Annotated in this window: 57 protein-coding genes, 1 tRNA gene and 1 pseudogene (2 of these 59 only partly in view); 27 read left to right on the top strand and 32 right to left on the bottom strand. The window is 56.6% G+C overall.

From position 1 onward, the window contains the following. Together asnS and E3E27_RS00940 are read left to right on the top strand one after the other, a co-directional pair. Positions 1 to 908 carry the 3' portion of an asparagine--tRNA ligase gene (gene asnS, locus E3E27_RS00945; protein ID WP_014789540.1) on the top strand. It extends 385 nt beyond the left edge of the window, so 908 of the gene's 1,293 nt are visible here — the last part of the coding sequence; the start codon falls outside the window, past its left edge; its stop codon occupies positions 906 to 908. Between the two features lie 50 nt (positions 909 to 958). Continuing rightward, positions 959 to 1,035, top strand: a tRNA-Arg gene (locus E3E27_RS00940). Between the two features lie 69 nt (positions 1,036 to 1,104). Here E3E27_RS00940 and E3E27_RS00935 read toward each other — a convergent pair. The 4 genes from E3E27_RS00935 to E3E27_RS00920 form a co-directional block, all read right to left on the bottom strand. Then, on the bottom strand, positions 1,105 to 2,238 hold the full coding sequence (locus E3E27_RS00935) for a thiamine ABC transporter substrate-binding protein (protein WP_167773126.1): 1,134 nt from the start codon (positions 2,236 to 2,238) through the stop codon (positions 1,105 to 1,107). A gap of 101 nt (positions 2,239 to 2,339) precedes the next feature. Continuing rightward, a complete protein-coding gene (locus tag E3E27_RS00930) occupies positions 2,340 to 3,260 on the bottom strand; it encodes a calcium/sodium antiporter (protein WP_167773125.1) in 921 nt (306 codons plus the stop codon). A gap of 32 nt (positions 3,261 to 3,292) precedes the next feature. Continuing rightward, positions 3,293 to 3,799, bottom strand: coding sequence for a TIGR00288 family NYN domain-containing protein (locus E3E27_RS00925; protein ID WP_014789537.1), 507 nt, complete (start codon positions 3,797 to 3,799; stop codon positions 3,293 to 3,295). Continuing rightward, entirely contained in the window at positions 3,796 to 4,308 is a 513-nt protein-coding gene (locus E3E27_RS00920) for a TIGR00288 family NYN domain-containing protein (RefSeq protein WP_014789536.1), read from the bottom strand. The genes E3E27_RS00925 and E3E27_RS00920 overlap by 4 nt, the downstream gene beginning before the upstream one ends. Before the next feature lie 129 nt (positions 4,309 to 4,437). On the opposite strand from E3E27_RS00920, the gene E3E27_RS00915 reads away from it, so the two are divergent. Continuing rightward, positions 4,438 to 4,866, top strand: coding sequence for a hypothetical protein (locus E3E27_RS00915; protein ID WP_148267301.1), 429 nt, complete (start codon positions 4,438 to 4,440; stop codon positions 4,864 to 4,866). Here the strand turns inward: E3E27_RS00915 and E3E27_RS00910 are convergent. From E3E27_RS00910 to E3E27_RS00900, 3 genes are all read right to left on the bottom strand, one after another. Beyond that, on the bottom strand, positions 4,848 to 7,280 hold the full coding sequence (locus tag E3E27_RS00910; protein ID WP_167773658.1) for a tRNA(Met) cytidine acetyltransferase TmcA: 2,433 nt from the start codon (positions 7,278 to 7,280) through the stop codon (positions 4,848 to 4,850). The genes E3E27_RS00915 and E3E27_RS00910 overlap by 19 nt on opposite strands. Positions 7,281 to 7,341: 61 nt before the next feature. Continuing rightward, positions 7,342 to 8,451: a hypothetical protein gene (locus E3E27_RS00905; protein WP_167773124.1), complete on the bottom strand. Its 1,110-nt coding sequence runs from the start codon at positions 8,449 to 8,451 to the stop codon at positions 7,342 to 7,344. Further along, on the bottom strand, positions 8,451 to 9,593 hold the full coding sequence (locus E3E27_RS00900) for a hypothetical protein (protein WP_167773123.1): 1,143 nt from the start codon (positions 9,591 to 9,593) through the stop codon (positions 8,451 to 8,453). The genes E3E27_RS00905 and E3E27_RS00900 overlap by 1 nt, the downstream gene beginning before the upstream one ends. A gap of 118 nt (positions 9,594 to 9,711) precedes the next feature. Between E3E27_RS00900 and E3E27_RS00895 the strand changes: the two genes are divergently transcribed. The 3 genes from E3E27_RS00895 to E3E27_RS00885 all read left to right on the top strand — a co-directional run bounded on the left by E3E27_RS00895 (position 9,712) and on the right by E3E27_RS00885 (position 12,261). Further along, the gene (locus tag E3E27_RS00895; protein ID WP_167773657.1) at positions 9,712 to 11,610 is read left to right on the top strand and encodes a S9 family peptidase; all 1,899 of its coding nucleotides are present in this window, start codon (positions 9,712 to 9,714) and stop codon (positions 11,608 to 11,610) included. A 61-nt stretch (positions 11,611 to 11,671) separates the two neighbouring features. Continuing rightward, positions 11,672 to 11,944, top strand: coding sequence for a hypothetical protein (locus E3E27_RS00890; protein WP_167773122.1), 273 nt, complete (start codon positions 11,672 to 11,674; stop codon positions 11,942 to 11,944). Beyond that, positions 11,911 to 12,261 (top strand): PIN domain-containing protein, encoded by a 351-nt coding sequence (locus E3E27_RS00885; RefSeq protein ID WP_167773121.1) that lies wholly within the window; start codon positions 11,911 to 11,913, stop codon positions 12,259 to 12,261. Before E3E27_RS00890 ends, E3E27_RS00885 begins: the two co-directional genes overlap by 34 nt. On the opposite strand, the gene E3E27_RS00880 is transcribed toward E3E27_RS00885, so the two are convergent. Beyond that, positions 12,249 to 12,710, bottom strand: coding sequence for a DUF1931 family protein (locus tag E3E27_RS00880; RefSeq protein ID WP_014789528.1), 462 nt, complete (start codon positions 12,708 to 12,710; stop codon positions 12,249 to 12,251). The genes E3E27_RS00885 and E3E27_RS00880 overlap by 13 nt on opposite strands. 95 nt (positions 12,711 to 12,805) lie before the next feature. Here E3E27_RS00880 and E3E27_RS00875 point away from each other — a divergent pair, with 95 nt between their 5' ends. Together E3E27_RS00875 and E3E27_RS00870 are read left to right on the top strand one after the other, a co-directional pair. Then, positions 12,806 to 13,405: a molybdenum cofactor guanylyltransferase gene (locus E3E27_RS00875; RefSeq protein WP_167773120.1), complete on the top strand. Its 600-nt coding sequence runs from the start codon at positions 12,806 to 12,808 to the stop codon at positions 13,403 to 13,405. Between the two features lie 154 nt (positions 13,406 to 13,559). Further along, positions 13,560 to 14,555 (top strand): pyrolysin, encoded by a 996-nt coding sequence (locus tag E3E27_RS00870; protein WP_240910631.1) that lies wholly within the window; start codon positions 13,560 to 13,562, stop codon positions 14,553 to 14,555. 8 nt (positions 14,556 to 14,563) lie between these two features. Here E3E27_RS00870 and E3E27_RS00865 read toward each other — a convergent pair whose 3' ends face one another. Then, positions 14,564 to 15,082: a biotin transporter BioY gene (locus E3E27_RS00865; RefSeq protein ID WP_167773118.1), complete on the bottom strand. Its 519-nt coding sequence runs from the start codon at positions 15,080 to 15,082 to the stop codon at positions 14,564 to 14,566. A gap of 91 nt (positions 15,083 to 15,173) precedes the next feature. On the opposite strand from E3E27_RS00865, the gene E3E27_RS00860 reads away from it, so the two are divergent. Together E3E27_RS00860 and E3E27_RS00855 are read left to right on the top strand one after the other, a co-directional pair. Beyond that, positions 15,174 to 15,965, top strand: a complete 792-nt coding sequence (locus tag E3E27_RS00860) for an energy-coupling factor ABC transporter ATP-binding protein (RefSeq protein ID WP_014789524.1) — start codon at positions 15,174 to 15,176, stop codon at positions 15,963 to 15,965. Next, positions 15,962 to 16,723, top strand: coding sequence for an energy-coupling factor transporter transmembrane protein EcfT (locus E3E27_RS00855; RefSeq protein WP_014789523.1), 762 nt, complete (start codon positions 15,962 to 15,964; stop codon positions 16,721 to 16,723). Before E3E27_RS00860 ends, E3E27_RS00855 begins: the two co-directional genes overlap by 4 nt. On the opposite strand, the gene E3E27_RS00850 is transcribed toward E3E27_RS00855, so the two are convergent. Both E3E27_RS00850 and E3E27_RS00845 read right to left on the bottom strand, forming a co-directional pair. Beyond that, positions 16,714 to 17,355 carry a hypothetical protein gene (locus E3E27_RS00850; RefSeq protein WP_237266241.1) on the bottom strand — a complete coding sequence of 214 codons (642 nt, stop codon included), beginning with the start codon at positions 17,353 to 17,355 and terminating at the stop codon, positions 16,714 to 16,716. The two genes, E3E27_RS00855 and E3E27_RS00850, sit on opposite strands and share 10 nt — an antisense overlap. Positions 17,356 to 17,411: 56 nt before the next feature. Beyond that, positions 17,412 to 17,795, bottom strand: coding sequence for a hypothetical protein (locus E3E27_RS00845; RefSeq protein ID WP_167773117.1), 384 nt, complete (start codon positions 17,793 to 17,795; stop codon positions 17,412 to 17,414). 92 nt (positions 17,796 to 17,887) lie between these two features. On the opposite strand from E3E27_RS00845, the gene E3E27_RS00840 reads away from it, so the two are divergent. Continuing rightward, positions 17,888 to 18,694 (top strand): DUF63 family protein, encoded by an 807-nt coding sequence (locus tag E3E27_RS00840; protein WP_167773116.1) that lies wholly within the window; start codon positions 17,888 to 17,890, stop codon positions 18,692 to 18,694. 4 nt (positions 18,695 to 18,698) lie between these two features. On the opposite strand, the gene E3E27_RS00835 is transcribed toward E3E27_RS00840, so the two are convergent. Genes E3E27_RS00835 through E3E27_RS00825 form a run of 3 tightly spaced genes read right to left on the bottom strand, consistent with a single transcriptional unit; the run spans position 18,699 to position 22,959 of the window. Beyond that, entirely contained in the window at positions 18,699 to 21,320 is a 2,622-nt protein-coding gene (locus E3E27_RS00835; protein ID WP_167773656.1) for a DEAD/DEAH box helicase, read from the bottom strand. A 5-nt stretch (positions 21,321 to 21,325) separates the two neighbouring features. After that, entirely contained in the window at positions 21,326 to 21,799 is a 474-nt protein-coding gene (locus tag E3E27_RS00830; RefSeq protein ID WP_014789518.1) for an Lrp/AsnC family transcriptional regulator, read from the bottom strand. 32 nt (positions 21,800 to 21,831) lie between these two features. Beyond that, a complete protein-coding gene (locus tag E3E27_RS00825) occupies positions 21,832 to 22,959 on the bottom strand; it encodes a tyrosine--tRNA ligase (RefSeq protein ID WP_167773655.1) in 1,128 nt (375 codons plus the stop codon). A gap of 155 nt (positions 22,960 to 23,114) precedes the next feature. Here E3E27_RS00825 and E3E27_RS00820 point away from each other — a divergent pair, with 155 nt between their 5' ends. From E3E27_RS00820 to E3E27_RS00790, 7 genes are all read left to right on the top strand, one after another. After that, positions 23,115 to 24,164 carry a CGP-CTERM sorting domain-containing protein gene (locus E3E27_RS00820; RefSeq protein ID WP_167773115.1) on the top strand — a complete coding sequence of 350 codons (1,050 nt, stop codon included), beginning with the start codon at positions 23,115 to 23,117 and terminating at the stop codon, positions 24,162 to 24,164. Positions 24,165 to 24,251: 87 nt separating this feature from the next. Further along, positions 24,252 to 25,691 carry an ABC transporter substrate-binding protein gene (locus E3E27_RS00815; RefSeq protein WP_167773114.1) on the top strand — a complete coding sequence of 480 codons (1,440 nt, stop codon included), beginning with the start codon at positions 24,252 to 24,254 and terminating at the stop codon, positions 25,689 to 25,691. 150 nt (positions 25,692 to 25,841) lie between these two features. Next, entirely contained in the window at positions 25,842 to 27,680 is a 1,839-nt protein-coding gene (locus tag E3E27_RS00810; protein ID WP_167773113.1) for an iron ABC transporter permease, read from the top strand. 10 nt (positions 27,681 to 27,690) lie between these two features. After that, entirely contained in the window at positions 27,691 to 28,755 is a 1,065-nt protein-coding gene (locus E3E27_RS00805; RefSeq protein WP_014789513.1) for an ABC transporter ATP-binding protein, read from the top strand. A 32-nt stretch (positions 28,756 to 28,787) separates the two neighbouring features. Next, positions 28,788 to 29,381, top strand: a complete 594-nt coding sequence (locus tag E3E27_RS00800) for a DUF447 domain-containing protein (protein WP_167773112.1) — start codon at positions 28,788 to 28,790, stop codon at positions 29,379 to 29,381. Between the two features lie 44 nt (positions 29,382 to 29,425). Continuing rightward, a complete protein-coding gene (locus tag E3E27_RS00795; protein ID WP_167773111.1) occupies positions 29,426 to 31,435 on the top strand; it encodes a metallophosphoesterase in 2,010 nt (669 codons plus the stop codon). Positions 31,436 to 31,523: 88 nt separating this feature from the next. Continuing rightward, entirely contained in the window at positions 31,524 to 32,147 is a 624-nt protein-coding gene (locus E3E27_RS00790) for a hypothetical protein (RefSeq protein WP_167773110.1), read from the top strand. On the opposite strand, the gene E3E27_RS00785 is transcribed toward E3E27_RS00790, so the two are convergent. Continuing rightward, the gene (locus tag E3E27_RS00785) at positions 32,148 to 34,283 is read right to left on the bottom strand and encodes a restriction endonuclease (RefSeq protein ID WP_167773109.1); all 2,136 of its coding nucleotides are present in this window, start codon (positions 34,281 to 34,283) and stop codon (positions 32,148 to 32,150) included. It abuts the gene before it with no gap. 144 nt (positions 34,284 to 34,427) lie between these two features. Between E3E27_RS00785 and E3E27_RS00780 the strand changes: the two genes are divergently transcribed. Next, on the top strand, positions 34,428 to 35,663 hold the full coding sequence (locus E3E27_RS00780) for a phosphoglycerate kinase (RefSeq protein ID WP_167773108.1): 1,236 nt from the start codon (positions 34,428 to 34,430) through the stop codon (positions 35,661 to 35,663). Here E3E27_RS00780 and E3E27_RS00775 read toward each other — a convergent pair. The 5 genes from E3E27_RS00775 to E3E27_RS00755 all read right to left on the bottom strand — a co-directional run bounded on the left by E3E27_RS00775 (position 35,653) and on the right by E3E27_RS00755 (position 39,096). After that, entirely contained in the window at positions 35,653 to 36,162 is a 510-nt protein-coding gene (locus E3E27_RS00775) for a hypothetical protein (RefSeq protein WP_167773654.1), read from the bottom strand. The two genes, E3E27_RS00780 and E3E27_RS00775, sit on opposite strands and share 11 nt — an antisense overlap. Positions 36,163 to 36,210: 48 nt before the next feature. Then, positions 36,211 to 36,753 (bottom strand): hypothetical protein, encoded by a 543-nt coding sequence (locus E3E27_RS00770; protein ID WP_240910630.1) that lies wholly within the window; start codon positions 36,751 to 36,753, stop codon positions 36,211 to 36,213. A gap of 142 nt (positions 36,754 to 36,895) precedes the next feature. Then, positions 36,896 to 37,660, bottom strand: coding sequence for an ABC transporter permease (locus tag E3E27_RS00765; protein ID WP_014789505.1), 765 nt, complete (start codon positions 37,658 to 37,660; stop codon positions 36,896 to 36,898). 4 nt (positions 37,661 to 37,664) lie between these two features. Next, positions 37,665 to 38,645: an ATP-binding cassette domain-containing protein gene (locus E3E27_RS00760; RefSeq protein ID WP_167773107.1), complete on the bottom strand. Its 981-nt coding sequence runs from the start codon at positions 38,643 to 38,645 to the stop codon at positions 37,665 to 37,667. Next, a complete protein-coding gene (locus E3E27_RS00755; RefSeq protein ID WP_167773652.1) occupies positions 38,632 to 39,096 on the bottom strand; it encodes a PadR family transcriptional regulator in 465 nt (154 codons plus the stop codon). The genes E3E27_RS00760 and E3E27_RS00755 overlap by 14 nt, the downstream gene beginning before the upstream one ends. A gap of 92 nt (positions 39,097 to 39,188) precedes the next feature. Between E3E27_RS00755 and E3E27_RS00750 the strand changes: the two genes are divergently transcribed. Both E3E27_RS00750 and nth read left to right on the top strand, forming a co-directional pair. After that, positions 39,189 to 39,620, top strand: a complete 432-nt coding sequence (locus E3E27_RS00750) for an ATPase (protein ID WP_167773651.1) — start codon at positions 39,189 to 39,191, stop codon at positions 39,618 to 39,620. Next, a complete protein-coding gene (gene nth / locus E3E27_RS00745; protein ID WP_167773106.1) occupies positions 39,586 to 40,302 on the top strand; it encodes an endonuclease III in 717 nt (238 codons plus the stop codon). The genes E3E27_RS00750 and nth overlap by 35 nt, the downstream gene beginning before the upstream one ends. Here the strand turns inward: nth and E3E27_RS00740 are convergent. From E3E27_RS00740 to E3E27_RS00730, 3 genes are read right to left on the bottom strand one after another with little or no spacing between them, the layout of a single operon-like run. Then, on the bottom strand, positions 40,295 to 41,020 hold the full coding sequence (locus tag E3E27_RS00740; RefSeq protein ID WP_167773105.1) for a hypothetical protein: 726 nt from the start codon (positions 41,018 to 41,020) through the stop codon (positions 40,295 to 40,297). The genes nth and E3E27_RS00740 overlap by 8 nt on opposite strands. Before the next feature lie 34 nt (positions 41,021 to 41,054). Continuing rightward, the gene (locus E3E27_RS00735) at positions 41,055 to 41,633 is read right to left on the bottom strand and encodes a potassium channel family protein (RefSeq protein WP_014789499.1); all 579 of its coding nucleotides are present in this window, start codon (positions 41,631 to 41,633) and stop codon (positions 41,055 to 41,057) included. Next, positions 41,626 to 42,234 (bottom strand): potassium channel family protein, encoded by a 609-nt coding sequence (locus tag E3E27_RS00730; protein ID WP_014789498.1) that lies wholly within the window; start codon positions 42,232 to 42,234, stop codon positions 41,626 to 41,628. The genes E3E27_RS00735 and E3E27_RS00730 overlap by 8 nt, the downstream gene beginning before the upstream one ends. 109 nt (positions 42,235 to 42,343) lie before the next feature. Between E3E27_RS00730 and E3E27_RS00725 the strand changes: the two genes are divergently transcribed. The 4 genes from E3E27_RS00725 to E3E27_RS00710 all read left to right on the top strand — a co-directional run bounded on the left by E3E27_RS00725 (position 42,344) and on the right by E3E27_RS00710 (position 46,611). Further along, positions 42,344 to 43,537: a magnesium transporter gene (locus tag E3E27_RS00725; protein WP_167773650.1), complete on the top strand. Its 1,194-nt coding sequence runs from the start codon at positions 42,344 to 42,346 to the stop codon at positions 43,535 to 43,537. Then, positions 43,534 to 44,301 carry a sugar phosphate isomerase/epimerase gene (locus E3E27_RS00720; protein WP_240910629.1) on the top strand — a complete coding sequence of 256 codons (768 nt, stop codon included), beginning with the start codon at positions 43,534 to 43,536 and terminating at the stop codon, positions 44,299 to 44,301. Before E3E27_RS00725 ends, E3E27_RS00720 begins: the two co-directional genes overlap by 4 nt. Before the next feature lie 103 nt (positions 44,302 to 44,404). After that, positions 44,405 to 45,823: an acetate--CoA ligase family protein gene (locus tag E3E27_RS00715; RefSeq protein ID WP_167773104.1), complete on the top strand. Its 1,419-nt coding sequence runs from the start codon at positions 44,405 to 44,407 to the stop codon at positions 45,821 to 45,823. A gap of 26 nt (positions 45,824 to 45,849) precedes the next feature. After that, positions 45,850 to 46,611, top strand: coding sequence for an acetate--CoA ligase family protein (locus E3E27_RS00710; protein WP_167773103.1), 762 nt, complete (start codon positions 45,850 to 45,852; stop codon positions 46,609 to 46,611). On the opposite strand, the gene E3E27_RS00705 is transcribed toward E3E27_RS00710, so the two are convergent. The 8 genes and pseudogenes from E3E27_RS00705 to E3E27_RS00670 all read right to left on the bottom strand — a co-directional run bounded on the left by E3E27_RS00705 (position 46,612) and on the right by E3E27_RS00670 (position 51,545). Then, entirely contained in the window at positions 46,612 to 46,956 is a 345-nt protein-coding gene (locus E3E27_RS00705) for a hypothetical protein (protein ID WP_014789493.1), read from the bottom strand. Beyond that, positions 46,953 to 47,774 (bottom strand): annotated as a pseudogene (locus tag E3E27_RS00700) (cysteine synthase family protein); the annotation flags it as partial. The gene E3E27_RS00705 and the pseudogene E3E27_RS00700, both read right to left, overlap by 4 nt. A 157-nt stretch (positions 47,775 to 47,931) precedes the next feature. Continuing rightward, complete coding sequence (locus E3E27_RS00695; protein WP_167773101.1) at positions 47,932 to 48,522, bottom strand: hypothetical protein; 591 nt, start codon at positions 48,520 to 48,522, stop codon at positions 47,932 to 47,934. 41 nt (positions 48,523 to 48,563) lie between these two features. Continuing rightward, a complete protein-coding gene (locus tag E3E27_RS00690; RefSeq protein ID WP_167773100.1) occupies positions 48,564 to 49,112 on the bottom strand; it encodes a DUF998 domain-containing protein in 549 nt (182 codons plus the stop codon). Between the two features lie 90 nt (positions 49,113 to 49,202). Next, positions 49,203 to 49,376 carry an antitoxin family protein gene (locus E3E27_RS00685; protein WP_167773099.1) on the bottom strand — a complete coding sequence of 58 codons (174 nt, stop codon included), beginning with the start codon at positions 49,374 to 49,376 and terminating at the stop codon, positions 49,203 to 49,205. Positions 49,377 to 49,418: 42 nt separating this feature from the next. Further along, positions 49,419 to 50,561: a tRNA uracil 4-sulfurtransferase ThiI gene (thiI, locus tag E3E27_RS00680; protein WP_167773098.1), complete on the bottom strand. Its 1,143-nt coding sequence runs from the start codon at positions 50,559 to 50,561 to the stop codon at positions 49,419 to 49,421. A 4-nt stretch (positions 50,562 to 50,565) separates the two neighbouring features. Further along, a complete protein-coding gene (locus E3E27_RS00675) occupies positions 50,566 to 50,892 on the bottom strand; it encodes a hypothetical protein (RefSeq protein ID WP_167773097.1) in 327 nt (108 codons plus the stop codon). Positions 50,893 to 50,936: 44 nt separating this feature from the next. Beyond that, positions 50,937 to 51,545, bottom strand: a complete 609-nt coding sequence (locus tag E3E27_RS00670; protein ID WP_167773096.1) for a nitroreductase family protein — start codon at positions 51,543 to 51,545, stop codon at positions 50,937 to 50,939. Between the two features lie 94 nt (positions 51,546 to 51,639). On the opposite strand from E3E27_RS00670, the gene E3E27_RS00665 reads away from it, so the two are divergent. After that, the gene (locus E3E27_RS00665) at positions 51,640 to 52,353 is read left to right on the top strand and encodes an aspartate/glutamate racemase family protein (RefSeq protein ID WP_167773095.1); all 714 of its coding nucleotides are present in this window, start codon (positions 51,640 to 51,642) and stop codon (positions 52,351 to 52,353) included. 89 nt (positions 52,354 to 52,442) lie between these two features. Then, positions 52,443 to 53,822, top strand: a complete 1,380-nt coding sequence (pfkC, locus tag E3E27_RS00660) for an ADP-specific phosphofructokinase (protein WP_206204757.1) — start codon at positions 52,443 to 52,445, stop codon at positions 53,820 to 53,822. A 71-nt stretch (positions 53,823 to 53,893) separates the two neighbouring features. Here the strand turns inward: pfkC and xerA are convergent, their stop codons facing one another. Then, positions 53,894 to 54,311, bottom strand: partial view of a site-specific tyrosine recombinase/integron integrase gene (xerA, locus tag E3E27_RS00655; RefSeq protein WP_167773094.1) — the 3' portion only. 425 nt of this gene lie beyond the right edge of the window; only the last 418 of its 843 coding nucleotides appear in the window; its start codon lies off the right edge, out of view — the gene reads right to left on this strand; its stop codon occupies positions 53,894 to 53,896.

Below are 54,311 nucleotides of genomic sequence, written 5' to 3'. Positions count from 1 at the left end.
GCATAATGAAGGTTAAAGCCACGCTGATGCAGGCAGCTAGAGAGTGGCTCCTCCAGGACGGCTGGTACGAGGTTTTCCCGCCGATACTCGTCACAGGGGCAGTTGAGGGGGGAGCGACCCTCTTCAAGCTCAAGTACTTCGATAAGACCGCCTACCTCAGCCAGTCGGCCCAGCTCTACCTGGAGGCGGCAATCTTCGGCCTCGAAAAGGTCTGGTCGCTAACTCCGAGCTTTAGAGCGGAGAAGAGCAGGACGAGAAGGCACCTCACCGAGTTCTGGCACCTAGAGCTTGAGGCCGCGTGGATGGACCTCTGGGACATCATGAAGGTGGAGGAGGAGCTGGTCAGCTACATGGTTCAGAGAACGCTTGAGCTCAGGAGGAGCGACATCGAGACCTTCAGGAAGGACTTAACGACGCTCAAGAACGCGGTTCCGCCCTTCCCGAGGATAAGCTACGACGAGGCAATCGACATACTCCAGAGCAAAGGCGTGCAGATAGAATGGGGCGAGGACATGGGCGCCGACGAGGAGAGAATACTCACCCAGGAGTTCGAGGCACCGTTCTTCGTCTACGGCTATCCAAAGCACATCAAGGCATTCTACATGAAGGAAGATCCTGAAGACCCGAGAAAGGTTCTCGCCGCCGACATGCTCGCGCCGGAAGGCTATGGCGAGATAATCGGTGGCTCACAGCGTGAGGACGACTACGACAAGCTCGTGGAGCGCATAAGGGAGGAGGGCATGAAGCCGGAGGACTACGAGTGGTACCTCGACCTCAGGAAGTACGGCTCGGTTCCACACAGCGGCTTTGGACTGGGCCTTGAGAGGCTCGTCGCCTGGGTCCTCAAGCTCGACCACGTCCGCTGGGCCACGCTCTTCCCAAGGACGCCGAGCAGGCTCTACCCGTGAGCCTGCCCCACCACAACTTTTATAAAACTCCCCCAAGACCATTAGCCCGAGGGCCCGTAGCCTAGCAGGATAGGGCGCCGGCCTTCTAAGCCGGAGGTCGCGGGTTCGAATCCCGCCGGGCCCGCCATTTCCCAAAAATTCGATTCTAAAAGGTTCTGCTAAATGGCCATGAAACGTTAAAGAGGAAAAGAAAATCTCACTTCCTCCTGAGAAGGAGCGGAAGGACGGCAAGGCCAACTATGAGTGCCGGCCCACAGATACCGCCGTTCTCCCCTTCCGGCGAGGTTGAGGTCGTCCCGGTTATCTCCTCCGGGCTCTTGCCCTCGACCATCAGGGCCGTCCACTGCTTGAGCCAAGTCTCGTAGTTCTCCTCTATCTCCTTGGGGTCTATGGTGACGGGCTCCTCCACATTGACGGCATAGCTAAAGACCTCCGGGAGCTTGACGTTCCTGTTCACCGGGTACATCCACTGGTTGAGGGGAAGCTTCTCCTGGGCCTCCTCGCTGATGAGGAACTCGATGAACTTCTTCGCCAGCTCCTTGTTCTTGGCGCCCTTGACTATTCCGGCACCCTCTATCTGGAGGTAGTTGCCCTCCCTGAAGGCGACGGCTCCGACGTTGGTGTTGTTCTCGTAATAAACCGTTGCCGCCGGTGAGGTGGCGTAGCTGAGAACGAGGGGATACTCACCCTCGCTGAAGGCTCCCCATGCTTCGCTCCAGCCCTTGACTATCTGGACGTCGTTGGCCTTGAGCCTCTCCCAGTAGTTGAGCCAGTCGTCACCGTAGACCGCTATCGTCCAGAGGAGGAAGGCCATTCCCGGCGAGCTGGTGCGCGGGTCTTCGATGATGAGCTTGCCCTTCCACTCGGGCTTGGTGAGGTCTTCGAGACTTGCCGGTGGGTTCTGAACCATGTCCTTGCGGTAGTTGATGGCTATGTAGCCGTAGTCGTAGGGGGTGAGGTGAAACGTCGGGTCGAACTTCTCGATTATCCAGTCCGGAATAACGTCCGCGTTGGCCGGCCTGTAAGGCTCGAGTATTCCGGCATCGATGGCCTTGGCGAGGTAGCTGTTGTCTATGCCAACGACGACGTCGGCCTGAGGATTGTCCTTCTCCAGTATGAGCCTGTTGAGAACCTCACCGGCGTCGCCGATGAGGACGAGGTTCACCTTGACGCCGTACTTCTGCTCGAATATCGGCACTATCTCCTTCATCCACCACTCTATGCTGTCGTAGGAGTACACCGTCAGCGTCTCCTCGGCTTTAACGGGCCTGGGAGAGGCCAGAACGCCGAGGAGGAGGACAACAACCAGGAAAAGGCCCAGCCTTCTCATCTCACCACCTCCACTACCGGGTTTTGGTTTCCAATAATGGGGTAATAGCCGGGCTAATAAAGCTTTGCTTCCCAGAGTTGGGAAGTGCGGAAAAAGGGAAATCAGCCGGTGGAGTAAACGTAGAGGAAGTACCCGTAGATGGCCAGGAAGATTCCCGCGGTTACCCTGTCTATCCTCCCCGTGAGCCTCAGGACGGCCGTGAGAAGGCCCATGACGAGCAGTGTCAGCGGGAGAGTGAAGGTGAAGACCGTCGCATCAACGCGTATCGGGTTTATGAGCGAGGCTATGCCTATCACCATCAGCACGTCGAGTATGTTGGCCCCGATGATGTTGCCCACGCTTATGTTGGGGAGCCTCTTGATTGTGGCCATCAGGGAGTTGGTGAACTCCGGCAGGGAGGTCCCGATGGAGACCATGGTGAGGCCTATCACCACCTCGGGAACGCCGTAGGCCCTCGCTATCGTGACCGCGCTGTCCACCACCAGCTTGGCACCGGTGACGACAACCAGGCCGCTTGCGAGCATTATCAGCGCGTCCCTCCTCGGATTGCCCCTGCCGCCCTCCGGGAGCTCCTCGAGGGTCATGTGCTTCCGGTAGAGGTAGTAGAGGAAGCCGAAGTAGATGAGGATAAGGCTCAACCCGTCGAGCCTGCCGATGGTTCCGTCGTACATCAGCAGTCCCGCGTAGGCAGTAACTCCTACCATGAAGAGGGAGTTCTTCCAGGCGGTCTTCTCAACGCTGAGGGGCCGCAGAAGTGCGGAGACGCCGAGAATGAGGGCGATGTTGGCGAGAGCACTTCCAATCGCGTTGCCCAGCGCTATGTCAGGGTTCCCCTGGTAGGAGGAGATGGCCGAGACGGTCACCTCCGGCAGGGTGGTGGCTATGCTCGCCAGGACGAGCGCTATGATGAACTCGCTCACCCCGAAGCCCTTTGCAACCCGTGAAGCGGCTTCAACGAAGTAGTCGCTTCCCTTGATGAGCAGAACCAGTCCGACGGCAAAGAGGATTATTTCAACTATCACCTTCTCCCACCGGGATAAAATAGGGGGCGGCCTTAAAAGTCATTCCCCTTCTCCTTGCCCTCCATGCGTATGACGTAGTCGGCCGCGTTCTGAAGGGCAACTGAAAAGCCCGGCTCCACTCCTATGACGATTGTTTCCTTGCCCTTCCTCTTGGCCTCGTTTATTATGGGCAGGAAGTCGGCGTCGCGGGTCGCGAGGGCTATCACCTCAACGTCGGAGTTGTAAATCAGCTCCATCGCCTCTATCGCTATCCTAACGTCGGTGTCGCCGGCGACTATGATTGGCTCAAGCCCCTGGTTCACGACGGCCTCTATCAATCCCTGGGGGGCGTACTGGTTGAGAACAACCTTGGCGACCCGAATCTTTCCTATCCTCTCGAGGGCCTCAACGATGTCCTCGAGCTTTATCCCAAACTCCTTGCGCAGAATGTTCGGACCGTCAATTATCAGCCCTATACTCTTGCCTTTAACGGGCTTGGCAGGTTCCTCCCCTACCTCCTTCTCACCCCTGCGGAGGACCTTGAAGATGCTCTCCTTCATCGCTCACCACCCTTGGGAGTCAGGATTATGGTGTAGTCGGCGGCGTGCTTCAGTGCCGCGGAAAAGCCTGGTTCAATTCCGAGGACTATCGTTTCCTTCCCCTTCTCCTTGGCTTTCAGTATGACCGGTAGAAACTCGGCGTTTCTAGTGGCGAGGGCTATGGCGTCGATGTTGGGGTTGTAAATCTCGCGCATCGCCTCGACGGCCAGCTTGACCCCGGTCTCGCCGGAGACAACTATAGTGTCGAAGCCCTGGTTGGAGATCGCCTCTATCAATCCCTGGGGGGCGTACTGGTTGAGAACAACCTTGGCGACGCGCAGGTCGCCGAGACCCTCGAGGGCCTCAACGATGTCCTCGAGCTTTATCCCAAACTCCTTGCGCAGAATGTTCGGACCATCGATGAGGAGGGCTATCTTCCTACCCCTGCTTATCTTCCTGCGCATCATTCCGATGCTTCTCATTCCGTCCTTCGTCATCGATATTATGCGCTCCCAGTTGCTGCCTGCCATGGGAGGTCACCGTTGGGATTGTGGGAATGAATCAATGGGATACCACACTACCTACGGGACAATCCTATAAAAAGGTTGATTCCCAGCCCGGGAAGACTTTAAAACGATGAGTTATAAAATCCGCACAGAGTGAAAAAGTACGCCGGTGGGAGCATGGCGGTGAAGTCCAAGTCCGGAAAAGCTCCACTCAGGGGAAAGCTCACAGCTATGGCGCTCGGGATAGCCACCGCCCTCGTGGCCATAGTCATCGTCGCCGCGCTCTTCGGAGAGAACTTCGACGACAACGGTATTACGGGGGCGGTTGCCGGAACCAGCGCGGCCGTTCTCATGGGGCACGCGCTCGGAAAGCTCAGGAGGCACGCCCTCAAGGCTTACTTTGGGCTGGTGTTCCTCAACACCATCACCGCGGCGCTCGTCGTCAAGTGGCTTTCCCTTAGCCCCGAAGGTGCCTTTCAGTTCCTCCTGTACCTGCTCCCCCTGTACCTCATCGTCGGCATCGTGGATCATGTTATCCTGAAAACACTGGAGAAAAGGGAAGCTCAGAGGAGCCTCTTGTAGTAGTACCAGAGGCCCCTTATTATATCCCTGACTTCAATCATTGTGAACATTTCCGTCCTGTCTATGAGCTTCGCCGTTTCCTCCCAGCTGTGGGCCTGAAGGACGCGGTAGATGAGAAGCTTTATCTGTCTCTCATCTAGGTAGGGCTTCATCCAGCCGTCGAGGAAGTAGAGCTTGACGATTGGCTTCACCGCATCAACCACCGTGTCGTAGGTCAGAACCTTGCCCGTGAAGGCGTCGAGCCTCTTCTTCTGAATCTCCGTGAGGTGGACGGGGTAATCGACTGCCTCGCCGAAGGGCGTCTCGAAGAGCCAGCGAACTATTTCAGGCTCAAGCTCCCTGTGGGTGTCACCGAGCCACTCGGTCAGCCTGATCCTGAACTCGTCGCTGGCCTGGCGAATGAGCTTCTTCGCCCTCTCGCTTATCGGTTTAAGGACTATCGCCGTGAATTCGCCACTCACCGGGTTCCTGGCGGGGCTGAGGTGCACCACCGCGAAGCCGTTCCTGACCCAGAACCTGGCGAGCTCTTCGCTCGCTCCGAAGCCCGAGCCTATCCAGTCGAGGCCCTTCTCCCTGGCTTCCTTCTCTAGCAGTTCTAAAGCTTTGCTTCCGAGGCCCAGATCCATCGCATCTGGGTGGGTGGCGATCCTGACTATTCTATACCCCTTCAGCTTGGCGAACTCCTTCGCCAGGTGGTGCTTGACCATCATGTCGGGGATTATGTTGCCCCTCGGCTTGTAGCCCTTGGCCATCTTGTCTATAACTTTCTTCGGAATCCCGCCCTCCTTGGCTATCTGTATCGCCGTGACTATCTTTCCGTTCTTAAGCCTCAGAACCCTCGCCTCGTGGTGGGGCGCATCGGCGAGCAAAGCCACGTCGCTCGGCCTGTTGCGGTAGTGTGCTAAAACGTAGATGCCCACGAAGTGCCTCAGATCGGGCCTGTCGTTCTCGAACCAGTCGTCCAAATCAGGCTCTTCGAGGTAAACCTCCTTCCTCTTAATCAGCTCGAAGTCCTCCTCTGTCAGCTCGACCGGTTCAGCATCGAGCAGGAGGACGTCGAAGAGCCACCCCTCTATGGGATCGTTCTCGGCGTAGCGAATGGGCTCGTCCATGTGGAGCTCCTTAAAGGAGCGCTTCTCCCTGGCTTTCTTCAGGAACTTGACTGAAAAGCCCCTTCCTGCTCCCTCGTAGCCGTGAATCGTGGAGGAGTAAACAACCCTCTCCTTGTTGAGGTACTTGTGGAGTATCGGCACGTGGATTCCAGCGGCCTCGTCGAGTATGTACAGGTCGGCGCTCTTGCGGTAGCCCTCGGTGGGCGGGTAATACCTAAGCCCGATCTTCCTGGCGTAGAGCTCCTTTATCAGGCCCCTCTCCTCGACGACGTGGGGCTTGAAGCCGAGCTTCTCCAAAGCCCTCTTGGCAAAGCGGAAGAGGGCCTGAACGTTCTCAAGCTCTGGGGCGGTGACGACTATCCTCGTCCTCTTCTTGAGCGCAAGGGCAAAGCCTATGGCCGCGATCCCAACCGAGACGCTCTTGCCCCTCCCCCTATCGGCTGTAAGGACGAGCATTCCCTCCTCCTCGACCAGCCCCTCAAAGGCCCTGAGAACTTCCACCTGCCCCTCCGTGAGGGCCATCTCGTAGAGCTCGCGCGGGAAGAGGGTCTCCTCGGGAATTGGAACTCCCTTCCTCGTTTTAATCCTCGCCTGGGTCTTGCTCCTCTTCGGCTTCTTCTTCGCTTTCCCGTTTTCGGTGATGATGTAGATGCCATCGTGCTCCGTGAACTTCCTGATAAGCCTCCTGTTGAAGCGCTTCTTGACGTCGTCTATCGTGTAGGGTGGCGTTACGAGGCTCTTGTGGAAGCCCGTCCACATGTTCTTCCACTTCTCGAAGGGGTGGGCCAGGATAAATATCAGTCCGCCTCCCCTGACAGTCTCGATTATCCTTCCGAGGTCGTTCGGGGAGTAGTCGTAACTCATGTCAAGGATAAGGAGGTCGTAGGTTCTTCCGAGGATATCGCGGGTGTGTTTGAACGTGACGGCCTTGACTTCCGCGTTCGAGCCGGCCAGAACGTCGAAGTGCTTCCTGAAGGCCTCGTAGCGCTTCCTGCCGAAGGTCTCCTCGCCGAGGGCATCGGTGGCGTAGAGAACCTCTATTTTGCCCTCGCTCTCGTCGCGGAGGCGCTTCTTCTTCAGCTCCTCCAGGATCCCGTCCAGAACCCTCGCGGAGGCGCCAGCAAGGATTCCAGCCAGTTCGGCCTTTTTCAGGGTGTCCCCCTCTATGATTATCATTCTCCTGTGGAACTTCTCAAGCGCTTGAGCAAGGGCAGTCTCGGTGAGCTTGAGAACGGAGTCCTTAACCTTCTCGCCCTTGGCGTAATCCCTAACCTCTTTATCAAAGCGGACCTTGACGGTCACGGCCGCCACCTCCCGGATAAAGGGGAGAAGGGGGATTTAAAAAGGTAGCTCAGGATCGTGGTCAGCCCGCCACGAAGCTCACCATCACGCGGTATCTGGCCGGAAACTTCATTTCCATTATCCTTTTCCTCTCGGCGTCTATCAAAGCCTCCAGCCCGCGAAAGTCCCTCTCGTCTATGTAGCCCCTATCGAGGAGTTCCCTCCCAAGGGCCTCAGTTTCGTTGAGTGTGGCCAGGCGCTCCCGGTCCCAGCATTCCCTGTCCCAGACCCACACCGCGCCGAGGCTCTCAAGCTCTGAGAAAAGCGCGTCCCTCTCGCTCTCGTTGAGCCACAGCTCGAGGTAGTGAACGGAGTAATCGGGGTCGTCTGCATAGACCGGCGGGTTGTCCAGGAGGTGCTCCCGGAAGATCCTCTCCACCTCCGGCGTCGCCCTGACGTACCAGCTCTCAAGGCAGGGAGGACTGACCGAGGAGTTCCGCTCCACCGGCTGTATTCCCGCCAGGAACCCCTCGGGAATTGAGTGGTGCACCGTGTTGAAGGGATATCCTGCGAAGACGAAGGCGTAGCCAACCAGTAGCAGGGCGGAGAAGAGCACCGCCACCGCCAGGGCCTTTGCAGGCTCCCTGTCGGCGAAGTCCCTTATCTCGAAGGCGAAGGCTACGCCCGCGAGGGTTATCACCAGGCCCTGCAGGAGCGCCAGGGTTCCGACCACCGGGAACAGCTCGACGCTCGCCTCGCCCAAGCGGTCCCCGTATTCGGAGATGCTCTCGTTGAGCCAGACCACGTGTGAAAGCCGGAGGTACAGCTCGCTCGCGTTCCAGTTTCCCTTTCCGTCCTTCACTTCCTCAAGGATCCGCTGAATCTCTGCAGAGCGGTTCTCAATCAGCTCCTGAATTTGGGGTCGGTAATCGTACTCGGTTGGGAGGTTCAGGTCCCCCGAAGTCCTAACGTAGAGCGTATCCCCAGCCCTCCACACTATCTCCCCGTTCCTCCCGGCCTCCAGGACGGCATAGGTCTTGGGGAAGTAGATGCCGTACGTCACGGGCGTACCCACAACCACCGGCACCTCCGGCACGTCCCGGAGGAGGAACTCCGCTATGCCGCAGTCCACGAATGGGACGGCCACCAGGAGAAAGGCCAGGGCAAATATCACCTTCGACGACTTCCTCATCACCCGATCCCTCCGAAGTCGAACTCCAATATGGTAACGTTCGCACAGAAACCGAACTCCCTTCCCGACCTCTCCAGCCCCTCGAGGGAAGCGGACATCACGGCATCAACGGCACCCTCGTCCAGTCTCCCTGTCTCGAGCAGGTCCTCCCGGACCAGCGATACCAAGGCGTCATCGATTTCCAGCCTTTCGGGCCACGAAGGAAGGGAATAGACGTAGAGCACAGTGGTTTCTTCCGACAGGTTGCCGAGTAGTCCTTCCGCCCTCTCCGGGAGAAGTGCCAGCGTTATTGAGAGGACCCTCCCGTTCCACCTCTCGACACGGACGTACTCCGCCGAACCCACGGCGTCGAGCAGGAGGGAGTCCACCCGGGCGTTGCGATGGACGTAGTAGGCCCTCTCGCCGCAGAAGTTGAGCTTATCCTCCCATTTTGACTCGACACCGAGGAGCGGGTCGTGTCCCTGAAGGAGGCCGTAGGAGATGAAGGAGACCCCGATGATAAGGGCAAGAAGGAGTGCCAGGTTCCTGAAATCCGAGAGCATCTCAATGAGGACGTCGATCCTGGAAAGCAGGAGAATCGCGCCCGCCAGCAGGAGAAGCGAAACCACGATCTCACCCGGAACCGGGTTCCCGCCGTGGAAAAGCCTGTAGGGATAGGGTGGCTTCATCAGGATCTCCGTCACGTTTTCACCGCGTTTGAGTTTCTCAAGTTCACTCCTGACCTCGAGGGTTATCCTGAACAGGCTCATAGCGTGGATAAAGGTCGATTCGTTTCCGGTTTCAGACCAGAGTGCGATGTATTCGGAGGTGAGGTTGAGGAAGTTGCTGTAGGACCTCTCCAGCCCCATTAGTTCCAGCCGGTAGTGCTCGTCCGGTTTGCCCTCACGCCCCCTGACCAGGAGGTAGTACTCGCCGGTAGACGGCAGGTAAGAATAGCCAAGCAGGGAATCCCCAAGGGAGCGGACGTAGAGAGCCGGCAAAATCGGGCTGACGTTTTCATGGTAGTGGGCAACGACCTGGCTACCGGGGTAGCCCTCCAGCATCTCGCCGACCTGGCGATAGCTCCACCACTGGACGACGGTTAGGAGGACCATGCCCGCTATTGCGAGCGCCGCGAGATGTTTTCTCCTGGAGAGTTTCATCACCACAACCATGGTTGATGTCCTTAAATACCTTTCGGGGTTGCAAACACGTCGCGGAGACGACTATCGAAACGCTAAGCTTTTATACGAAAAAGGCCGAGTTAGTTCGGTGGTTTCTATGGTGAAAGGTCTGGGTGAGAAAGACTTAGGAAAGTTCAAGCTCGTGGGAAACATAGACGTCTTCAGAAGGAAGGTGGTCTTCCAGGTCACCGAAATAAGCGTGGAGAAGGACGACTACTTCTCAAAGCTCTACCTCTACGACGGGAGGAAGGTCAGACCCTTCACCTCCGGCAACAAGGACTCGAACCCGCGCTTTTCTCCCGATGGTAAGCTGATAGCCTTCACCTCGAAGCGTGACAAGGAGAGCAAGGAAGCCGAGCTCTACGTCATTCCGACGGACGGCGGAGAGGCGAGGCTTTTAGCGAAGTTCAAGTACGGAATCAAAAACCTCCGCTTCACCGAGGACGGGAAGGGAATAGCGGTCGTCACGCCGATAGACGTCGAAAAGAAGCCGAAAGATGATGTTCACCTAATTAAGGAGCTTCCCTTCTGGTTCAACGGCGTTGGCTGGGTTTACGGGAAGAGGAGCGTTGTTTACCTGGTGGATATTGAAAGCGGGAAGAAGAGACGGCTGACGCCGAAAAACCTTGACGTCTCGCAGATTAGGTTCTATGAAGGAAAGCTCTACTTCATAGCCCAGGAGGACCGCGAGAGGAAGCCGATGGCGAGCGACCTCTACGTCCTCGAGGGCAGGAAGGCAAGGAGACTAACCCCCGGGGAGTGGAGCGTAAGTGACTTCATTCCCCTCGACGATGGAACGTTCATTTTGAAGGCCAACACGAGGGAGAGGGGCATTCCTACGAACACCCACATCTACCACTACAACCCTGAGACGGGAGAGCTAAGGAAGCTCACTGCTGAACTCGACCGCTCCGCCTACAACTCCCTCAACAGCGATGTTAGGGGGAGTCAGAGGGAAGAGCTGGCTTTTAAAGACGGCTGGGTTTATTACGTCGCTACCGACGGGCCGAGGGCGAACCTCTTCAGGGTTAACCTCGAGGGGAAGATAGAGCGCGTCATCGATGGTGACAGGAGCGTCGAGAGCTTCGCCATCGGTGACTACATAGCCTTCACCGCCCAGGACGCTATTACACCTTTGGAACTTTACATTCTCCGCAATGGGAAGGAGAAAAAGCTCACGGACTTCAACGGCTGGATAAAGGAGTACGAGCTCTCCAAACCGGAGCACTTCAAGGTTAAAGCCAGCGATGGCGTTGAGATAGACGCATGGATAATGAGACCCGTTGATTTTGAGCCCGGAAAGAAATATCCCGCCGTTCTGGAGATTCACGGAGGGCCGAAGACGGCCTACGGCCACTCCTTCATGCACGAGTTTCACGTTTTGACCGCCAAAGGCTTCGTGGTAATCTTCTCCAACCCGCGCGGGAGCGACGGCTACGGTGAGGACTTTGCCGACATCAGGGGGCACTACGGCGAGCGGGACTATCAAGACCTGATGGAGGTTGTTGACGAGGCCTTAAAGCGCTTCGACTTCATCGACCCGGAGAGAATCGGCGTCACCGGCGGTTCCTACGGGGGCTTCATGACCAACTGGATAGTAGGCCACACGAAGCGCTTCAAGGCCGCTGTAACCCAGCGCTCCATCTCGAACTGGGTGAGCTTCTTCGGCACGACTGACATCGGCTACTTCTTTGCACCTGACCAGATAGGAGGCGACCCCTGGAGCAACCTCGATGGTTACTGGGGGAAGAGCCCGCTGAAGTACGCGCCGAACGTTGAAACGCCCCTGCTCATAATCCACAGCACTGAAGACTACCGCTGCTGGCTCCCGGAGGCTCTGCAGTTCTACACCGCCCTGAAGTACCTCGGCAAAACGGTCGAGCTTGCCCTCTTCCCCGGCGAAAACCACGATCTCAGCAGGGGCGGAAAGCCGAAGCACCGCGTTAGGCGCCTGGAGCTGATTGCCGGGTGGATGGAGAGGTGGCTCAAGGAGTGAGCCTTTCCATTTTTCACAACACTTAAATACGTGAACTCACATATTCCAGTGCGGTGATGCTATGCCGAACATAACCCTCTCTATCCCCCCCGACCTCTACAGGCGAATGAAGAGGCACCCCGAAATAAAGTGGAGTGAGGTAGCGAGAAAGGCCATAGCAGAGTATTTGGCCAAAATCGAGGCCGAGGAGCTGGGTTCTGAGGAGATACTGTCCCTTCTCGGCGAGGACTTCAGGAGGGAGCTTGAGAGCACCCCCCTTGAGAAATACGAGGAGGCACTTGAGAAAACGAGGGATGCGGAATGGAGGAGGCTCTCTACGACACCAACGTCCTGATTGAAGCGGCAAAATCCGGAAAAAAGCTGAACGAATACACCACCGTTCTAAACGTCGTGGAGTTCCCGAGGGCGCTTGAGCTCGGACTGACGGTGATAACGCCGAGCCTCGAAGACTACCTGCTGGCGATTAAAATATCGCAGGCGATGGTGAAGAGGGGGACGCCGGTCCCGGCGGTTGATGCGATAGTTGCCGCCGTTGCGATTAACAGGGGGCTGAGGCTCGTCACGGAGGATAAGCACTTCGAGTGGATAAGGAAGGAGTTCGAGGGGCTAAGGCTCAGCTCGGAGAAAAAAGAAAGGGCTCAGAGAGTGTAGTCCAGAACCCTCTTGGCCTCCTCGATGTGCTCGGGGTAGACGTTCTTTATCTCCGGGTGCAGGGCCTTGATGACCCTCCCGACGAGCACGAAGAGGGTTCCCGCTATTATGGGAAGCTCGTTCACAACTTCCTCCTCGAGCGGAATGTCGCCGGGTATCTTCCTGAGGACGTACTTCCTGATGGGCTCGATCTGAACCTTCTCGTCCTCGATGACCGCTCTAAAGAGGTTGAGGCTGTTCCTGAAGCCCTTTGTGATGGGTATGTGCCTGAGCTTTATCGTGCCTGAGCGCTCGGCTTTAGCATTTTCGTAGGCCACCTCGAAGAGGTCAGCGAGCTTTTTCTCGACTATCTCCATCATCTCCTCGGCGCGGGGCTTAATGACCGCCAGCTCACAGGTTCTTTCGAGTATCTTCTGGAGCTGGGGGTATGGAATCACCATCTCCGCCACTGCCATCACCTCCGTTTTCTTCGCGAGAATTTTAGTAACTCAAAGTATATAAAACTTTCCCCGAGGTTTTTAAACCCAGCCGCAGACTCGAGACCATGAGGGCCTACGTGATAGCGTTCCCTGAAAAGAAGTGGGAGAACTACACGGTTCCAGTGGCTGATGAACCTGTGATTAAGCTCACCGAGAGGAGGCTTTTGATGAGCAAGAAGATAGACGAGGTCATCACTGTGGTCAGGAGGGACAGACTCAGGGTTTATTCACTCCACGTCTCGAATCCCCTTCCTGTTTCCGCGAGGGGCAAGATGGAGGCTCTCATGAAGGCCCTCCCGGAAGCGCCGTTTTTCCTGGCCGAGGGCAACATGCCGCTGATAATGCCCTTCCTCGTGAACTACATGACGGGCCTCTTCTACGAGAACGAGCCGGAGGCCCTGATACCCGTCTGGAGGGACGGGACGGCAGAGGTTACGCATGCGGTTTACGAGCCTGACGCCCTTGCCGATGCCATTGAGGCGGCACTGGCCGAGGGATACCGGAGCCTGGGCAGGGTAGTGGAGTTCCTCGACTACGAACCGCTGCCAATTGAGGAACTGGCGAAGAGGAACCCGAAGGTCACGCTGAGCTTCTTCAGGGTGCGGAACTCCTTCGACGTCAGATTCGCTGAGGAGACGCTGGAAAAGATGAGAAGCCAAATTTGATTGGAAACACTTCAAAATTATGTAAGAAGGCTTAAATAGTTCAAAGCCTACAATAAACTAAGGGTAGGAGTCCCGAAAAGTTCTTCTGCTCGGTTCGGATCAAAAAGGAGAGAGTATTATGAAAAAAATTTTGAGCGCAGCGGTATCGCTGCTCATGATTTTCAGTCTGGTGGCAGTGCTGGGGCCCCCGTCGGCTTCCGCAAAGCCCCTGACGGATTACAACGTGCTGGTTTTAAAGAACTCTGACGCCTGGGGTTCTCCCAGCGTTGAAAACACGCTCACGAACATGGGCGTCCCCTACGACGTTATGACAAGCGCTGAACTTCAGAACAGAACAACTCAGGGCCTAATAGATACGTACGATATGATTATCATTGTAAGCGACCAGTCCCAGGACTTTTACGACGAAATAGGGCCACAGATGGGCAAGCTGGAGGATTACGTAAGGGCAGGAAGGGTCCTCGAAATCCACGCCGCCAACTGGGGCTGGGGCGGTGGAGTGTGGACGACACCCCTGCCCAGGGACGTGACGCTGACCAAGAGCTACTCGCGCAGGGATTACGTTATCGCCAACAACACGACCCTCGCCAGCAGTTACGCAAGCCACGCCTACCTCAACAACCTTCCCGCCGACGCGGAGATAATCACAGTTCAGGCACCATCGGGAACTCCCGAATACGGCAGGCCGAGCACTGCAGTCTACACCCTTGGAAACGGCAGGGTGTTTGTAACGGGCCTTACCATCGAATACAGCGTCGCAAGAAAGGGGCCCGAATGGGAGGCGTTCTACAGGGAGATAATACTGAACAACCTGGGTTACTCCCAAGTGGTTCCCACACCTGAGACACCGGCTCAAAAGGGAATAAACGTGATGTTATTCAACTTCTACTACTACATTCAGTACCACAGGAACCTCGACAGGTACAACACCCTCTACGGGGAGGCCCTCGATGGGGGACTGGACAACGAAACCCTCGGTCTGGCGGCGATACAGAACGATACCGCCGCTGACTACTACGCCAACGCGAGCCAGTACGGGCCGGTTGTTGCGAACTTCCCGAGGATCTACATCTTCATAGACCTGAGAAAGGCGGCGCTTCACCAGAAGCAGGCAGTAGGAATACTTGAAGAGGGAATGGCCGACTGGTGATTTGCCATTCACCCTATTTCTATTGCTTTTCTGACCCTGTCTGCTATCAAAACCGCCACTCCAGCTTTTATTGCATCAACGGGCAGGAACGGCATCACCCCAAGGAGGAAGGCCTTCTGAAAGTCCCCTCCCAGGAAAAGGCCGAGCCTCAGCCAGCCGAGGAGGTATATTACCCCGACCCCGACCAGGGAACCTCCGAGCATGCCGCTTTTCTTTCCAGTTTTTTTGGGCACATACCCCGCTATGAACGCCGCTATTGGAAACGCGACTATGTAACCCCCAGTCGGCCCGTAGAATACCGCAAACCCGCCCTGAAAACCGGCGAACACCGGGAGCCCCACGGCACCCATGATCACGTAAACGAGCTGGCTCAGAAAGCCGAGCCTCGCCCCGAGGACGAGCCCGCTCAGGAGAACGACCAGAACCTGAAGCGTTATCGGAACCGGGCCTATGGGTATGCTTATCTGGGCACCGACCGCGGTTAGGGCCGCGAAGAGGGCGGCAAAGGAAGTCTCCCTGGCGTTCATGTAACCACCGAGAGATGCTGGAGGGGAGCCTTAAAACCTTTTGCCGTCGCCGTTGGGAACGTTTTTAAATCCAGCCGAAGAGTGTGAAGCGATGCTGAAGGCCGAAAACGTCTGGCACGTCTACGAGAACGGCAGGGAGGCCCTTCGCGGTGTCAGCTTCGAGATGGGTCAGGAAATAGTCGCCCTAGTCGGTCCCAACGGGAGCGGAAAGACAACGCTGGCCAAGCACCTGAACGGCCTTCTGAAGCCGACTAGGGGGAGGGTTCTCGTGGACGGAATGGACACTCGCGAGCACACGGTGGCGGAGCTCTCGCGCACGGTCGGCTACGTCTTCCAGAACCCCGAGCACATGTTCTTCGAGGAGAACGTTTTTCGCGAGGTGGCATTTGGACCCAGAAACCTCGGACTGAGTGAGGAAGAGATCGAGGAGCGCGTCAGGTGGGCACTGAAGGCCGTGGGCATGGAGGGCTTTGAGGAGAGAACACCGTACTCCCTGAGCGGCGGTGAGAAGCAGAGGCTGGCCATAGCGTGCGTCCTCGCGATGAAGCCCAAATATCTGATACTCGATGAACCCACGACGGGACTCGACGGAAGGTCCGAAGAGGGCGTCGTGGAGGCGATAAGAAGGCTCCACTCGGAGGGGCACGGGATTTTCCTAATAACCCACGACATGGAGCTGGTGGCGAGGCTGGCCGAGAGGGTGGTTCTGCTCCACGAGGGCAGGAAAGTCTTCGACGGTCCGGTGGAGGAGTTCTTCTCCCTGGAACTGCACGACTACGGCCTTGAAAAGCCCGAGCTCCTGAGGATAAGCGAGAGGGCTGGAGTGGGTTTCGTGAGGAGCGTGGACGAGCTGGTGGAGGCTCTGGCGGGTGGTGCGAGATGATCTACCCCTTCTACACTGAGAATGATTCCCTCCTGCACTCCCTCGACCCGCGGGTGAAAATAATCGGAACGGCCGCGGGAATAGCCGCGCTCATGCTCTATAACGATCCAGCCGTTCTGATACCGATGTTCTTCCTCTTCCTGCTCGTCGGGCGGCTGCTTGGTGGGGTTGGGTTGGGGGAGCAACTGAGGCTCCTGAAGCCCCTCCTGCCGATAGTCGTCATAACCCTGGTGGTGTGGCCCCTGATATACGAGCCGAGGCTCAAGGGACTTCTCTTCGGGGTTTCCTTCGCGATGAGGCTCCTCACCTTTGCCCTCCTGACCTTTCTCCTCCTGATGACGACCAGCCAGCGCGACCTTATCCTCGGCTTCGTGAGACTGGGAATGCCCTACGAGTTCGGACTGACGATATCGATAGCCCTCCGTTACATTCCAACCCTCTACCTGCTCTCCAGGAACATAATGGACGCCCAGAGGAGCAGGGGCTGGGAGGTGGACAGGGGGAACTTCATAGTCAGGGCAAAGAAGATGACGGCGGTTCTCATTCCCCTCCTCGTCGCATCGCTCAAAACGGCCCACGAGCTCAGCATAGCCCTCGAAAGTCGGGCCCTTGGGGCTTCTAAGAAGAGAACCTTTCTCTATGACATAGAGATGAGCGCGAGGGACTACGCGGCGGTCGTCCTCGTGCTTGTCCTCTTCGGACTGGCGGTGTACCTCCGCTACGCCCTTGGAATAGGCCACGTGAGCATCTACAACTGAATAATTGCCTTGACGAGGGAGTCAATCGGCAGGGAGTGGTCGCCGAGGCTTGAAACGTAGTCGGGAGGCGCGCGGAGAACGGTGATGCTGAGCCGGTAGTGGCCGCGGTAGGAGCTGGTTCTCAGAACTGCCAGGGCATCGAAGAGTTCCGGAAGGGTATAGAACCGTCTGAACTCGGAAGGAAGGTCGAGCTCGTTCAGCTCGATGGTAGAATGCCCCAGGACGAGAACGAGGCCCTTCCGGTCCACCGCCTTCCGGACCTCCAACAGACCTTCCCTGGACACGCCCGCGAGGGCGGGAAAGCGGGAGGCGAGGACGAGCGAGCCGTCATCAACCGCTTCGAGGGCTTTTAGAAGGTCGTCGAGGGAGTAAACGTTGCCGGCGTAGAGGTTTGAGACGTCCTCGGCGAGGCGCTTCAGCAGGCGCACGGAGAGAACGCCGCCGGGCCCCAGATGGTAAACCGAACCGCTTTTCAGGGCAGACGAGGCCAGGTGGTGGAGGAAAACCGTCTCGGAAAGCTCGTCCGCGAACACGAAGCCGGCCAGGGTTCCCTCACCTAAGCCAAAGGGAAAACCGTCAAAGGGCTTGACCTCCTTGGCCTGAAGTTCGGCCGGCTTGAAGAACATGGCCATCACCTTCGATAACGCGCTCCTGGTATTTATAACTTCCGCAAAAGACAAAGATGGCCTCAGAGGGAAGCGAGGGCGCCTATGGTGAAGAGGCCCAGCAGCGCCAGCACGCCGAACACGAGGCCTGCTATTATGAAGGACAGGAGCCACGCCAGGAAGGCTTTAAGCCAACCTGTGTCGAAGACGGTTTTTATGACCCACATATTGGCCAGGAAGGCCAGCAACGGCGCCAGTGGAGGGAAGATTGCCGCGGTCACAACGGCCACTATTCCGCCAACGATTCCTCCGCCAAGAATGGCTATCATTGCCCTCCCTATTGAGGCCTTCTCTATGCCTATCAGCTTGCCCGCCAGCGACAGGAAGATGGCCGCGATGAACAGACTGAACAGGAACGCGAAGATGCCTGCAGTGCCTATTGCAACGAGGTGGCCCGGGCCGTACATGGTATCACCCAAAGGCCATTGAAAGGAACGTTAATAAACCTTCCCCAAAAGAAATTTAAATTGCCCTCTCGATTTCCGATTGGGGGGATAAGATGCTTGAATCACTCCAACACGAGATATGGAACTTCCTCTACAAGTACTTCTGGGAACCCATGTTCACAAGGAGCGGTTACAACCCTGTGAACACCCTCGTCTACGCCCTCCTGCTCGGGTTCGGTGCAATATATACCTATAGGTATATACTGAAACCCCTCAACATAAAGGTCGATGAGAAGCTCTTCCTGGCCGTTACCCCAATGGTAATCTTCGGTGCCACCGTCCGCGCTCTAGTGGACGGGGGAATCCTCCCCAAACACCCCCTGCTCCTCACCCCAGGAATATTCTTCACGGCCTTTCTGGCCACGCTACCGGCGATACTGGCAGATGTCAAGTTCAAAACCTACCCCAAGGCCACCATAGCCTGGGGAACCGTTCTCTCCATCTGGGCCAATTACCTTCTGGTTACCAACGCCAAGAGCTGGGAGCCCTACGAGCTGACGCTGATCCACACCTTCGTCTCCTGGATCCCGGCCCTGCTGGTATACAGGTACCGGCCCTTCGATAGGCTCTACCTCTATGCCGTCTTAGCTCACCTCTACGACATGGGGTCAACGGTGGTGGCGATTCATTTCTACGGCTACCGCGAGGTTCACTGGCTGGAGAACATCCTGGTTCAGCACTTCGGGGCGTACTTCTACTACCCGTGGATAACCTTCATTCTTGTTGTAGTCTACTACGGCCTCCAGAAGCTGGTTCCGGACGAGGAGGAAAGACGCCTCTGGTACCTCATGGTTTACGTCCTGGGCCTGGGGCCGGCGATAAGGGACCCCGCCCAGCTGGTGCTGCAGATAGGAGGCTGATCCTTCAGCCGTTCCTCCTTCCATTCCTGTGCCTTTCCTGGGGTTGGTCACTCCTTCCCCGATCTTTTCCGCCTCCCCGGCCCCTCCAATCTAAGGGCCCTTGGTGTCCCCTTCCGCCCCTATGATCCCCGCGTATTGTCCTGCCCTCCTCGATCTCCCTCCTGAGAAGCTTCGCCTCATTCTCGGCAGCCCTTACCCCGAAAACCCTCGCTATCCTCTCGATGGCCTCGAGCTTCCTCACCATCCCGTCGAGCCACGTGAAGACGTCGCCCGGGTAAACGATGAGGCCGTAGACCTTCCTGAAGTGCTCCGCTATCTGGGTCGGGTGCCTGCCGTTCCTCCTCAGCTCGATTATCAGGTTTCCAACCCTTTCCATCGCGTAGTCGGTGCAGTCTTCCTCGCCGCACATGAAGAACTCTTGGTAGATTGTGAACAGCCTCTCCGCCGCGTTGGGGCTGAGCTCCGGAATGACCTTGTCCAGCTCCTCAAGGATCGAGGCAAAGCTCGGGGAAAAGACGTTCGCGCTTATTCTTCCCCTAACCGCGCCTTCAAGCTCCCTCTGGAGCGTCCCGCTCAGGTATAGGTTCTCAAAGGGATGAAGTTTCAGCGCAATCCAGCGGGCGGGCTTTTCCCTCAGGTTCTTCCTTATGAACTCGGCCTCCTTCGGCAGGAGGAAGCTCATGCTCACGGCCCTTCCGTAGGGCGTGACCTCCACCAGGGAGCCCTTGAGGCGGACGAAGTCCCACTCCTCCAGCTTCTCCAGAACCTTCCCGGCGCTCTGGTTCGCTCCGAGACAGCGCTCTTGAACCTCCTCGATGACGTCAAGCCTGTTAAAAACGCAGGAGTGAGCCAAAACGTTGTCCTGCTCAAGCTCGTCGCTCCATTCCACCATCACGGGCTCGATTGGAGCTGTTAAAAGCTTGAACGCCACTTCCTCTTCCGTCCCCTCCATCTGGGCGGAATATTTTCTCCCGGGCTCAATGATGAGGTAAACCCTGCCCTTCTCGTGGTAGAGCGGCCTTCCAGCTCGACCAAGCATCTGGTGGAACTCCCGAACGGTGAGCCACTTGTTGCCCATGGCGAGGCTCTCGAAGATGACCTGCGATGCCGGAAAATCAACGCCCGCCCCCAGAGCCGCTGTTGTAACAACCACGTCGAGCCTTTGCGCCAAAAACTCCATCTCGGTGAGTTTCCTCTGTTTGTAGGGCAAACCGGAGTGGTAGGGCTTGGCTTTGAGGCCTTTGCTCGTGAGGTAGGCGGCAAGCTCGTGCGTCCTCTTGCGCGAGAAGGTGAAGACTATGCTCTGACCCCTGTAGCCCTGCCTTGACTTCCTGCTCGCCTCTGCACGGCAGAGGCTCGCTATATGGCGCCACTTCTCCGATTCATTGCGGGCGATGATTATGTGCCTCTCCAAATCGACGGGCCTCTCGTCGTAGAGGACGAGCTTCAAGCCAAGCTCTCTGGCAAGCTCCTCGGGGTTTCCGACGGTGGCGCTCAGCCCTATGAACTGGGCCTTCGGGTAAAGCTCCCTCAAGCGGGCTATCAGGCCATCAAGCCTCGGTCCGCGCTCCTCGTCGTCGAGGGTGTGAATCTCGTCTATGATGATCGTCCCCACGTTTCCTATCTTCCTCCCAGCTCTGAGGAGGTAGTCAATGCCCTCGTAGGTTCCCACTATAATGTCGGCGTCTATTCCAGTATCGACCACCACCAGCTCGTCCCTCGTCTTAATCCTGCTCATACCGACGCGAATGGCAACGCGGAGGCCGAGTTTAGAATAGCGCCGCTTGAAGTCCTCATACTTCTGATTGGCCAAGGCAACGAGCGGAACGAGGAAGAGGAGCTTTTTCCCCTCCATCGCCCTCGGAACGCCCGCCAGCTCACCTATGAGAGTCTTACCGCTCGCTGTTGCTGAAACGACGAGAAGGTTCTCCCCCTCGAGGAGGCCGTTTTTAACGGCCAGACTCTGAACCGGGAGAAGCTCGCTGACGCCTTCGCTCTTTAGAACTTCCTTAAACTTCTCTGGTAGGGAGAGCTCGTCCACTTTGAGCTTTTCAACTTTTACGTGCTTTGCCTTCAGCTCGTCCCACTTCGTCACTTCAGGGTGCTTCGTCGGGTCGAAGCGTGGGTCGAAGGCGTAGAGGACCTTATCGAGGTCTCTGAACCTGTCCAAGAGTTTCTTCGCCTGGTCGAACATGGCCACGCTGTTAAAGCGAAATCGGAGCTCCCTCTTCAGCTCGTCCTCGGCACAGCGCTCGCAGATGTACTCGTCCCGGTATTTTATCCTGTTCCCGGGGGTGAGAACTGTTATCCTGCCCTCCAGCAGGCAGAGGCGGCACAGCTCTGCCTTCTCAACCCTCTTGTTTTGAAGCCTCCGCCTGAAGTAGTCCTCCCACTCATCGGCATTGACGAGGACGATTCTTGCCCCCCGGAGGAGCTTCTCAATCTCCTTGGGGTTCCGGTACTGGCTTCCCTCCAGAACCTTGAAGAGCCTCCCCTCGCGCATTATGAAGCGGTATATCCTGTCAGCCTTCAGGTTCTTCATCGCGGTGAGCTTTTCCGGCTCGCTCTCGATAAAAAACGCTTCCAGCTCGTTCTTCTTCCTTCCCGGCCTGATGACGAAGAGCACGGACATCACCCTCTCCTTCTCTCGAAGGGTATCCAGCCCTCCTTGAAGGTGTCCAGGATAAGGGTCACCTCGGCCCTCTCGAGGTTCTTGCCGAAGAGATCCTTGAGTCTCCCGACGAAGACCTTAACCTCGTCCGTGTCGTGGAACGAGGCCTTTATCAGTATACTCCGTTCTCCGGTTTTTCTGTAAACCGCCTCGACGTTTTCGAGTTCGGCGACCTTTTTCAGCAGAGAGTCCACGGTATGATCGTCTATCGCGAGCTTGAGCTCGAGGAACGCCGAAACGTACTCGTCCAGGAAAGCCGGGTCGATAACGGCGGAGTAGCCCTTTATCGCGCCGAGCTTTTCGAGCTTCTCAAGCCTGTTCTTAACGCTCGCAGGGGACAGGCCTACCCTCTTCCCCAGCTCTGTCAGAGTAATCCTGCCGTTCGAACGGAGGATTTTGAGAATTTCCCTGTCCTTCTCGTCTACTCCGGGCATCGGCTCCACCAGCTGGAAAAGGAAAAGAAGGCTCAGCGGGTGATCTTTATCTCCCGCATCAGCTCCAGCGGTTCGGGGTGCTTTTCAAAGTACTCCCTGACCGGCCTGAGGAGCTCGATGAGGTACTCAGCTACCGCGTTCTTGAGGTCGAGCGGGTGGAGCTTGCCCTCGGCAAAGTCTCTCTTCAGTTCCTCGAAGGTGGTGTAGGTGACGTCGCCGCCGAACTTGGCCGGACGGTGAATCGTGAACTCCGTTGGCTCTTCCCTGAAGATTATGTACTCGGCCCAGTCGAGGACCGGGTTGTACTTGACTTCCCTCGCGGGGCAGAAGGCCTTCCTGAGCTTCTGCCTTATCTCCTCGGGGTGGTCGTGGATGAACACAGCTGAATAGGGCTTGCTCTTGCTCATCTTCATCTGGGTCTTCAGCTCCTTGAACTGCTCCTCGCTCTCGATGGGCCAGACCGGCGGCTCCTGAAGGCCGAGTAGGAGGTGGTGGTGCAGGGCAACCGGCTTGAGCTTTTCTCCATTCCACTCGAGGGCGTGGTACTTGAGCTTCTGGGCGACTTCAATGGCTATGACGTGGGCCTTCCTCTGGTCCATTCCGGCGTGGGCTATCGTAACACCCTGGTAGAAGATGTCGGCGACCTGCATGGCCGGGTAGATGAGCTTTGCGAAGTCTATCCCCTCTCCCATCTGGCGGCCCATTATCGTTATCGAGCGCATCATTCTCGCAAGGGTAACGTTCTTGGATATGTCTATGACCGTCTGCCAGTAGTCGCCCTTCTCAAGTATCTCGCTCGCGAGAACGAACTCGACCTTCTCTGGTTTACCGCCCATGACCTTTATGCTCTGCTTCATGCCCTCCTTGAAGTAGGTCAAAGCCACCTTCTGGATTGTCTCCAAGTCACCGCCGAGCTTGTCGTTTATCCAGCTGTGCCAGTCGGCTAAGAAAATCCTCGTCTTGATTCCTGCCTTCTGGAGGTCGGCTATCTTCGCCCCAGCCATGAGTCCGGTTCCGAGGTGAATGTAACCGCTTATCTCAAATCCTATGTAGTGCTGCATTGGAACGCCGACTTCGAGCAGGTGCCTGAGGTTCTCTTCAGTCAAGAGTTCCTCCGTGGGCTTCCTCTTTATGAGCTGAATCCTCTCCTCTATGTCCATCACTACCACCTGAGCCTGAAACGGCGGAAGGCTTTAAGGGTTTTACTGCCAGGGGAAAGGAACTCACTGCAGGGCTTCAAAGTTTAACAGGGACGAAAAACTTTCCGATTCATAAGATTTATAACTTCATCAGCCTTAGATAACCCGGTGATACCATGAGGAAGGCTGCAATAATACTGGCTGTGTTTGTGTTCTTTGGAGTGTTTGGATTTGCCATGGCCAGCGCTACGACCATCGGTGTCGATCTCGCCCACGGCGAGAGCGACAAGGGACTGGCTGTTCTGACCGACAAGGACGGCAACGTCATAGCCGAGGGAATGATAAAGACCATCAGCGACGTCAGCTGGGCTTACATTGGCCCGGCCGAGAAGGCCGACGAGCTTGGAATCCCCCAGCTCGGTGACAAGATAACCTACGACGCCATAAAGGACGTGGACTTCCTTATCATTGGCCAGCCAACACAGGCCTTCAGTCCGGACGAGATACAGGCCATCGTCCAGTGGTGGAACGACGGCAACAGGATTCTTTGGGTCGCGGGCGATTCGGACTACGGTGACGGCCCGCAGAGGATCGACTTCGCCAACTCAATTCTCGACGCCATAGGCGCCAACCTCAGGCTTGACCAGTGCTCCGCCGAGGACGCCACCAGCAACGCCGGAGCCGGTTATCGTGTCATAGGCCTTGTGAACCCCGACAGCGGAACCCCCGACAAGGACATGCTCACCAAGGACCTCAAGAACGGGGGTAAGGTTCTCTTCCATGGGCCGGGTGTCGTTGCTTACGTCGATGAGAACGGCAACTGGAAGAGCCTCCACGGCGGAATAGCCGAGGGAATATATATCATCGTAACCACCAGCGCCGACGGGCAGATAGTTGAGAACACCGATCCAGCGGCCCAGGCGTACACCGCCGGCGACACCGGCGAGTTCCCGCTCATGGCTGTCCAGCTCTTTGAGGACAAGAAGAACGTCCTCGTCGTCAGCGGTGAGACTCCCTACGGCGGCTACGAGCCGATGTGGACCCCCGAGTACCACGGCGTTGACCTCGACGGCCCGCAGTTCGTCACCAACTTCATTCACTGGGCCATAACCGTCCAGAGCAACCTCGGTAAGGAGGAAACCAGCGAGGGTGGAAGCACCTGCGGTCCGGCGGCTCTGATCGGTCTCGCCCTTATTCCGCTCGCCCTCTACAGGAGGAGGAAGTGACCCCTCCATTTTCTTTGTCCCTTGAACCATTAATTTTTTATTGAGTTTCTCGAACCACCCACGATTGGCATAACCGGGTGATAAACCATGAAGAAGCCCGTGGCAATCGGCTTTATCCTGCTCCTTGCCCTTAGTGTTGTTGCCAGCGGTTGCATAAGCGGCGGAAGCGGCGAAACTTCAGGAATAACCCTCGTCGTCATAACCAGGCACGACGCGACGATACAGTATATGGTCAAGCAGACCTTCCTCCAGAGTGACATCGCCAAGCAGTACAACATCGTGGACCTCAAGTTCATCAAGGTCCCTGAGAGCCTCTGGCCGAGCTACATCGAGAAAGGTGCTGACGTCGGCTGGGGTGGAGGGCCTACACTCTTCGACGACCTCTACAAGGCCGGCTACCTCGCGCCGATAACCGACGAGAAGGTTCTCGGCCTCATCGGGGACCCGATCCCGACCGAGCTGGCAGGAATGCCTATGATAAGGAAGGACGGAGACAACGTTTACTGGATCGCCGCGGCCCTTTCGTCGTTCGGATTCACCGTGAACAAGAAGCAGCTTGAGAAGTGGAACCTCCCGGTTCCACAGAAGTGGGAGAACATAGCAAGCGAGGAGTGGGCGCTCAACCCGCCCCAGTACGGCATAGCAGACCCGACAAGGAGTACCTCCAACACTAGGATATACCAGATTATCCTCCAGGCCTTCGGCTGGGAGGAGGGCTGGCGCATAATGACCCTCATAGCGGCCAACTCCAAGGTCTACATGCAGAGCGACGCCGTCAGGGACGCGGTTATAAACGGTGAGATAGCGGCTGGAAACACCATCGACTTCTACGGCTACACAGCCATGCAGCAGAACCCCGACTGCCAGTACATAGTCCCGAAGGGGGAGAGCATAATCAACGGCGACCCGATAGCGCTCCTCAAGAACGCCCAGCACCCCGAGGCGGCCCAGGCCTTCATCTACTGGGTTCTCACCGAGGGCCAGGCCGTCTGGATGAGCCCCGACGTTAACAGGCTCCCGATCAACCCGCAGATATTCGAAATGACCATCACCAAGCCCTACGCAGACGTCATCTTCAAGGGCGAGAACGAGGGCAAGACCTATGGTGAGGCCAGGCCCGCCCTCGAGAAGGCCTACCAGGACGCCATAAACGCTGAAGGAATACCCTTTGACGACAAGCGCGCCCTCGAGACCATAAGCGCCGTCCAGTACTACTTCAAGGCCACCCTCGTAGATCCGAACCAGAAGCTCCACGACGCGTGGGTGGCAATAGTCCAGGCATACAGGGACGGTAAGATAACCAAAGAACAGTTCGAGCAGCTCAAGGCAGAGCTTACCGCCCCGATAGAGTTCAAGGACCCCGAAACCGGTCAGACCGTCACCTTCACCGAGGAGTATGCCAAGAAGATAAACGACAAGATCGTGAAGGACAGGAACTTCCAGGACCAGCTCGTCCAGGAGTGGCGCCAGGCGGCAGGCAACAAGTACGACAAGGTACTCCAGGACCTCCAGAGTATGACCGGTTGATTGATAACTTCTTGCAGATTCCTTTCTCTTTTGAACCCTTTTTTGGAAACGGACAAATCAAGCGGTTTTCGGAAATATTTAAATAGACCCGCTCTCGACCAACAAAGAGTGGCTGGTATTGTCGTAAAGGCTAGCGGAGGTTGATGCTCAATGCGGGTAAGCAAGTGGAGCGAGAGACTCTTCGGAACCCCACTGTTCGATCCCGTTGTGGCAGCGTCGTTCCTGTTCCCTCTCCTGTATCTGGTAGCGTTTCTCGTGATCCCAGTGCTGGCGATGCTGGCGGTGGCATTCGAGTACAACGGCCACTTTTCTCTCCACTGGTTCACCAGCATCCTGACGTCGGACTATTACATCAGCTGGCCCACTGGAGACTTCGCCAAGCTCGTCACTATGCCCAACGGGGAGCAGATATACTACATTCAGGGCGTTGATTTCGGAGTGGTGCTCAACTCAATAATAGTTGCCATAAGCGTCATGATACTGACGACTATACTCGGAACCATCTTCGCCTTTGTCATGGCACGTTACGACTTTCCGGGCAAGAACATCATGCGCATACTCCTCTTCGTCCCGCTCCTCGTCACGCCCTTTGTCAACGTCTTCATCGTCAAGAAGATGTTCCTCCCCAACGGCCTAATAAACTGGATATTCTACGACACCCTCCATATATTCCCTCACAGGGTGGTCATAGACGGTCTCGTCGGCGTCATAATCGCCCAGACCCTGACATACTATCCGATAGTCTACCTCAACGCCTACGCGAGCTTCATCAACATCGATCCAACGCTGGAGGAGCAGGCCGAGAACCTTGGAAGCAGGGGATTCCACCTCTTTAGGACGGTCACCTTCCCGCTTGCCCTTCCGGGAATAGCGGCCGGTGCAACCCTCGTCGGCATCTTCAGCCTCGAGGACCTTGCCGCGCCGATAGTCTTTCAGGGCAATCCCCTCGCCAGGAAGCTCATGTCCTTCCAGATTTACAGCGCTTTCACCAGCGGTTTCAACGTTGGCAGTCCACAGCTCGCCGCGCTGGCCCTCATAATGCTCACCATAGCTATCCTAATGTTCCTTGGAATCAGGAAGTACGTCAGCATGAGGCAGTACGCAATGCTCAGCAAGGGCGGAAGGTGGAAGCCTAGGGTTGCCAAACCAAAGACCTGGCAGGCTGCATTGATATACTTTGTCGTCGTCCCAATACTCCTGATATCAATATTCCCACAGGTCGGTGTCGTGATGCTGGCCTTCAGCGAGAGCTGGGCAGGAACCTGGCCCCGGGGCTTCACCACCGCCCACATACAGAGCATCATAACCCAGCCAGATATTGAGAGGGTCATCATAAACAGCGTAATGTACTCGACGGCGGCCATTATTGTCATCATACTGCTATCGCTCACGGCATCCTACGCCTCCAGCAGGTTCAAGAAGAGCAAACTCGGTCCGATACTCGACAGCCTCTCAACCATACCAATAGCCGTCCCAGGTATCGTCATAGCCATGAGCTACTTCTTCTTCTTTGCCAAGGTGTTCCCGAACACGCCCCTCGACCCCACCAACCTGCTGGGCTTCAACCCGGCCATGGTGCTCATACTGGCCTACTCGATAAGACGTCTCCCCTTCGCGGCGCGTTCAATCTCTGCAGGAATCCAACAGGTCCACGTGTCCCTTGAAGAAGCAGCCCTAAACCTCGGCGCCAGCAGGTGGAAGGCACTGACGGGCATCTTGATACCGCTGATACTCCTCAACCTCCTTGGAGGTGCAATGCTGAGCTTCGTCTACTGTATGAGCGAGACCAGCGTGGGTATCACCCTCGGTTCCATTAACCCCGACTACTATCCGATAACGGCCAGAATGGTGGAGCTCATGACAAGTGCCGTTGGAAGTGCCAACCTGGCCGCGGCACTGGGTGTCTTCCTGATGACGGTCCAGATAATCGCCATAGTCCTTGCGAACCTTATAACCAAGCAGAAGTACTCCTTCATAGGTCTCACATGAGGTGGTTGAGATGGTTGATGTCAAACTCGAAAACATCGTCAAAACCTTTGGAGAAACCGTTGCCCTCAAAGGAATAAACCTTCACATAAAGGCGGGGGAGCTCTTCACCCTGCTCGGACCGAGCGGCTGTGGAAAGTCCACGACGCTGAGGATCATAGCCGGCCTTGACTTCCCGGACAGCGGGACGATATACTTCGGCGACGAGGAGGTCACCTACCTCCCCTCCAGCAAGCGCGGAGCGGTGCTCGTCTTCCAGAACTACGCCCTCTGGCCCCACATGACGGTCTTCGACAACGTCGCCTACGGCCTCAAGCTAAGGAAGGTTCCAAAGGAGGAGATAAAGAAAAAGGTCCAGTGGGCACTCGAGCTCGTCAAGCTAGAGGGCTTTGCGGACCGCTACCCGACCCAGCTTTCCGGAGGTCAGCAGCAGCGCGTTGCCATAGCGAGGGCACTCGTCGTCGAGCCGAAGGTTCTCCTCCTGGACGAGCCGCTGAGCAACCTCGACGCCAAGCTCCGCCTTGAGATGCGTTCGGAGATAAGGCGCATACAGCGCGAGCTCGGCATAACGGTGATTTACGTCACCCACGACCAGGAGGAGGCGATGGCCATAAGCGACAGGATTGCCGTCATGAACGTCGGAACCGTCGAGCAGGTCGGAACGCCGAAGGAGATATACGAGAGTCCGAGGACAGAGTTCGTGGCCAGCTTCATGGGTAAGACCAACGTCATTCCCGCGAAGGTCGTCGAGAGGAACGGTGACCGCGTTACCGTTGAGTTCGAAGGAATAAGACTCGACGGCCTTTACTACACCGAGAAGAGCGACGACGTGGTCATAGTCATTAGGCCAGAGAGGATAAAACTCAAACCGGTGGAGAATGCAGTTTCCTTTACAGGAACCGTTGATCTCGTTGAATACTACGGCTTCTTCATCGAGGTCGTCGGTCTCTTCGGGGACACCAGGATAATAGCCAGAACGATAAGCGACAGGGAAGTTGCCGGCCTGAGGCCAACCCAGCCGGTGACCTTCTACGTTGAGAGGGACGACATAATCGTCCTTCCAAAGCAGCAGCTTTAAACCCCTCTTTTTAATTATCCCCAGGTGGTGGCATGGAGCTTTTGGAGTTCCTCCGGGAGGGCCAGGTTTACGAGGTTCTCCTGGTCACGAAATCAAACGTCACCCCAGTAGGGATCGTGAGGAAGGGAGAGAGGCTGTTTTTCAAGCTCTTCGGTGGAAAGAGCGCTGGTGAGCTAAAGGAACACCCGTATGCCTCTCTACAGGTCACCAACGATGTCGAGCTTATTGTAAAGCTGGCCCTGAACGTTCCCGTCAAGCTGGAGTTCGAAGGTAACGGTCGTTATCGCTGGATAAAAACCCTACCTGGAGTTTACGGAAGGGTTAAGTGGCGGGAAGAGCCCCACGAGGACGAGCTCGGAAAGGCGACGGTGATGAAATGTTCCCTGGAACCCGCGGGGGTCATCGCTGGAGTCTTACCCCCAATGCCCCTCAGCAGGGCGGACTTCCATCTCCTCGAGATGGCCGTGGACTTCACCAGACTGGAGGTAGCAAGGAGGAACGGGAAGATTGATGTCGCCAAGAAGCTGCGCGAAAGGATAGTCACGAACTATTCCTCATACAGGCGGTTCGGAGGAAGCTTGGAGCTGGCTGAGGCTATGATGGCGGCACTGAACGAAGGTGGGTAGGGAAAGCTTATAACCGATTTATTTCAGCTTTTCTTGGTGGTACCATGAAGGCCGGCAAGCTTATGGCCCTTTTGGTGGCCCTGCTTACCATAGCGGCGGTTCCAGTGAGCACGGTCTGGGCCGCCTCGAGCTCGGTGGCTCCGGGGGAGGTTCTGATTCAGCCCCTGCCAGGAGTTCCAGCCATAGGGAAACCAGGAGATGTCGTTGAAATCCAGCCAGCGGAAGGCGTTGCAATCCAGTCCCTCCAGATAGTCTCGATACTCCACGGACCCTATGACCTTGAAATCGTCGGCACCGAGAACGGCATCATCAAGGCCAAGATACCGGAGGACGCGGTTCCGGACGTGTATTTCCTCGTCGTCAAGAGCGACAGGGGCGAGGTCACGATACCCAACGGCGTGTGGGTCATGAAGGACGCCCCAACGGTTCTCAGGATAGCCCACGGCAGCGACCTTCACGTCACCAGCGGTTCCAAGATGGGCTTCGTCTGCGGGGACTACTTCCAGAAGAGCATTCCAGAGATACTCCAGTACTGCGACCACCCCTACGCGATGCACAGCTACACCGCCGCCGACAGCTTTATGACGTACTACGCCATGACTGGCCTGCAGAGTGAGAACGTCATCAACCTCATAATCAGCACGGGCGACGACGTCGATACCAACGGCGACAGCGAGGGCTACAAGATGTTGGACGAGGCAATACTCCACGGCACCGCCGCAGGCACGCCCTTCATAAGCATAAAGGGCAACCACGACCACCCACCGACCTACTACAACAAGTACGTTGGGCCTAGGTACTTCTACGAGGTCATAGGCGACTTTCTGATAATCGGTCTGGACAGCAGGGGCGAGGAGAGGCACCCCGAGCTTGAGCAGCTCCAGTGGATGGAAAACGTGCTAAAGAGCCACCCTGACAAGGTACCAATAGTCCTCGTCCACCACCCGTTCTGGTACAGCACCCCCGACGGCAAGTGGGGCGGGACCATAAAGGGCTACACCGCCTTCGATGACGGTGACTGGCAGACCCTGACCAAATACGTTAGCTGGGACTGGGAAGGTAAGAACGGCGAGTACGACGAGATAGCCAGAACCTTCCTCCAGCTCGTCGAGAAGTACAACGTCAGGCTCGTCCTTGCCGGACACATTCACAGGGACAAGCCGGTCCTCTACATCGACAGGGAGGGCAACGAGCACTGGTTCTACACCGTCACCACCACCGGCGCCCCGGACAAGACCAGCAACCCGCCGAGCCAGGCCGACCAGAGCAGGGGCTACACCACCCCGAGCTGGTACGGCTCGCAGGTCATCTACGTCTATGAAAACGGCACCGTGAAGTTCCCGCTCGCCGGCGACGTCCTTCACGAGGGCATAAGCTCCCTCCCGATACCGCAGAAGTTCATCGTTTACAGGCAGAACGGTGAAGACGGGACTGCAGTCAAGTTCGTGAACGAGCTTGGCGAGGCCGTCAGCGGGCCCTTCGTCCTCGAGATACCCGCGGGAGCCAAGGTTGATCCGGAACACACCAATATAACCTACACCGTCCTCGGCGAGAGGGAAATCGGCGGAACCTACTACATGCTCCTCAACGTCACCGTCCCGGCCGGCGTCAGCCAGATAACCGTCGTCAAGGAAGCCGACACCCAGGGGCCCGAGGTTAAGGTAGGCTACCTCATGCCGGGCAAGCCCAGGCCGGGACAGAGGTTCAAGGTCTACGTCACCGCCAGCGACAACGTCGGAATCAGGGACATGAAGGTGCAGATAATCAGCGATGGCAAGGTTCTGGCGGAATACCCGGCGTTCTCGATGAAGCCGGCAGAGGTCGAGGCCACCTACTACACCGAGATCCCGGGCGTTGATGCAAGCGAGTTCACCATCAAGGTGATCGCGACCGACTTCTACGGCAACACCGGCGAGACCACCTACACCGTTGGCGGAAGCACTGGCACCAGCAGCCCGAGCCAGACCGAGACCAGCGAGGGCGGAAGCACCTGCGGTCCGGCGGCTCTCGTGGGCCTCGCACTCCTCCCGGCTCTTCTCAGGAGGAGAAAGTAAGCCTTCCATCTCTTTTTTACGTTACCTTTCGTTTTCCAAAGCCCTCCTTCCCGGGGAAGAGTTTTTAAACCGTCCCCATAAGCCCCCCATGGTGGTGAAGGTGAAGTTCAAGGGCAAGGCCTTTGGTAACATCGTGAGGATTGAATTTGATATCCTCACCCTCAGCGAGCTTAAAATAGACGACCTGCGAGACTTTGACGTCGATTCCATTAAGATAGAGCTCAAGCCCACCTCCTCGGGCATCAAGATAATAGGAACATGGGAAGGCCCGGTTGAGGAGGCCGGCGAAGGGATAAAGAAGGCCCTCTTCGAGAGCTACCGGCTCCGCGAGAGGGTGCTCAACAGGATAAAGAGCAAGACCGAGGCGATAAGGAGCACGATGCGCCAGCTTGGCTTTAAGGAGGAGGTTGAAGGCTACGGAAGCGCCCTCCGCTTCGTGAAGAAAGTCGGCTCCTACGAGATAGTGGTCGTTGCATCAACCACCGACGACGTTGTTAGGGTCGAGGTCTACGGCAACGACAAGAAGATAATAAGCCCAGAGCTCGAGAGCATCTTCGAGGACGTCGAGGTGGAGGAGCTGGAGATATACGACTTTGAGGAGAACAAGGAGGAGCGGCTCGTCATAAACCTGGAGATACCGCGGAACGAGGAAAAGCCTGAGAAGAAGATAGTGGAAGCAATAAGAATGATAGAGAGCATGCTGATGGCCTAATCACTTGTACTTGTTTTCCAGCGGGAGCTGTTTGAGCTTCGCCGTTAGCCCCTTCGCAGGGGCTTTGTCCTCGCTTGTTATCTTTCCCGTTTTGAGGTCTATCCTGGCGTAGTAGAGCGTCTCTTTACCGGCCACTTTGACGTGGACGTAGCCCTTCTCCTCGTAGAGGGTGAGCCTCTCGACGGTGGGGTTTTCTTCCCCGTACTTCTCGGCCACGTGCTTGAGGTAGCCCTCCTTTATTGCCATCTCGGTGAAGCGGACGTCGCTTTCGATAACCTCGCCGGTCGTCCTGTGGAGAACTATCCTGCCGACCTTCGTCCTCCCCGCGAATTCCGCCACCCAGTTCTCTCTTAGGGCAAGGGACTTGACCGTGGCCTCTTCGTCTATCTCCCTTGCCTTCTCCACCGCGATTTTCTCCGCCAGCTCCCCCCTGAGGACGCGGTCGGTCTCTTCTATCAGCTTTCCATCTTTGCTAACCCTGACGGTTACTATATGGCGATCGTTCTCGGCGGTGACCCTGTATTCTGTCTCGTCCTCTTCAACCGACTTTATCTCGAAGTCCCCGTACCGCCCCGAGACTATCTCCCTGGCCCTCTCCGCCGTCACCTCGACGAGGTAGTCCAGCACGTCACCTGTCGAGCCGTCCACCTTGACGACCGCCCTTCCATCGGCGCTCTCGAGAATCAGCTCGAGGTACTTGTGCTCCAGCACGCGGTACGAGCTCATCTCCAGGTTCCTGAGGGGGAAGTTGCCCTCTATCACCGCCCTGGCGTTCTCGGAGGCTTCCTCCGGCGAGGGTAGCTTTCTCGCCTCCCTGTACTCTCCAGTGGTGAGGTCCACGCTGACGACCGCTATCCCGTCCTCAAGCAGGATATCCGCCACCGCGGCCTTCTTGCCCTTCTCGAGGTTAAGCACCCTTCCATCGGGGTAGGCTTTCCTGAGGAGCTCTTCCAGGGCCTCATCGCTCATTATAACCTCCATTCCGAGGAGTTTGCCCGTGTAGGCGTTGAAAGAAGCCTCGAAGGAGAACCTCTCGGTCGTCCCGGTTATCTTGACCTTTCCGTTCACCCTCCTGAGCTCGTACGCCTTCACACCCTCCCCAGTCTGTTTGAGGACCTCGTTGCGAACCCTCTCAATGAAGTACCCATCGGGGAGGGGCTCCATCTCCAGCTCCACGTCTCCAGTCTCGAGGTTCACCAGCGCTTCCGCCCTGTTCTCCCCCGCCCTGATGGAGAGCTTGGTGGTTTTGGGAACGTAGACCTTCTTCCTTTCGTGTATCGTTATCTTCCCCTCCGGAACACCGAGCTCCCTCGCGGCGGCAGCCTTGAGAACGAAGACGGCCTCGCTTGGGCTTATCGGGACCTCCACTTCCCTCTCGGTGGCCCTTATGATGGAGCGGTCGTTCAGGAGAGCCTTTGTAACCGGAACGCTCAGCCTCTTATCCTGGGTGGCTCTGAGAACAATGTCCTCGTCCGAGAACACCACGGCCTTGTCCTTCTCCTCCTCACCTTCCACCGACCAGGAGAAAATGTAGGCGCTGGAGAGGGTCACGGAAACGGACTCAAGCTCTATCTCCCCGGGCTTCACAGGGTACCGTGAGGCGGCAAAGGAGGCGACCCTCTCGAGGACCTCCTCCGGCGAGAAGTCGTGGAGCAGGGGAGCGTCCAGCTCGAACTCCTCTATGGGAGTGTCTTCACTTTTCTCGTGAGCTTTCGCCATTTCTCTGACCAGTTCCTCGGGGGGTTCAAGGCCGTAGTTGTTAAAGAGCGAGGCCAGCTTCTCCCCGTCCCACGGGACTATCCGCCCCCGGTACTCCCTGGAGATGAGAACCTTGGCGTCCTTGGTGAAGCCGGCGGGAGATATGAGTATTCCCTTGTCAGCCCTGTACTTGTCAGCGAGGTCTGCAAAAACGTTGATGTCCCTGGAAGACGCCAAGCCCTTTGGGTGGAGCGCAAGAACCACCTTCTCCATTCCGGCTATAGGGTCGTCCCTTATCGCCACCACGTCGATTCCCCATTCCTTCCTGCCGGCGACCCTCTCGTACTCCCTGAAGCCCATTCTCCTCAGCAGCTCTATCACGTTCTCAATCAGCGTTTCCCTAGAGGCAGTTCTTATTAAATCGGGACTCCACGGCATCAGTCTCACCCATGAAAGTGAACTCTACCATCACCCCCCTATCGTGCTCATTTTATAAATCTCTTTCCCCGGAACGGCCTTATCACCGCAGGTGTTCAAAATAAGCTTTTTAACTCCACAATTTAACACCGCGATGGTGATGGAATGTTCAGGCTCACCGACTTCGATTATCACGATAAAACCGTCTTTCTACGGGCCGACCTGAACTCCCCCGTCAAGGACGGGAATATCATCAGTGACGCCAGGTTTCGAGCGGTTCTCCCGACGGTAAGGTACCTCCTTGAGGGTGGGGCCAAGCTCGTCATAGGGACGCACCAGAGCAAGCCGTACAAGGGGGACTACATTACCACCGAGCAGCACGCCGAGATACTCAGCGGGCTCCTCGGGCAGGAGGTGGAGTACGTCGAGGACATCTTTGGGAGGTACGCGAGAGAGAAGATAAGCTCGCTTAAACCCGGGGAGGCCATAATGCTCGAAAATCTCCGCTTTTCTGCAGAGGAGATCAAATACAAGCCGATTGAGGAATGTGAGAAAACTTTCTTCGTGAGGAAGCTTGCCCCGCTCATCGACTACGTCGTGAACGACGCCTTTGCCGCCGCCCACAGGAGCCAGCCATCGCTGGTGGGCTTCGCAAGGCTCAAGCCGATGATAATGGGCCTCCTCATGGAAAGGGAGATACGGGCGCTCACAAAGGCCTACGAGACCCAGGAGAAGCCGAGGGTTTACGTCCTCGGCGGGGCAAAGGTGGACGATTCCCTCCGCGTTGCAGAGAACGTTCTGAGAGGGGAAAAGGCGGACCTCATTCTAACCGGCGGTCTCGTCGGCCACGTCTTCACCCTCGCCAAGGGCTTCAACCTCGGCGATGCCAACCTCGAGTTCATGGAAAGGAAGGGCCTCTTGGAGCTGGTGGACTGGGCTGAAAAAATCCTCGACGAGTTCTATCCGCAGGTCAGAACGCCCGTTGATTTCGCCGTAGATTACAGGGGTGAGCGCGTCGAGGTGGACCTCCTGAGCGATGAGAAGTGGCTCTTCGACCGCTATCCGATCCTCGACATCGGCTCGCGAACGGTGGAGAAGTACCGAGAGGTCCTCATGAAGGCGAGGATAATAGTCGCCAACGGGCCGATGGGTGTCTTCGAGCGTGAAGAGTTCGCAATTGGAACGGTCGGAGTCTTCAGGGCGATAGGCGAGAGCAAAGCCTTCAGCGTCGTTGGTGGTGGCCACTCAATAGCGAGCATCTACAAGTACGGCATAACCGGGATAAGCCACGTCTCAACCGGCGGTGGCGCGATGCTGAGCTTCTTCGCGGGGGAGAAGCTTCCAGTCCTTGAGGCATTCAGGGAAAGCTACGAGCGCTTCAAGGGCCTTCTCAAAGGGTAAACAGCCAGACGAGGAGAACGACCGCGAGTGTTCCCGCGAGGAGGAGCATCAGGAACCATTCCACCCTCTCCATTAACCTTCTGTTCGAGTAGAGAACGTGACCTACGATTCCAAGGGCGAAGGAAGCGGCTATGAGCACCCTCTCCTCCACGGATTCAACCCCCGCGAGGACGGCCTCAAGGCCCCAGAGGGCAAGAAGCAGGAGGAATGCGCCGGCGATGAGGTAACCCCTTCTCATTCTCCTCGCGTTGGTGATGTAGAAGGTCGCGGCGAAGGCCACGAGGAAGACCACCATCGCCTGTATCTCCAGCGGCATCGGGATGGAGTTTGAGAGAACCAGCCTCTCGTAAACCCACACAATCCCCGAAATTATCGTGGAAACTATCAGCGCCATCACGAAGATGTTGTGGACGTGGTCCGCTATGCCAAGGGCCTCTTCGAGCCCCTCAACCTCCTCCCGCCCGGGTACTTTTCCCTCAGCTTCCGTCCTTCCAGCCATTGAACCCACGGAAGCAGTACGCGCTTGGGGGATTTAAGGCTACCGCGCTCAGTCCACACCGGTCTTCTCGTAGAGCCTCCGATAAACGCCCCTGAAATGAAAGAGCATGATGACGGCATAGACCACCGCGAAGGACTTCAGGGGGAAATGGCCGCCGAGAAAGTGGTTCAGGAGGAACAGCGTTGCCACGACGGCCAGGTACGTTATAATGACGTTGAGGGCCGCCGCCAGCGTTGAGCCCCTGCGGTAGGCCAACCACACCCAGAAGGAAGAGTTGAGCGTTACCAGCCAGTGTAGCCTGAGGGGCTCCTCCGGTGAGACCTCGACGGAGTAAGAGTCCCTCAGCATCTCCTTTCGGAACGCGAGAGCGAGACCGGCCGTAAGCAGCAGCATTCCAAACGAGCCGATTATGAGGAGACCGCTGTCAAGAATTGCTCCGATGGATAATGTCACGACCCAGGCCATAAATGCCAGATACACAACCAGCGATTCCAGGGAGAGCCGTCCCTTCCTGAAAAGATGGAAGGGATAGACGCCGAAGACCGAAACGCCGAGTACAAGCATGAAAGTGGGGAGGATCACCTCACTCATTCCGCATCGGAAGGTTTAGAACGCAAAAGAATAAAAAGATTTCGATTGAAAATTGAAATACTGACAGCCACAGACCAACATGTGCTACAAAAGGGAGATGGAAAAGAAAAGTAAGGGCGTGGCCAGAGATTTCGTGTCCCGCTCAGTCTATCGTGGCCTTCCTGAAGCCCAAAGCAGCAATCCCCGCGAAGAGTGCGGCGAGGCCTATTAGCACCACCCAGTCGGTGACGATTCCGAAGGTCGGCTCGACGCCGGCAAGGTAGTATCGGGAGCCGTCGACAGCGTAGGTGAGGGGGTTCACCTTTGCCAGCCACTGCATCCACTCGGGCATCGTGCTTATTGGATAGAACGCCCCGCTGAGGAAGGTCATCGGGAGCATTATCATGGTCACTATCATCTGGAAGCCTTCCATGCTGGTCATCTTGAGCGCTATCGCAACACCCATGCCCGCTATCGCTATCCCGACGAGGAAGCTCAGGCCCAGCGCGGGGAGGATTCCGCTCACCCTGAGGTCGGCCATCGTGAAGCTGAGTGCCAGGATTATGACGCCCTGTATCATGGCCATGAGCGCTCCCCCGGTGATTCTACCGAGTATTGCCTCCGTCCTGCTTGCGGGGGCGACGAGAATCTCCTTCAGGAAGCCGAACTGCTTGTCCCAGATGAGCGTTATGCCCTGCATGAAGCTCATGTTGAAGACCGTCATGGCTATTATTCCAGGCACCAGGTAGGTCATGTAGTCGACGCCGCCGAATATCGGGGCCGCCATGGGGTTGTCGAAGACCCCGCCCCAGCCCTTGCCGAAGAAGATGAGCCAGATGAGCGGGTTGATTATGCTCCCTATCACCCTCGCCCGTGAGCGGGAAAAGCGCTTCAGTTCGCGGTATATCATGGTGAAAAAGACCTGCATACAATCACCTCCTCATGCGAGCCTTCATCATCATTTTCGCCACGCTCTGCTCTCCGCCCTCGTCCCGGATTTCCCTGCCTGTGAGGTGCAGGAAGACGTCGTTGAGCGTCGGCCTGTGGTATGTGACTTCGAGGATTTTGACATCGTTCTCCTTAGCCAGCTCGAAGAGCTTTGGCAGAGCTTCTGCCGCGTTGTCCACGTCCAGCCTGATCCTCCCGTCCGGGAGCACCTTGCAGCCTTTGATGAAGTCCGCCTTGAGGCACTTGAGTTCCTCCCTGGGGCTCTGGAGCTTCAGGTAGATTATGTCGCTGCCGACGAGTTTCTTGAGCTCCTCGGCGGTCCCCTCGGCGATTATCTCACCGTGGTCCATTATCGCTATCCTGTCGGCCAGCTGCTCGGCCTCGTCCATGTAGTGGGTGGTGAGGAAGATGGTCATGTTGTGCTCCTCCTTCATGGCCCTGATGTAGTCCCAGATGTGCGCCCGGGTCTGCGGGTCAAGACCTATGGTCGGCTCGTCGAGGAAGAGTATCTCGGGCTCGTGGAGCAGCGAGCGGGCTATCTCCAGTCTGCGCTGCATTCCACCAGAAAATGTCTTAACAGGCCTGTCCTTGAACTCCCACAGCTCGACGAACTTGAGGAGGCGCTCTATCTTCTCCTTCAGGTTCTCAACGCCGTATATCCTGCCGTGGATGAGCATGTTCTCGTAGGCGGTAAGTTCCCTATCAACGCTCGGGTCCTGGAAGACTATCCCTATCTTCCTCCTGACTTCAATCGGTTCCTTGACGACGTCGTGGCCGGCGACTATGGCCTTCCCGGCCGTCGGCTTCAGCAACGTCGTGAGGACGTGGACGGTTGTGGTCTTTCCTGCCCCGTTCGGGCCAAGGAAGGCGAATATCTCGCCCCGCCTCACATTGAACGATATCCCTCTAACGGCTTCAAAGTCCCCGTACTTCTTCACGAGATTATCAACCTCAATCGCGTTCATACCTTTCACCTCCAAGAAGAATCAGCCTCAGCTCCCTCGCGCAGCCGGTAAAAAGCTCCCTGATCCTCGCCCTCTGCTCGTCCGTCAGTTCGTCCACGGACTCAAAGAGCTCCTTGAAGGCCGCCCTAAGCTCGTCGCCTCCCAGCTCAAGGAACGCCTTGTAGGCGCGCATCCTGCGCTTTGCCTCGGCGAGATCATCAGCGTGCTCCGCGAGGTAGTCCAGCCCCTTCTCGGTGATCACGTAGGTCTTTTTCTCCCTCTCACCCCTGCTGGTCACCTCAATCAGGCCGCTTCTCCGCAGGGAGGCAAGGATAGGGTACACAGTTCCGGCGCTCAGCTTCATGCCGTATCTTCCTTCCAGCTCCGCCATTATCCCGTAGCCGTGCATCGGCTCCCGGAGGAGGTCGAGGATAAGTACCTTCATGTATCCCCTGAAGTTAGGTCTCTCCATTGCTTTCACCGATATATCGCTAGATACATTGGTTTATAAAGCTTTGGGCGATAACGTTATTACCACCAGAAGTCCATCGCGGGGTGATGGTGATGAGGGTCGTCCTGAAGCCCCTCTTCGACGCCGAGCTACCCCCTGGTTTCGAGGAGATATTAAAGGACAAGCTAATGGGAAGGGAGCTAAGGACTGGAGAAGAGGTTGAGGTTGAACTCCTCGGAAAGCCACTGCGCTTCAAGGTTCTCCTTGCCGAGCCGAGCCCTCTAAAGGTTGGCAGGGGGACGAAGATAGAGCTTTCGCGGGGGGACGTGGAGGTTCTGGACTTCGAGTTCGACGAGCCGGTGAGGGAAGTTGTTCCCTTCGACGGCGGCTTTGTCGTTGTGCTCGGCAGAAAGGTTCTAATTCTGAACCACACCGGGCAAAAGATTTATAGCGACGAGTTCGAGGAACTTAACGGAGTTAGGGTCTCCAAAGGAACAGTGGTGATAATCCATGGCGGGAACAAAATCAGGCTCGTTAAGCCTTGAGGGCTTCACCTTCGATGAAACCTGGGAGGAGAAGAGGAGAAGGGCCGGGAGAATCGTCGAGATTTTGATGAAAACCTACCCGAGGGAGAGGCTCCTCATCGGTGACCCCTACCGAACTCTGGTTCACTGCATTATCTCCCAGCGCATGCGCGATGAGGTTACCTACCGCGTCTGGGGGGAGCTGTTCGAGAGGTACCGCGACATCGAGACTATAGCAAATACGCCGGTCGAGGAGATGCAGCGCTTTCTGAGGGAGCGTGGCGTCGGCCTCTGGAAGACAAAGGGGGAGTGGATCGTTAAGGCCTCGCGGATAATCCTCGAAGAGTACGGCGGGAAAGTTCCCGATGACATTCATGAGCTCATGAAATTGCCGGGCATAGGAAGGAAGTGCGCCAACATCGTTTTAGCTTACGGCTTCGGGAAGCAGGCTATCCCAGTTGATACCCACGTGAACAGGATAAGCAAGCGCCTCGGTTTGGCTCCACCGAGGGTTCCTCCTGAGAAGGTCGAGGAGTACCTGAGAGAACTAATCCCCAGGGAGAAGTGGATTTACGTGAACCACGCTATGGTGGACCACGGAAAGAACATATGCAACCCCATAAGGCCGAAGTGTGATTCCTGTCCGCTGAGGGAGCTGTGTCCCTACGCGAAGGGATTAGTGGGGAACGGGGACATCAGGTAGTGCCCGTGCCGACGTCGTGAAGCTCGAACCTCAGGGGGAACTCCAGCCCCACCTCCCTTTTCTCCGCGGTGAAACTGCCCCTCCTGACCTCGTACTCAACCATGACCACGAAGGTAACATTCCCGGAGTACGCAGGTGGATTCCCGTTCACCGTGAAGTCTGGCCACGCCTCGAAGAGCAGCCTTTTCCCCCATGCTGGTTCCGTTGGTATGGCGACGATGCAACCGGCCTCGTTGGGGTCGCCGCAGGGCCTCGCCTCCACCAGGAACGGCCCGTCGAGGGGCTTGAAAACGGGAAACCCCACGAAGTCGTCGGGAACCACGTCGTCGAGCCAGGTGTTGCCAGACGCCAGTACCTTAACCTCCGCCCGTGTGACCTGGACAGAGGAGTTGAGGGGCAAGGCCTCGACGGTCACCGGGGCCGAGATGCGGACCTGAGTGCCAGCGACGTTCCTACGCCCGGAGAGCCTGATTCCCAGGCAAACCCTGACGTCGGTCTCGACGCAGGAAGTCCTCAGTGCCCCTATCAGCGCCCACCTGTCGATTCTCGCAGGGAAGGTCGAGGCGTTGATGACCAGGACTTCGCCCTGGAGGTGGAACTCCTCCCCACCGCCCTGATATGCGACGGGGTTGAGGTGGAGCCAGTGGAGGGCATAAGCAACGACCGCCGTTAGGAGAATCAGAACCATCGAAAGGACGTGCCTTCTTCCAACCCACATGGAGGAAATTATGGACGGGGGATATAAAAGCCTTTCACTCCTCCTCTTCCACTTCCTCGCCGGCCAGCTTCCTCAGCCTGTCAAGGTCGGAGCCAACGGCTATGAGCACGTCGCCTTCCTTTATGACGTCGTTCCGTCCCGGGTTGTAGATGTACCTGCTCCCGCGCTTTATGGCCAGAATCCTGGTTCCTATCTTGCTGGGAAGCTTGAGCTGTTCGAGGGTCTTGCCGTGAAGAACAGAGCCCCTGTGAACCGTCACCCTGCCGAGTTCCTCCTCACTCTCCTCCATTATCTTCCGGATTATCGGGTGCGGCTCAACGTCGCGGAGCACGAGGTCGGATATTTTGTAGGCGGCATCGCTTATCTGCTCGTTTATCTCGGCCATATCTATGACGCTGAGAAGCTTGAGCGGGTCTTCCTCCCTCTTGGCAAGCATCAGAGCGAGCTTCTTGACCTTGAGGGTCAGCTCGTCCATGCGCTCCTCAAGCAGGTAAACCTCCTCCGCTATGTCCTCGCTGTTGTACATCACCGAGGAAAAGGCCAGATCAACCATGAGCGATGAGAGGTCCTTCATCTCTATGAGGCAGTTCCTAATCTCTTCAAGCTCACTCATTGCCCATCACCTTGATGTTGCCCCTGGCTATCTCCTTGAGGTAGTCTATGGAGGTGTTCGTTCCCCTTCCTATGAGTATGTCCCCCGGGAATATCTTGAAGTCCCCGTCGGGGTCGAAAATCCAGCGCTTGCCCCTTCTCACCGCGACTATCCATACTCCGGTGTTCGTGGCCAAATCCAGCTCCTCCAGGGTTTTGCCCACCAGTATCGAATCGGCCGAAACGTAGATTTTGCCTATTATTTCCTCGCTCCCGAGTATTGCTTCGGTTATGACTGGGTGAAGTTCAACTCCCTCCAGAACCATCTTCGCCAGGTCTGCGGCGGCGTTGGACATGTCATCTATGGCGTGGGCCATGTGGAGAATGGACGTTATCTGTTCGGCCTCCTTGGGGCTTCTAGCCGCCAAAACCGCGTGAACCATGAGGTGGTAGTTGAGCAGGTCGAGGTACTCCTCAAGCTCAAGCACCTCTTCGGCCATCTCCTCCTCGTTGAAGAGTATCGAGGAGTAGGCCAGGTCAACCATCAGCTCGGCGGTGTTCTTCATCTCGATGAAAATGTCCTTAACGTTCCTTGGAACCTCGATTTCGTCCCACTCTTCCACCCGGCTCTCACCGATGTGGGGAGGGAGGGAAATCTTATTTAGTTTTCGCCTTCGAAAAGTTTAATACCCGCAAGGGCCAACGTCCACGGGGTGAGGGCAATGGAGAGTGATGGCAGTGATCGGCGGGGAGGTCAGGGAGGAGCTGAGGGAGAAGGTCAAGGAAGCCTACAGGGTCACGCTGCCGTCCCTGTTTACATCCCAGATATTCGGCCTATTCGGCGGCACCTTTCTGGGCAAGTACTTTGAGACCATAAGAACCCAGTTTCCCGGCCTTCTTGTGGTTCTGCCGGGCATGATGGGCCTCCGTGGGAACGTTTTCGGCTCGATGGCTTCCCGCTTCTCCACGATGCTCTACCTCGGTGACCTTGAGCCTTCCCTTCGTGACAGGAAGGTTCTCAAGGAGATAGTGCTCAGAATGCTCATCTCGCTCATTCCGATCTTCCTTCTGTGGGCCATAGGCGTCGCCATCGGAATAAAGAAGAATGCCTTCGACGTCCTCCTCATAGTCGTCACATCGACGATACTGGTCTCCTTCATCCTCGGATACTTCACCTCATTCGTCACCATCTTCGCCTTCAGGCGCGGCACCGACCCTGACAGCGTAGCCGCTCCGCTCGTCGCCTCGATGGGCGACTTTCTAACCGTTCCCTCTTTAGTGCTCTTCATACTCCTCATAGAGAAATCCCCCGAAGCCTTCAGGCTCTTCAACTACTCCATGATAGTCCTCTTCGCCGTCGTCGCCGCGGTGAGCAGAGTCAGAAAGGCGGAGTTCCTCGAACTGAAGCAGGTGTTCCTGACTATAACCGGCCTTGCACTGCTCTCCACCGTCTCTGGCTCGCTCCTGGCGAAGTTCAGCGGTGTGATACAGGCCTCCGTGATACTGAGCTTCATCTACCCCTCACTCCTCAGCAGTTTCGGCAACTACGGTTCAATAATAGCCGCCAAGACCTCAACTAAGCTCCACCTCGGTGAGATAGAGGGCTTCCTCTGTCCGAAGGCCTTCACCGACATACTGGCCCTCTTCACCACCGCCCCGGTGATAGGACTCACCAAGGTCCTCATAGGCGGTGCGCTGATGGCTCTCACGACCGGGGCGAGAGTTCCCCGGACGGTCTACTGGATAGTGCTCACCTACCCCTTCATGGCGCTCTTCATAATGCTCTACTCCTACGCGATCTCCTACTTCCTGTTCCAGAAGAACATCGACCCGGACCACGTGGCCATTCCGCTCATCTCCAACAACAGCGACATATTCGGGACGATATACGTCGTGCTGATGGCCAAGCTGATGGTGGGAGCATGATCGGCCTTTCGATGACCGCTTACCGGGAGAAAACGCTGAAGGGTTTCGACGAGTGGCTGGAACAGGTTGAGGCCCTTGGCTTCGACTTCGTCGAGCTCGTAAGCGAGTGGCCACATTACCTAACGAAAGAGACCCTCCCCACCTTCAAGGAGGCCTTCTCAGCCCACAAGTTAAAGGTTACCCTCCACGCTCCTTTCAGCGACCTCAACCTCGCCTCCTTCAACGAAAGGATACGAGAGGCCTCGCTCGGCATAATCCGTGAAACCTTAGTGCTGGCGGCTGAGCTTGACGCCCTCGTCGTTACAATCCACCCCGGCCACTGCTCGCCGGTGAGCGTGAGGAACAGGAGAAAGTACCTGGAGATACACAGGGAGTCCCTGCGGAGAATAGCGAGGTGGGGGGAGGAATACGGGGTCAGGATCGGCGTTGAAAACATGCCGCGCTTTCCAATTCTCGATGCACAGACGTGCGAGAGGCTGGCGGAGGTCATCGGGGACGTTGAAATCGGGATCACCTTCGACGTTGGCCACCTAAACACGACAACCGGCAACTTCTCCGGCTTCCTCGAAAGGTTCGGCACCAGGATAATCCACCTGCACCTCCACGACAACTCCGGAAAGAGCGACGAGCACCTGGCGCCGGGAGAAGGAACGGTACCCTGGAAGACCCTGGTTCCGAGACTTCCAGACACCACCTGGGCCCTCGAAGTAGGGAACCTGCAATCCGCCAGAAAAGGCCTCGAATTCCTGAAAAACCTGCATTGATGGACTTTTGAGTTCACTAGGGTTCAGATTTTACAAAACGCAACTCTTTTATACATTCAAACTGAAGTTTCCCCGAGGAGAAGTTTCTGGCGGAGGGATAGCAATGGCGGAAAAGATAGTTGAGGAAATGAGGCCCTTCTTCGACCCGAAGGCGGTCGCTATCATCGGTGCAACCAACAAGAAGGGTAAGGTTGGAAACGTCATATTCGAAAACTTCAAGATGAACAAGGAGCGCGGAATCTTCAAGGGCAACATCTACCCGGTGAACCCGAAGCTCGATGAGATTGATGGATACAAGGTCTACAAGACCATTGATGAGCTTCCCGATGACACAGATCTGGCGGTTATCTCAATTCCGGCCCCGTTCGTTCCAGATACAATGAGAGAGATAGCAAAGAAGGGGATAAAGTCCGTCATCATCATCACAGGCGGCTTCGGTGAGCTCGGCGAGGAAGGTAAGAAGCTGGAGCGCGAGATTCTTGAGATAGCCAGGGAGAACGGAATAAGGATCATCGGCCCGAACTGCGTTGGCGTTTACGTTCCAGACACCGGCGTTGACACGGTCTTCCTGCCGGAGAGCAAGATGGACAGGCCAAAGAGCGGGCCCATCGCTTTCGTCAGCCAGAGCGGTGCTTTCGCCGCTGCGATGCTCGACTGGGCCGCGATGGCGGGTATAGGCATAGGCAAGATGGTCAGCTACGGGAACAAGCTCGACGTCGATGATGCGGACCTGATGGACTACTTCATTCACGACGATACCATAAACGTCGTTACCTTCTACATCGAGGGAGTCAAGGACGGCAGGAAGTTCATGGAGAGCGCCAAGAGGATAACCAGGGTTAAGCCCGTCATAGCTCTCAAGAGCGGAAGGACCGAGTACGGGGCCAAGGCCGCCTCTTCCCACACCGGTTCACTCGCCGGAGCGGACACGATTTACGATGCTGTCTTCAAGCAGACCGGAATAATCCGTGCCGAGGACTTCGAGCACATGTTCGACCTGGCGAAGGCCTTCGCCGCGCTCAAGGACAAGCTCCCGAAGGGCGACAGGATAGGAATAATCACCGACGGCGGTGGAGCCGGCGTCATGGCCAGCGATGCCGTTGCCAAGTTCGGCCTCAAGATGGCCGAGCTGAGCGAGGAGACGGTAAAGTTCCTGAGGGAGAACTTCCCGCCGCACGCGGTTCCGGGCAACCCCACCGACGTGGTTGGGGACACCGACGCGGAGCGCTACAGGATAGCCATCGAGGGCTTCGTGAACGACCCGAACGTCGATGCAATAGTGGTAATCGTCCTGTTCCAGGTTCCGCTCCTCGAGGAGGAGAAGATAATCGACATTCTCGCCGAGTACCAGAAGAAGAGCGACAAGCCCATCGTTGCCGTTGCCATGGGTGGTAAGAAGACCGATCACTACGCCAGAATCCTTGAGGAGAAGGGAGTTCCCGTTTATCCGACCCCCGAGAGGGGAGTCAGGGCCATGGCGGGCCTTGTCAAGTACGCCGAATACCTTAGGAAGGGGGTTTGACCCCCAGACCTTTCGGTGGTGGTAGTATGAAGGAGGAAGCCCTTAAGGTTATTAAGGAGGTCCTCGCCTCGGGCAGGACCGCCCTCGTCGAGTACGAGGCAAAGCAGGTTCTCAAAGCCTACGGTCTCCCGGTTCCGGAGGAAAAGCTAGCCAAGACACTGGACGAGGCTCTCAAGTACGCCGAGGAAATCGGCTACCCGGTTGCCATGAAACTCATGTCGCCACAGATTCTCCACAAGAGCGACGCCAAGGTCGTCCTTCTCAACATCAAGAGCCCGGAGGAGCTGAAGGAGAAGTGGGAGGTTATCCACGAGAACGCTAGGAAGTACAGGCCCGATGCAGAGATACTCGGCGTTCTCATAGCTCCAATGCTAAGGCCCGGCAGGGAGATAATCATCGGCGTTACCGAGGACCCGCAGTTCGGTCACGCCCTCATGTTCGGCCTCGGTGGAATCTTCGTCGAGGTGCTCAAGGACGTGACCTTCCGCATAATACCCATAACCGAGCGCGACGCCAGGAAGATGATAACCGAGATCAAGAGCTATCCAATCCTCGCCGGGGCGCGCGGTGAGGAGCCGGCCGACATCGATGCAATAGTCGAGCTGCTCCTCAAGGTCAGCGAACTCGTGAACGACCTCGACGCTTACATCAAGGAGATGGACCTCAACCCGATCTTCGTCTACGAGAAGGGCAAGGGTGCCGTGGTGGTTGACGCCAGGATAATCGTCAAGGAGCCCACCGAGAAGAAAGAGGAGATAAGCAGCGAGTACAGGGAGAGGTGCGCCTGATCAATCCGCCTTTTCTTCTTCCTCTTTCCGGGACTCACTCTCCTCGCGGTAAACTTCCTGGACGTAGCCCAGTATGTCGTGGAGTATGAAGAAGTTTATGGCCGTATCAACCGCGGAGAGGAGGTTCCCGGCTATGAGGAAGAGCAGGGCGAAGAAGAAGCTTATCCCAGCGTAGATTAGGGCAACCTTGATGGCAGTCCTGTTCTCCCGTCCGACCCCGTAGGCCAGGGACAGGCTCAGGAGCGCGAAGGAGAGGTAAACGAACGAACCCCATGCGTAGGCATAGTAGAGGAGCAGTACCCCGTTGATGGAAAGAAGGAGGGTGGCAAGGGTTAGCCGTTTCATGTTACCCCCAGATAACCTTCAAATATCTCCACGTACTTAAACCCATCGTCGGGGAAGATGAGGACGTAGGTTTTCTCACCGAATTCGCTGGAGATTTTCTCGTACGCCTTGACAACCGCTCCAGAACTGAGTCCTATCAAGAGACCGTCCCTGCGTGCCACGCTGAAGGCGCCTTCAATAGCTTCGTTCCGGGTTATCTCCACGACCCTGTCTATGTCCACCTGGAAGTACCACTTGGGCTTCGTCTCGAGGCGCTTTATTCCGGGGATCTTCTCTCCTTTGGCGGGGACAACGCCGATGACCCTTGTATCGTAGCGCTCCTTGAAGTACTGTGCCAGACCGGCTATGTGGCCCGAGGTACCTATGCCCGCTATCAGGACGTCGGGCTTTTTGCCGATGCTCTTCAGCTGCTCGTCTATCTCCCCCGCGGTAAAGCGGTAGTGGGCGTCGAAGTTGTCGTCGTTCTCGAACTGGTTGAGGTTCATCGCACCGGCTTTTCTGGCTTCTTCCTGCACAAAGCGCACCATCGTCGGGTCTATCGTCTCGAAGTCCGTCATAACGACCTCTGCACCGAGGACCCTGAGCAGAACCTGGGTAGCCTTTGGTGTTGGCTTCGGCAGGTATGCCCTGAACTCTATTCCCAGAACGTTGCTTAAAGCGGCCAGAGAAATCCCGACGTTGCCGGAGGTGGCCTCAAAAAGGGCCGTGCCGTTGATGTCCCCGCGCTCGATGGCCTTCATAAGCATGTTAAAAACGGTCCTGTCCTTGATGCTCCTGCTGAAGGGGTTAAAGAACTCCAGCTTGGCAAAATACATCCCCCCTCTCCGCCGAGAGTTTGACCAGGGGGGTCGGCTTGTACTTCTCGAACAGTTCGAGGGTGCTGTTAAACACGTTCATTTGCCATCACCGAAAACGGGTGAGAGAAGGGCTTTAAAAACTTTCCTAAAACGAACAGTTGTGGACAAAATTGGGTAATCAGAGCGCCCCTTCCCTCACGAGCCTTTCCTTTATCCTCTCAAACTCACCGAGTGAACCCCTCACTATCGGGTGCCTCGGCACGAACGGGCACGGCTCCTCCCGCTCGATGCTTATCGCAAACGTCCCTATCTCCTTTGCTATTTTGACTATCTCCTCCTTGTCGAGGCCGATGAGGGGCCTCAAAATAGGCAGGTCGCTCGCGGTGCTTATGATGAGAAGGTTGTCGAGGGTCTGCGATGCCACCTGCCCCAGGGAGTCGCCCGTAACTATAGCCCTTGCCCCGATTTCGTGTCCCACCCTGCACGCCTTCCTGAGCATCGTGTATTTACAGAAGAGGCACGTCCACTTGGCCTTTCCAATCTCGGCGAGCTTCGAAAAAACCGGAGCCTGTTCCTCGTAGGCATCTACTATAACCGGCTCATTCAGCTTTCCGTACTTTCCGAGAACCTCGCAGAGCTCAAAAACCTTGGACTCCTTCGTACCGCTCTGCCGGAAGTGAACGGGGGTTATCTCAAAGCCTTTCCTGAGCATCAGGTAAATCGCCACCGGCGAGTCTATGCCCGAGCTTAGTAGGGCAACTGCCTTCATGCCTTGGACTTGGAGGGAGCTTTTATGAGGCTTTCCTCAACTCAGGGTTTCAAACCTTTGAGGAGAAAGCCGAGGTAAACGAACCACGCCAGGATAAAGAACGCCCCTATGAGCTCCGGAATCGCCAGGCCCTTGAAGACCCTCGCCTTAATCAGGTAGAGCATGGTGAAGAAGACGAGAACGGCTAAAACGCTCCAGACGTAGTTGATGGGGTTCTTCTGCCCGAGCTTTATCCCTATTATCGCTATGTCAGCTAAGGCCAGGACGTAGAAGAGGACAGCCGAAGGGGAGTGGTAGGGTAGCTCCTCCGGGAAGACGCCGACGAGGAAGAGGAAAACCATCGCGAGGGGCATTAAGTAGCTCAGCCCGTTCTTGAAGGCCACCAGTGACGGTATCATCGCAACCGTTGCGAAGAGCATGAGGAAGCCGTTGAAGAGCCAGCGGTTCGGGTTTTTAAGCGAGCCCATGTCGCTCAGCGCGTTGTCCGTGAAGGAGAACCAGGGGTTGGCGTGGACGTTCACCGCTAAGCCCACGAGGAAGAGAACGGGAAGCGAAAGAGCTATATAGGAGGCAAGGCGCGTGGGTGTCATGATAATCACTTCACGAACTCTACATTGTCCATGTCCTTAAACTCCCTGTCCCCCGTGAGAAATCTATGGGCGTAGGTATCGGCGAAGAACTTAGCCATGTACCTCCCTCAGTTCATCTTTCAGCTTTTGAGGGTCAACGTCCCAGTCCTTCAGAAGTCCAAAGACCTCAACCTTTATGAGCACCCTGCTCTTTTCAGGCAGGTTGAGCTTCTTTACGGGTTTTAAAATTCCGTTTTCATACACGGCCTCAACAACTATCGGCACGTTCTCACCCCGTAACAACTTGTTTTTCCCATTTTTAACCTTTCAGCATTCTCTCTTCTCCGGCTCTTCACCAAAAACCGCCTTGTAGAGCTTCCTGAACTCCTCCCACGAACCGCGGATTATCGGGTGCTTTGGAATGAAGGGTATCTCGTCCTCAGGCAGGGTTGAGAGCTCGAAGGTGCCGATTCTCTTGGCTATGCTCACTATCTCCTCCTTGTCAAGGCCAACGAGCGGGCGGTAAATCGGCAAATCGCTCGCCTGGCTGACAATGTACATGTTCTCGAGGGTCTGCGAAGCCACCTGCCCGAGGGAGTCGCCCATGACGATGCCTTTAGCTCCGAAGTCCTTCGCTATTTTATCGGCGTGCCTAACCATCATGAACTTGCAGAAGACGCAGGTGTACTTCTCCTTTCCAAGCTCGCGGAGCTTCTCGATGATTCTCTCGCGCTCCTTGGGCTTCACAACTATCAGCTCACCCTTTCCGCCGTAGCCGTACTTCCTGAGCTGATTCCATATCCTCCGGACCTTCTCAAGGGTCTTCTCGCCCATGTAGATGTGAACCGGAATAACCTCGACGCCGCGTTTCATCATGAGAAATGCCGCAACCGGCGAGTCTATGCCCCCGCTAAGCAGAGCCACCACTTTGCCCTGCGTCCCTATCGGCAGTCCTCCCCAGGCCTTAACCTTGTCCACGAAGACGTAGGCTTTTCCCTCCATCAGCTCGACGCCGACCTCAATATCGTAGTCGTGCAGATTAACCTCGCTCTCCTCGTTTTCAAGAATGTACTCGCCGACCTTGGCCTGTATCTCGGGGCTTTTGAGCGGGAACTCCTTGGTTATTCTCCTGGCGGTGATCCTAAAGCGGGGCCTCTCGAGGCCCAGCTCGCGCTTCTTCCTCCTGAAGAGCTTCAAAGCTGTTCTGTTGATCTTATCGAGGTTTGCATCGACCTCCATCGCCGGCGAGAGCGAAACTATGCCGAAGACGCGCGTGAGAACCTCGACGGCTTCTTTGGCTTTGTTCGTCCTCACGAGAACGCGCCCGTGCCTCGCCTCGATCTTCTTGAACTCTACCCCCTCACTGACTAAAGCTTCGCGTATGTTGTTCATGAGTATGTTCTCGAACCATCTTCTCGTCTGCCTTGACTTGGTTCCAATCTCGCCGTAGCGGACTATGATCACGTTCATGGAATCACCCCAGGGCATGCGGGAACTTGATTATTATCTCCACGTACTTCTGGATTCCCTCGTAAAGGATCAGGGAAACCAGATAGGAGGAGAGGAGAATAAGCTCGTTCATCTCGAATATGTGGGCCGCTATGGCCTTTGCTCGGGGCGTTGCGTCCACTATGGTTCGCATGTACTTTCTCTTGAGGGAATGGTTAATTAGTATGAATCCTACGAGCAGGGCCACTCCAACCAGGCCCCAAGTCTGACCCAGAGCAAGCATCAGGAAGAGCGTGGAGGCGACTATTATCCAGCCGCCGATGACACCGAGCAGGATAACGAACTCTATCATCTTCCCACCAAAGGTCAGTGGTGACAGGGTAATAAAAAGGTAACTCAGACAAACTTAACGACGTCCCCCAGCTTTTTCCTCCTCTTCCTGGGTCGCACCTCACCCCTTGGATAGCCCACAGGAACGAGGCCAACGAGGTAGTGGTTCTCGTCGAGGCCTGCGAGCTCTCTAACCTTCTCCTCTATCCCCCGGAAGTTCGTTACCCCGATGTAGACAGTCCCGAGGCCCAGCTCAACGGCCTTGAGCATGAGGTTCTGAATGGCCATCGCGGCGCTCTCAACGCTCCATATGAACTCGAGCTCGTCGAACTCCTTCCCGGGAAGGAAGCGGGTCCCCCTGTCGATGAACACCGCGATGTAAACCGGCGCCCTGTACATTCCCTCCTCGTACATTCTCCGCCTGAGCTTCTCTATCTTCTCCTCGGAAAGCTTCACCGCCCTGTAGTAGGCTTCCATTCCCTCAGCTATCAGGGAGTAGAGCCTTCCCCTCGCCCCTTCGCTCCGGAAGACCACGAAGAGCCAGTTCTCCAGGCCGCTGGCCGTTGGCGCCCTTATGGCGGCCTCTATTAGGGCCTTCACGTGCTCCTCGGGAACGTCCATATCCTCGAAGTACCTCACCGATGTTCTTAGCCTTATCGCCTCCTCCAGCTCCACGCTACCACCCACTTAGGATTCCCGAGGACCTTAATCAACCTTTCCGGAACCAAAGGTTTAAGAGAACGGCCGAGTAAAGGGGAAAGGTGAAAGCATGTACGGCTGGAGAGGAAGACTTGGCCTTATCGTCCCGTCATCTAACACGACCATGGAGATGGAACTTCATTCAGTCCTTCCCGAGGGCGTTTCGCTCCACACCGCGAGGGTTCCTCTCAGGAACGTCACCGAAGAGGAGCTTATAAAGATGAACGCCCTGGCGGTCGAGAGCGCCAGGCTCCTCCGCGATGCGGGGGTTGAGCTGGTCCTCTACGGTTGCACGAGCGGTTCGTTCATAGGCGGAAAGGACTACGAGAAAGAACTGGAGGCGCAAATAGAGGAAGAGGTGAACGTCCCGGTCGTGAGCACGAGCACCGCCGTCGTGGAGGCGCTGAAGATACTGGACGCCCAGTCGGTTCTGGTCGTCACGCCCTACACCGACGAGATAAACCAGAGGGAGAGGGAGTTCCTCGAGGCCAACGACTTCGAGGTCCTAGACATAAGGGGGCTCGGCCTGGAGGACAACCAGGCTATAGGGAATCTCGAGCCCTACGAGGCATACCGCCTGGCAAAGGCGAGCTTCCTCGACGAGGCGGACGCGGTTTTCATAAGCTGCACCAACCTCAGGACCTTCGAGATAATCGAAACGCTGGAGGAGGACCTAGGAGTCCCGGTCGTTACCAGCAACCAGGCCTCGCTGTGGCTCGCACTGAGGCAGATGGACGTGATGGAGAAGATTCCCTACCTCGGACGGCTCTTCACGGAGTTCTGATCCCTCAACATTTTTCTGCCCTTGCCCTCCGAAATCCTTTTAAGACTCCTCGCGCATTTCTTGGGTGTTAGTCACTGAGGGTGATACATATGGGGCTCCTGGAGGAGGCGAGGAAGCTTTCAATCTACACCGCCTACAACACGAACGTGGACGCGATAACCTACCTGACGGGAGAGACGGTGCAGGGGCTGATAGACGAGCTCGGGGCCGAGAACGTGAGAAGGAGAATGGAGGAGTACCCGAGGGAGATAAACGAGCCCCTCGACTTCGTGGCGAGGCTGGTGCACGCGCTGAAGACTGGTAAGCCGATGGCGGTCCCGCTCGTGAACGAGGAGCTCCATTCCTGGTTTGATTCCCACTTCAAGTACGACGTCGAGAGAATGGGCGGCCAGGCGGGGATAATAGCGAACCTCCTGGCCAGCCTAGATTTCAGGAGGGTGATAGTCTACACCCCCCACCTCGCGAGGAAGCAGGCCGAGATGTTCGTGGAGGGGCCGAACCTTCTCTATCCGGTGGTTGAGGACGGGAGGCTGACCTTCAGGCACCCACGCGAGGCCTACCGCGAGAACGACCCTATCAAGGTGAACCGCATTTTTGAATTCCGCGCCGGGACGACATTTAATCTGGGAAGTGAAAGGATTACCGTCCCCTTCTCCGGTCGCTTCATAGTCTCAGCAAGGTTTGAGAGCATAAGGATATACACCGAGCCCGAGCTGAAGCCGTTCCTGCCGGAGATCGGCCTTCAGGTTGACGGGGCGATCCTTTCAGGTTACCAGGGCATAAAGCTCCGCTATTCGGACGGCAAGGACGCCAACCACTACCTCAGGGAGGCGAAGAGGGACATACTCCTGCTCAAGCGGGAGAAGGACGTCAAGGTTCACCTGGAGTTTGCCTCGATACAGAACCGCGAGCTCAGGAAGAAGGTCATCTACAACCTCTTCCCACTGGTAGACAGCGTTGGCATGGACGAGGCCGAGATAGCCCACGTCCTCAACGCCCTCGGCTACTCCAAGCTCGCCGATCGGATATTCACCTACAACCGCATCGAGGACACCGTCCTCGGGGGGAAGATACTCATCGACGAGATGAACCTTGAGGTTCTGCAAATACACACGATCTACTACCTGATGTACATCACCCACGCGGACAACCCGCTGAGCGAGGAGGAACTCAGGAACAGTCTTGAGCTCGCCACCACTCTAGCAGCCGCTAGGGCCTCCCTTGGGGAAATCCGCTCGCCCGAGGACTTCAAGGTGGGCACTGAAGTGCCGTACAACGAGCGCGGGGAGTACGTCAAACTGCGCTTCGAGGAGGCGAAGAGGAGGCTCCGCACGAGGGAGTACAAGGTCGTCATAATCCCCACGAGGCTCGTCAAGAACCCGGTCTCGACGGTCGGCCTGGGCGATACCATCTCCGCAGGGGCATTCACGAGCTATCTAGCGCTGCTGAAGAAGAAGGAGGCGCTCTGAGGTTTTTTCTCCGTTTCTCCAGTTGAGATTGGTGCGGTGTAGCGTACCAAATACGGTATGGTGTACCGTTTCTACTCAACCAATCCCTCCATGAGGCCAGCCTTCTCCTGGGCCCTCCTGAGGTGTTCCACGGTGACCTTGGTGTAAATCTGGGTCGTCGAGAGGTTGGAGTGGCCGAGTAACTCTTGAATGGCCCTTATGTCCACACCCCGCTCGAGCATGTGGGTGGCGAAGCTGTGGCGAAGCTTGTGGGGGGTTACCTCAATCCCTGCCCTCGCCCCGTACTTCTTAAGAAGGTACCAGACGGTCTTGGGGGAGAGCCTGTCCTTTTCCCTCCTCCTCTCCTCGACCAAGAGGTACTCGCTGTCGTCTTCCCGGGTTTCAATGTATGCCCTTATCTCTCCGACCAGGAACTCGGGAATCGGGACGACCCTGTCCTTAGCGCCCTTCCCGCCGCGGACGACTATGAGACCCCTGTCGAGGTCGATA

Source organism: Thermococcus sp. MV11 (genome assembly GCF_012027285.1).
Lineage (GTDB): Archaea > Methanobacteriota_B > Thermococci > Thermococcales > Thermococcaceae > Thermococcus > Thermococcus cleftensis.
Note: the sequence above shows the minus strand (reverse complement) of the source record. Positions and strands in the feature narration are given on the sequence as shown.

Bases quoted from the DNA above. Each gene is read 5' to 3' on its own strand.
- E3E27_RS00935 (WP_167773126.1), bottom strand. From the start codon at position 2,238: ATGAGAAGGCTGGGCCTTTTCCTGGTTGTTGTCCTCCTCCTCGGCGTT.
- E3E27_RS00925 (WP_014789537.1), bottom strand. From the start codon at position 3,799: ATGAAGGAGAGCATCTTCAAGGTCCTCCGCAGGGGTGAGAAGGAGGTA.
- E3E27_RS00920 (WP_014789536.1), bottom strand. From the start codon at position 4,308: ATGGCAGGCAGCAACTGGGAGCGCATAATATCGATGACGAAGGACGGA.
- E3E27_RS00905 (WP_167773124.1), bottom strand. From the start codon at position 8,451: ATGAGGAAGTCGTCGAAGGTGATATTTGCCCTGGCCTTTCTCCTGGTG.
- E3E27_RS00900 (WP_167773123.1), bottom strand. From the start codon at position 9,593: ATGAAACTCTCCAGGAGAAAACATCTCGCGGCGCTCGCAATAGCGGGC.
- E3E27_RS00895 (WP_167773657.1), top strand. From the start codon at position 9,712: ATGGTGAAAGGTCTGGGTGAGAAAGACTTAGGAAAGTTCAAGCTCGTG.
- E3E27_RS00890 (WP_167773122.1), top strand. From the start codon at position 11,672: ATGCCGAACATAACCCTCTCTATCCCCCCCGACCTCTACAGGCGAATG.
- E3E27_RS00885 (WP_167773121.1), top strand. From the start codon at position 11,911: ATGGAGGAGGCTCTCTACGACACCAACGTCCTGATTGAAGCGGCAAAA.
- E3E27_RS00875 (WP_167773120.1), top strand. From the start codon at position 12,806: ATGAGGGCCTACGTGATAGCGTTCCCTGAAAAGAAGTGGGAGAACTAC.
- E3E27_RS00870 (WP_240910631.1), top strand. From the start codon at position 13,560: ATGATTTTCAGTCTGGTGGCAGTGCTGGGGCCCCCGTCGGCTTCCGCA.
- E3E27_RS00865 (WP_167773118.1), bottom strand. From the start codon at position 15,082: ATGAACGCCAGGGAGACTTCCTTTGCCGCCCTCTTCGCGGCCCTAACC.
- E3E27_RS00860 (WP_014789524.1), top strand. From the start codon at position 15,174: ATGCTGAAGGCCGAAAACGTCTGGCACGTCTACGAGAACGGCAGGGAG.
- E3E27_RS00855 (WP_014789523.1), top strand. From the start codon at position 15,962: ATGATCTACCCCTTCTACACTGAGAATGATTCCCTCCTGCACTCCCTC.
- E3E27_RS00850 (WP_237266241.1), bottom strand. From the start codon at position 17,355: ATGGCCATGTTCTTCAAGCCGGCCGAACTTCAGGCCAAGGAGGTCAAG.
- E3E27_RS00845 (WP_167773117.1), bottom strand. From the start codon at position 17,795: ATGTACGGCCCGGGCCACCTCGTTGCAATAGGCACTGCAGGCATCTTC.
- E3E27_RS00840 (WP_167773116.1), top strand. From the start codon at position 17,888: ATGCTTGAATCACTCCAACACGAGATATGGAACTTCCTCTACAAGTAC.
- E3E27_RS00830 (WP_014789518.1), bottom strand. From the start codon at position 21,799: ATGCCCGGAGTAGACGAGAAGGACAGGGAAATTCTCAAAATCCTCCGT.
- E3E27_RS00825 (WP_167773655.1), bottom strand. From the start codon at position 22,959: ATGGACATAGAGGAGAGGATTCAGCTCATAAAGAGGAAGCCCACGGAG.
- E3E27_RS00820 (WP_167773115.1), top strand. From the start codon at position 23,115: ATGAGGAAGGCTGCAATAATACTGGCTGTGTTTGTGTTCTTTGGAGTG.
- E3E27_RS00815 (WP_167773114.1), top strand. From the start codon at position 24,252: ATGAAGAAGCCCGTGGCAATCGGCTTTATCCTGCTCCTTGCCCTTAGT.
- E3E27_RS00810 (WP_167773113.1), top strand. From the start codon at position 25,842: ATGCGGGTAAGCAAGTGGAGCGAGAGACTCTTCGGAACCCCACTGTTC.
- E3E27_RS00805 (WP_014789513.1), top strand. From the start codon at position 27,691: ATGGTTGATGTCAAACTCGAAAACATCGTCAAAACCTTTGGAGAAACC.
- E3E27_RS00800 (WP_167773112.1), top strand. From the start codon at position 28,788: ATGGAGCTTTTGGAGTTCCTCCGGGAGGGCCAGGTTTACGAGGTTCTC.
- E3E27_RS00795 (WP_167773111.1), top strand. From the start codon at position 29,426: ATGAAGGCCGGCAAGCTTATGGCCCTTTTGGTGGCCCTGCTTACCATA.
- E3E27_RS00790 (WP_167773110.1), top strand. From the start codon at position 31,524: ATGGTGGTGAAGGTGAAGTTCAAGGGCAAGGCCTTTGGTAACATCGTG.
- E3E27_RS00785 (WP_167773109.1), bottom strand. From the start codon at position 34,283: ATGCCGTGGAGTCCCGATTTAATAAGAACTGCCTCTAGGGAAACGCTG.
- E3E27_RS00780 (WP_167773108.1), top strand. From the start codon at position 34,428: ATGTTCAGGCTCACCGACTTCGATTATCACGATAAAACCGTCTTTCTA.
- E3E27_RS00775 (WP_167773654.1), bottom strand. From the start codon at position 36,162: ATGGCTGGAAGGACGGAAGCTGAGGGAAAAGTACCCGGGCGGGAGGAG.
- E3E27_RS00770 (WP_240910630.1), bottom strand. From the start codon at position 36,753: ATGAGTGAGGTGATCCTCCCCACTTTCATGCTTGTACTCGGCGTTTCG.
- E3E27_RS00765 (WP_014789505.1), bottom strand. From the start codon at position 37,660: ATGCAGGTCTTTTTCACCATGATATACCGCGAACTGAAGCGCTTTTCC.
- E3E27_RS00760 (WP_167773107.1), bottom strand. From the start codon at position 38,645: ATGAACGCGATTGAGGTTGATAATCTCGTGAAGAAGTACGGGGACTTT.
- E3E27_RS00755 (WP_167773652.1), bottom strand. From the start codon at position 39,096: ATGGAGAGACCTAACTTCAGGGGATACATGAAGGTACTTATCCTCGAC.
- E3E27_RS00750 (WP_167773651.1), top strand. From the start codon at position 39,189: ATGAGGGTCGTCCTGAAGCCCCTCTTCGACGCCGAGCTACCCCCTGGT.
- nth (WP_167773106.1), top strand. From the start codon at position 39,586: ATGGCGGGAACAAAATCAGGCTCGTTAAGCCTTGAGGGCTTCACCTTC.
- E3E27_RS00740 (WP_167773105.1), bottom strand. From the start codon at position 41,020: ATGTGGGTTGGAAGAAGGCACGTCCTTTCGATGGTTCTGATTCTCCTA.
- E3E27_RS00735 (WP_014789499.1), bottom strand. From the start codon at position 41,633: ATGAGTGAGCTTGAAGAGATTAGGAACTGCCTCATAGAGATGAAGGAC.
- E3E27_RS00725 (WP_167773650.1), top strand. From the start codon at position 42,344: ATGGCAGTGATCGGCGGGGAGGTCAGGGAGGAGCTGAGGGAGAAGGTC.
- E3E27_RS00720 (WP_240910629.1), top strand. From the start codon at position 43,534: ATGATCGGCCTTTCGATGACCGCTTACCGGGAGAAAACGCTGAAGGGT.
- E3E27_RS00715 (WP_167773104.1), top strand. From the start codon at position 44,405: ATGGCGGAAAAGATAGTTGAGGAAATGAGGCCCTTCTTCGACCCGAAG.
- E3E27_RS00710 (WP_167773103.1), top strand. From the start codon at position 45,850: ATGAAGGAGGAAGCCCTTAAGGTTATTAAGGAGGTCCTCGCCTCGGGC.
- E3E27_RS00705 (WP_014789493.1), bottom strand. From the start codon at position 46,956: ATGAAACGGCTAACCCTTGCCACCCTCCTTCTTTCCATCAACGGGGTA.
- E3E27_RS00695 (WP_167773101.1), bottom strand. From the start codon at position 48,522: ATGAAGGCAGTTGCCCTACTAAGCTCGGGCATAGACTCGCCGGTGGCG.
- E3E27_RS00690 (WP_167773100.1), bottom strand. From the start codon at position 49,112: ATGACACCCACGCGCCTTGCCTCCTATATAGCTCTTTCGCTTCCCGTT.
- thiI (WP_167773098.1), bottom strand. From the start codon at position 50,561: ATGAACGTGATCATAGTCCGCTACGGCGAGATTGGAACCAAGTCAAGG.
- E3E27_RS00675 (WP_167773097.1), bottom strand. From the start codon at position 50,892: ATGATAGAGTTCGTTATCCTGCTCGGTGTCATCGGCGGCTGGATAATA.
- E3E27_RS00665 (WP_167773095.1), top strand. From the start codon at position 51,640: ATGTACGGCTGGAGAGGAAGACTTGGCCTTATCGTCCCGTCATCTAAC.
- pfkC (WP_206204757.1), top strand. From the start codon at position 52,443: ATGGGGCTCCTGGAGGAGGCGAGGAAGCTTTCAATCTACACCGCCTAC.